Here is a 54987-nt window from a genome sequence, read left to right as displayed (position 1 = left end):
GACGCCGGGGCCATCGGCGTCCGCGGCGAGCTCCTGCAGGGCATCCGTCAGCTGGATCTCGCCGCCCTTCCCTGGCTCGGTGCGCTCGAGCACCTCGAAGATGCTGGGCGGCAGCACGTACCGCCCGATCACTGCGAGGTTCGACGGCGCATCGGCGGCGGCCGGCTTCTCCACCAGGCCGGTGACCGTGACGACGCCATCGTCGTCGGTCGACTCGATCGCCGCCGCTCCGTAGAGGTGTATCTGCTCCGGGTCGACCTCCATCAGTGCGATGACCGCCGCGCCGGTGCGCTCGTGGGCCGCGATCATCTCCGCGAGGAGCGACTCGCTCTCATCGATCAGGTCATCCCCCAGCAACACGGCGAACGAGCCGTCGCCCACATGGGTGCGCGCGCGGAGCACGGCATGCCCGAGGCCCTTCGGCTCCCCCTGACGCACGAAGTGGATGTCGGCGAGGTCGCTGGATTTCATCACGCGCTCGAGCCGGCCGTGATCGCCTTTCTGCTGCAGCTTCACCTCCAGCTCGGGAACGGAATCGAAATGATCGGAGATCGCATTCTTGTTCCGCCCGATGATGACGAGGATGTCGTGGATGCCCGCGCCGACCGCCTCTTCGACGACGTACTGGATGGCGGGCTTGTCGACGACAGGGAGCATCTCCTTCGGCATCGCCTTGGTCGCCGGCAGGAACCGCGTCCCCAGGCCCGCGGCAGGGATGACCGCCTTGATGTTCGTCATGCGGCTCAGCTTAGCCGCGGCCGTCGGCCTCGACGGGTCGCCTGGCCCCCGTGGTTGCTCCGGTTTACGGCCCGTAAGATCGGGGCATGCGGAGTGAAGCGGAACAGCAGAAGCGCGCGCTGCGCGCAGAACTGCGCGAACGACGTCAGCTGCTCTCCGAGGCGCAGCGCGGCGAGTGGGCGATCGGTCTCGCCGAGCAGTTGGATGCCCTGGTCGCAGCGCACGGCGCCCGCTCCGTGTCGTGCTTCCTGTCCAGCACCACTGAGCCGGACACGCGGGTGTTCCTCCGCGGCGCTCTGGAACGCGGCATCCGAGTGCTGCTGCCGATCACCCGCGCCGACGGCCTGCTCGACTGGGCCGTCGCAGACGATGCCGACGAAGTCACCGAAGGGCTCTTCGGCCTGCCCGAGCCGACCGGCGAGGTGCTGGGGCCGATCGCGGTCAACGATGTCGACCTCATGATCATCCCCGCCGCCGCGATCGACCGTGAAGGCACGCGACTCGGGTGGGGACGCGGCTACTTCGACAAGACGATCGGCTCGATGGAGAAATGCCCTCCCGTCTACGCGGTCATCTATGATTCGGAGGTACTCGATTCGCTGCCGCGCGAGGTCCACGATCAGCCGGTGGACGGCGTCGTCACACCGACGCAGACCATCGCACTCTCCGCGCGGAACTGACACGGAGCTCCTATGCCCACCTATGCCTACGCCTGCACCGCATGCGATCACCGCTTCGACGCGGTGCAGTCCTTCTCTGAGGACTCCCTCACGATCTGCCCCGAGTGCGGTGGCTCGCTGCGCAAGCAGTACGGATCGATCGGGGTGACCTTCAACGGCGGCGGCTTCTATCGCACCGACTCGCGCGTCGATGGCGGCGCAGGGAAGAAGGATCAGGCATCATCGAAGTCGGACTCTTCGACGAGCTCCGCCCCGGCGCCCGCGAAGACCCCGGCCTCGTCCTGAGGTCGCTCACACACCAGGGGGACCCATGATCCAGGGCTTCAAGGAATTCATCACCAAGGGCAATGTGATCGACCTCGCAGTCGCGGTCGTCATCGGCGCTGCTTTCACCGCGATCGTCAACGCGGTCGTGTCGGCGATCATCACTCCGCTCGTGTCACTGTTCTTCGATGCGAGCGCGACGGGTGAGATCGGCATTCAGATGCACGGCATCTACGGCCAGGAAGTCACCTTCCCGATCGGCGAGCTGATCTCCGCCGTCATCAGCTTCCTGGCTGTCGCACTGATCGTCTACCTGGTCTTCGTCGTGCCGATGAACAAGTACAAAGAGCACCAGGCTGCGAAGAATCCCGCCGTCGAGGAGGAGACGCTGCCGACCGAGCAGGAATTGCTCATCGAGATCCGCGACGCCCTGCGCAGGGACAGCGCCGGCTGAACCGGAATCACCGATCCGAGAACGCCCTGCTCCTTCGGGAGCGGGGCGTTCTGCTGTCCGAGGGTCAGCAGCGCGGCGGGACTCTTCAGTAGTGCGGCGGGACTTCGCGCAGCATCCGATCGTCGTTCGGTCCGTGCGCGCCCTTGGGCGCGTCCCTGCGCTCCTCACGGGCGTGCGGCTCGGAAGTGGTGCCCTCGACCGGGGTGAGTTTTGCGCGACGCGATCCGGGGACCCGCACGATCCGCTGCCGGTCGGCTTCCTGATCAGCCATCGAGGTCGAGCGGCTGCGTGTCGTTCTCGGCGCGGACAGCATCCGCTTCGATCCCGAGCACCGACGCGATCCGTCTGGCGACCGTCGCGGGATCGCTGTAGAGGTCGAAGGCGTGCACACGCACATAGTGCCAGCCGAGCCTGCGCAGCACCTGCGGGCGCAGCCGCAGGCTCTCCCGCAGCGACTCATCCCGCGATTCCGGATCGGACTCGATGACGACTGCGCGACCATCGTGCTGCGCGACCAGCGGCAGCAGCCCGCGATAGTCGACGTCGACGGACGCTCCGAGACGGCGCAGTTCGCGCGCCAGCGCGAGGGTCAGCGGATCGGCGAGATCCTCGAGCCGCGCGTCGCGGGCTCGTGCTGCCAGACCGCCGAGGATCGACATCAGGGTGGACGCTCCGTGCTCGAGGCGTCCCTCGTCGAACGCGGACGGGCGAATGCACGAGACGATGACCATCGACCGGCGGGCGCGCGTCATGCCGACAGTGAGCAGCCGCTCGCCATCCTCCAGCGACAGGTCACCGAAATCGCTCAGCACCCGGCCGTGCTTGGTGAGGCCGTATCCGAGCGAGAAGATGACCCGGTCGCGGCTCTCGGCGACGGACTCCTCCAACGTCAGCACCGCGAAGGGCTCCGCCGTGTCTCGACCGACGAAGTCCGCGACATCCGACCTGCCCGCGAACGCGGATGCGACGGCCGCGCGCACTCGTTCGGCGTGCCGCCTGCTCGCGGTGATCACCATGAGCGTCTCGGTCGGTCGATGCACGGCGTGCTCGACGACCAGGGTGACGACGCGAGCGACCTCGGCCTCGGGACTCTCCACCGCGCCCGTCTGCGGGTCGGGCGTGCCGACACCGCCTTCGACGTAGTCGACGGTGAGGCTGCCGCGGCCGAGATACGAGCCCGCCCAGGGCAGCGACACGATCTCGCCGCCGTAGAACGCGTCGTTGATCAGCTCAGCGAGGTCCTCGCCGCCGGCCCGGTAGCTCCGCGTGAGCGTCACGACCGGCAGCAGCTCGGCCAGGCGTTCGAACACCGACACGTCGTCGAACTCGACCTCGGGCTCCCATCCGGCATCCGGCAAAGTTGCGACGGTGAACGGAGTCGGGCGCTGCGTGACCGAATCGCCGAAAGCGACGACCTGGCGGGCCCGGCGAATGGCGGGCGCGGTCTCGGCGAGGTTCACCGCCGCGGCGTCCACCAGCAGAACCGCGTCGAACTCCACGGAGTCCGGGATCTCTGGGACCTCGTAGGGAGAGGCGATCCACACCGGCGCGAGCACGCGGATCAGATCGGGCGCGGCCGACACGATCTCGGCGGTGCTGGCCTCACCCGACTTCAGCGCCTGACGCAGATGCCTGGCCTGCTCGGGCTCATCGACCAGCGCGATGCGCCACTGGTTCGCCAGGTTCCAGGCCAGCAGCGGCCCCGCCATCGCCGTGTGAGCCTCGTCTACGAGCCGGAAGTCGCGCTCCAGCCGATCGACGACCGCGGTGTTGGCGCCCAGAAGCGAACGGTCGTCCTGCAGTGCGCGCTCGAGCAGAGACTGCCACCAGGCGAATTCGAGTTCGTCGGCCACTCGGTCCTCGGGAACGTGACGCACCGACAGATCGGAGAGCAGCGGGCGCAGCCCGACGCCGGTCAGAGCGTCGCGGATCTCGGTGCGCTCCACGAGGTTGTCGAACACGGCCGATCGCGCCGCCAGGCCTGACAGGGTGCGCACCAGACGAGCCACAGGCAGCGAGGACAGCGGCTCCTTGCGGCCGATGGCCGCGTCGAGTTCGCTCAGTTCGGCGGAGACCCGCTGCCAGGCGACGTGCACGTCCGAGAGCCCGAGCGGCACCTGCGGTGCGACACCGGCATCGACGTAGCGCTGCCATTGGGTGCGCTGCTGCTGGATGCGCAGCAGCGCCTCATGCATCTCGCTCACATGTGCGCCGGGGCGGACGTACTCCCGTGCCAGCTGCTTGAGCCTGCGTCGGTTCGCGCCGGACATGCCGGGCGAGTCCCGCCGGGATCCGTGCGCTTTGATGAGCTCGCCCAGCGGCCGCTCGAAGGCGGTGGGGCTGAACCGGTCCAGCGAGTCGCGGATCCCCTGCAACAGTCGCACGTACTCGCCGAGCTCGTCGATGGTCGAGAACGGGCGCATGCTGGTCTGGGCGATCAGCTCGTATCCGCGCTCGAGCAGCGCGGGCACCGCGGTGGAGTGCAGTCGCCCGGCGAGGGCATGCGCGTGCTGCGCGGCCTCTGCGCTGTCGAAGCTGACGCCGTACCAGGGCGAGTCATCCGGGCCGAAACGGAACTCCCCCAGTCGCGCGGCGCGGGTCAGCGCCTGCGCGGCGTCCCGGCGGTCGCCCGCGATGTTCTCGAGCGCCTGCAGCGACAGACGTGCACCCGTCGACGGCGGCACCGGCTGAACTGCGAGACGCGCGAGCTGCCGTGCGGCATCGAGGACGGATGCCCCGGTGCGGCCGACCGGCTGCGTGAGGGCTGAGCGGTAGTCGCGAAGCACGGCGCGCAGGCGCACGAGCGCCTCATCGACCTCGGTCGCCTTCGGCTGCGATGCCTTCTCGCTGCGCGCGATCGCCTTGATGAGGTCGCGACGCGCGGCCGACGGGGATATCGCGAGACCGTCGAGGCCGATCCCCGCGAGCCGGTGCGTGACGCCATCGAGCGTGGAGCGTCGCGCCGAGACGACGAGGACCCGCTTGCCCGCGCGGACGAACGCGCCGAGCGCGTTGATCACTGTCTGCGTTCCGCCGGTTCCCGGCAGAGTGGCGACGACCAGTGAGTGGCCCGCGGCGATGCGCGCGAGCACATCCTCCTGCTCGGCATCCGCATCCAGCAGCAGACTCTCCGACGCAGGAGCCCGCTCATCGGGCCCGGGGACCTTCGGCGTCTCCCGACGAGCCGAGACCAGCTCACGATCGGAGGCGTGACCGCCGAGTGCGTTCAGCACCGGATGATCGAGGTCGACCATGTCTCGGACCATGGCGCCGGCGACGTCGGCGAAGGTCGAGACGATCAGCCGCGGATGCACCGCGAACGTGTCGATCGACTGCGTCAGGGCGCGCAGCTGATCGATGACCGGCTGCGGCTTGAAGATCCCGCCGTCGTAGGCGAGCGCTGCGAGCGCGACCGGATCGACATCGATGCCGAAGTGCTCACGGGAGATGCGCACGAGCTCCGGGTTGACCTCGAACGCGCCGTGCAGCTTGAGTTCGAAGTCGGCGTGGTGCCGCCGGATGGCCAGCGGTCGCAGCAGCACGGGCGCCGAGAAGTCCGCGCCGCCCAGCCGCCACCGGGCGATGCCGACCGCGAGCCGGACGGCGTCGATCCCGCGCACCGTGCGCAGTTCGGTGTTGCGCGTCGTGATGCGCTCAGCGGCCATCCGCGCCGTGCGCAGGCCCACCTCGTCGCGGAACAGATTCGACAGCAGCGTGGACCGGCCGGTGATGAACTGGGGCAGGCTGCCGGGGTGCGCCTTGGAGATGTCGATGCCGGCATCCGACGCATCGGTGAACGTGACCAGCGGCGACGGGCCGCCGAGGTCGGCGGCCTCGGCACGCAGCGCGGTGCGCTGCGCCTCCGCCGCGTGCGCGATGTCGACGCCGGTCGATGAGTCGCTCATATCGCCGAGTCTCATCGCGGTGTCCGCCTCCGCATCCTCGGCGCGCTTCGCATCTCGTCGCCACACATCGCCCAGCCTAGGTGCGACACGCGCGGGCACCGGTATTCCGAGCCGTTTCGGGTCGATTCCGCACCGGCGGGCGGTCTGAGACCTCTCTGCACAATCGGCGGATTCGCTGCAGTTGTCCACCGACACCGGGGGCAGCGGGTTCCGGTGTCGTCGGCGGCAGGAAGATGGTGACATGAGCTTCCGATACGACTTCGCCCCCACTCCGTTCGGCGATGCGCTGGCGGTGTTCTCGGATGCCGGGATCGTCGGCTTCGACCTCTCCGAGGCTGAGGACCCGAGCGTCCCCTGGCTGCTGGAGANGCCCCCACTCCGTTCGGCGATGCGCTGGCGGTGTTCTCGGATGCCGGGATCGTCGGCTTCGACCTCTCCGAGGCTGAGGACCCGAGCGTCCCCTGGCTGCTGGAGAACTTCAGCCGTCGCCTCGGCGTCGCGCCGGGACCGGACCCCGGCGCGGCCGACGAGCTGGCGCACCTGCTCGCGGCGTACTTCGAGGGCGAGCCGATCCGATTCGACCAGCGCATCCGATTCGACTGGCGCCTCGTCGACGGGTTCGCCCGGTCCGCTCTGCAGGCGGTGTGCGACATCCCCTGGGGCGAGACGATGAGCTACGGCGAAGTGGCCGTCGCCGCCGGCAGCCCCGGAGCGGCCCGCGCTGTCGGAACCGCGTGCCGGCTGACTCCGCTCTCGGTCATCGTGCCCGTGCACCGCGTGATCCGCTCGGACGGGACACCAGGGCACTACGGCGCCCACCCCGAGCGGAAGCGGTTCCTGCTCGATCTCGAACGCGAAGCCGGTTCGAGATCGTGAACGAAGCGGACCCCGGCGAGTAGGCCGCCGGGGTCCGCTGGAAGGTCAGCGCACGATCACTGCACAGCCATCCCTCTAGTGGTCGACCGCCTTCTCGGCCCCGAAGCCGGTGAGCGAGCGCACCTCCATCTCTGCAGCGAGCGCACGCGACTCCGCGGTCCGCGCGGTGACCGTCCCGAGCCAGCCCAGGAAGAAACCGAGCGGGATCGAGATGATTCCGGGATTGCTCAGCGGGAAGATCGCGATGTCGATCCCGGGGATCATGGACGTCTCCGAACCGGAGAACACCGGCGAGATCACGATCAGCCCGATGGCGCCGAGCAGACCGCCGTACATGCTCCAGACCGCACCGCGGGTGTTGAACTTCTTCCAGAACAGCGAGTAGAGGATCGTCGGGAGGTTCGCGGAAGCCGCCACGGCGAACGCCAGTGCCACGAGGAAGGCGATGTTCTGCCCCTGGGCGCCGATGCCGCCGATGATCGCCAGGATCCCGATGACGACCACGGTCCGGCGAGCCACCTTCACCTCGCCGTTCGAGTCGGAGGTGCCCTGACCGCTCTTGCCGCGCTTGATCACGTTCGCGTAGATGTCGTGCGCGAAGGAAGCGGCTGCGGTGATGGTGAGCCCCGCCACGACAGCGAGGATCGTCGCGAACGCCACTGCCGATATGAAGCCCATCAGCACCGGGCCGCCGAGCGCCTGCGCCAGCAGCGGTGCCGCGGAGTTGACCCCGCCCGGTGCGGCCGTGATCTTCTCAGGGCCGACCAGCGCGCCTGCGCCGTAACCGAGCACCAGCGTCAGCAGGTAGAACCCGCCGATCAGCCAGATGGCCCAGACGACCGAGCGACGCGCCTCCTTGGCGGTGGGCACGGTGTAGAAGCGCATCAGCACATGCGGCAGACCGGCGGTGCCGAGCACCAGCGCCATGCCGAGTGAGATGAAGTCCAGCGGGTTGGAGCCGTACTGCAGTCCGGGTCCGAGGACCTTCTCGCCGGAGGGCGACTCGGCCACAGCGGCCTCGAGCAGCGTGTTCAGGCTGAAGCCATTGAGCGCGAGGACCCAGATGGCCATGCCCACCGCCCCTGCGATCAGCAGGCCGGCCTTCACGATCTGCACCCACGTGGTGCCCTTCATCCCGCCGATCAGGACATAGACGATCATCAGCACGCCGACGATCGCGATGACGAGGGACTGTCCCACCTTGCTGTCGATGCCGAGAAGCAGCGAGACGAGTCCGCCGGCGCCCGCCATCTGTGCGAGCAGATAGAAGAAGCAGACCGCGAGACTCGTGATCGCTGCGGCCATGCGCACGGGACGCTGCTTCAGCCGGAACGCCAGCACGTCGGCCATCGTGAACTTGCCGGTGTTGCGCATCAGCTCCGCGACCAGCAGCAGCGCGACCAGCCAGGCGACCAGGAAGCCGATCGAGTACAGGAATCCGTCGTAGCCGTTGATGGCGATTGCGCCGCAGATGCCGAGGAACGACGCCGCAGAGAGATAGTCGCCCGCGATGGCGAATCCGTTCTGCGTGCCGCTGAATGATCGGCCGGCGGCGTAGTAGTCCGCGGCGGTCTTGTTGTTGCGGCTGGCGCGGATGACGATGAACAGCGTCACCGCGACGAATGCTCCGAAGATGACGATGTTGAGCACAGGGTCATTCTGCGACTGCGACGCTGCGAGGGTCACGGAACTCATGCCGTCACCTCCGCCTTCTCGAGATCCTCACGGATCTCGGTCGCAATGGGATCCAGCTTTCGATTCGCGAACGCCACGTAGGCCATGGTGATCGCGAACGTGGTCACGAACTGTCCGAGGCCAAATAGCAGCCCCACCGTGATGTCTCCCCATACACGCTGACTCATGAAGTCGACCGCGAATGCCGCCAGCAGCACATACGCGAAATACCAGATGAGGAAGAACGCCGCGAGCGGGAAGATGAATGAGCGCTGCATGCGCTTCAGTCCCTGAAATCTCTCCGATTCCTCCACCGCGATGTAGTCGATACCGCCATCGGATTCGTCGATGATCCGATCTGTCATGAGGCCTCCTTGCCGCATGTCCGTTCCCTCACGACGGCGCCGTGAGGGGTGATAAGGTCGACGCTACGAAAGGGGCTGGCGGTGTCGTCACCCCCGAAAGTTGGTATCCGTTTGAGAACGACAGCACAGTCCGATCCTGTGGAGACGCTCGTTGCAGGTGGCGTGCGCGAACTCGCTCGCCGCACGCACTTCCCGGTCGCATTCGGCGGCCTCATCGACGGCGGGGTCGTCAACGTGACGAGCATCGTCGGCAACCGCACCCGCAGCCTCGACGGCTTGAAGGTTCGCCCCGAGCGCGGCCTCGGCGGCCGGGCGATGATCGAGTTGCGCCCGCGGATGACCAACGACTACCGCACGTCGCAGCAGATCACCCACGACTACGACGTGTTCGTGCTCGGGGAGGGGTTGCGCACGCTGCTGGCTCTGCCGATCGTGGTCGACGGTCGCCCCCGCGGCGTCCTGTACGCCGGAGCGTGGGAGGAGTCGCAGATCGGCGGAGTCACGACCGCGCCGGCCATGGCCGTTGCACAGCGGATCGGCACCGAGCTGCGGATCCGCGACGAGGTCGAGCGGCGGGTGCAGGCGAGCGCCACCTCGCACGCTCTGGACGCCCCGCAGCGTGAGAACCTGCGCGAGAGCTTCGCCGAGCTGCGCAGCATCGCCGCCGCGCTCACCGATCAGTCACTGCGCGAGCGTCTCGCTGTGGTCGAGAAGCGCCTGCTCGGGATCACTGAGCCGACTGCGACACCGATCACCGAGCCGCTTCCCACCGTGCATCTCTCGCCTCGCGAGACCGACGTGCTCGCCTGCGCCGCGTTGGGATCGACCAACGCTGAGATCGCCCTTCAGCTGGGGCTTCGCGAAGGCACGGTGAAGGCGTATCTCGGAGCGGCGATGTCGAAACTGGATGCTTCGACACGGCACGCCGCCGTCACGCGTGCAAGACGAATGGGCCTGCTGCCCTGAATCGGGTCGGCATTCGATATGCGAATGTCATTACGCTGAGAATGCGCGCGAATTCTTGCGAATTGCCGAATTCGTGAATAGCGTGATCTCCATGGCAAGAAGAATTGTGCACCAGCTGGTAGACGACATCGATGGAACTCTGCTGGAAGTCGGTGAGGGCGAGACAGTTCATTTCTCTCTCAACGGCGTGGCATATGAGATAGATCTGACGAATTCGCACGCCGCGGAACTGCGCGATGCGCTTGCTCCGTACATCGACGCGGGTCGCCGCGCGACGGCATCCGGTGCTCGCGCCGGCGCACCCCGCCGCCGCGCAGCCCGCAATTCCGAGACGGGCGCGATTCGCGCCTGGGCGAAGGAGCAGGGCCTCAAGGTCTCTGAGCGCGGTCGCATCCCCGCAGACATCGTCGATGCGTACAACGCCGCGAACTGACACCCCGATGGCAGTGGCCGAGATCCTTCGATGATCTCGGCCACTAGACTTGTCGGGCGCCTTCGTAGCTCAGTCGGATAGAGCAGCCCTCTCCTAAAGGGCAGGTCGCAGGTTCGAATCCTGTCGAGGGCACCTACCAGACCCACGCCCGCCTACGCCGCCAGCGCGAGATACGGCTCCCAGCGCGGGTCGCCGCGCTCCGCACCGCGTACGGTCCAGGCCGAGCCTCGCGGTGCCTGCGGCGCCGAGCGCAGCGCCCAGCCCATCTCCTGCGGCGTGCGGTCGCTCTTGTCGTTGTTGCACTTCAGGCAGCACGCGACGAGGTTCTCCCAGCTGTTCGCTCCCCCGCGCGATCGCGGCAGCACGTGATCGATGGTCGCCGCAGACCTGCCGCAATAGCCGCACCGGTGATCGTCGCGGCGCAGGACGCCGCGACGCGTGACCGGAAGACGCCGCATCGCCGGGATTCTCACGTAGCGGGTGAGCAGGATCACGACCGGGCGCTCATACGCGCTCTGCCCAGCCCAGACAGGGTCGTTCTCGACGTGTTCGATCACGCTCGCCTTCTCGTTCATCACGAGAACCATGGCTCTCTTGAAAGAGACCACCGTCAGCGGCTCGTATCCGGCGTTCAGGACCAGTGTGCGCATCGTCGTCATCCTCTCGATCCGCCGGGATGGCTTCCCGGCACTCTCGACTCACACGACGCCGCATTGGCGGCAGGCGTCCACAGTGACGAGAAAAGGCGCTGTCTGCTGACAGCGCCCTTCATGCTCGACGGTGCCGAGCCGTCCCTGCGGATGAATCCGGCGGAACCCACGACCGAGCGCATCCATGGTTCGGATGCCCGGTATCAGTCCCATCGGCTGCTCCCGCCCGTACGACGACGCGTACAGGCTAGCCCATCGAACTGGATGGTGCGGTAACCGCGGGTGAACAGCCCGAACGTGTCGGGGGTCAGGCGTTGACGCGCAGCCATCCGATCGGCTCGACGAGCGATCCGTTGACCTCGACCTCGAAGTGCAGGTGCGCGCCGTAGGAGCGACCGGTGTTCCCGACCTTGCCGATGAACTGGCCGGCCTGGACTGTCTGCCCCGCCTGGACGGCACGCGTGCCGTTGGTCATGTGCGCATACAGGGTCGAGACGCGCTTTCCGCCGACGACCGAGTCGATGACCACGGCGACGCCGTAGCCGTAGTGGCTCTCAGAGGAGATGCGGACCACACCGGACGCGGCGGCGAAGATCGGGGTGCCTGCCGGAGCGACCATGTCGGCCCCGTTGTGACCGTTGCCGAGCGTGCGGCTGACGTAGTAAGAGCCCTGCGGCACCGGGTAGCGGACCGCTCCCGAGCCAGCGGCGACCAGACGCAGGTCTGCATCGCTGATCTGTCCGCCGCTGCCTGCGGATGCCACACGTGCGGCTGCAGCGGCGCGCGCCTTCGCGGCGGCTTCGGCCTTCTTCTTCGCGATCTCCTCAGGAGTCGTCGCGGAGTAAGTGCCTCGGGCCAGCGGTGCGGCCGTGGCCTCGCTGGCGACGACGAGCGACTGGGCGTCGCTGACAGCCATCTGCTGCAGCGTGGTGGCGTCAGCATCCACGGGCTTGGTGGCGGCGTATGCCGGCAGGGCGACTGCCGCAACCAGCGCGCTCACTGCGGCGAAGATCGCCACGGTGCGCATCGGCTTCACGCTGGTGCGGGGTCGGCGTGCGGCACGACGTCGTACGGGCTTGTTGTCTACAGCTGTCTCGTTCGTGACGATATCTGCGGCCAAAAGGGATTCCTCCTGCGCCTCCGCGCTCGGGTAAGCGCTGGCTCGTCAGCAATGTCGATTCTCGGGCACGTATGACACGGCACGTTGTGCGAACTACTCGCGAAGACGACGAGCCAGGGAGGCGATCTTCGCGATTCGTCGTCCGCGGGCTTCATTCACGGACGACCTCACCGAGGTTACCGGAAGATAACGATCCTGTCACCCTCAGAACCTGGCAATCCCATGCACCGACACAAAAGTGCGCCTTGATCAGGCATTTGTCTGCACGAGGAAGATGTGCGACGCGAGTTCCACCGGCAGTTCCAAACCCTCTTCGCTGCCCTCCATCCGGATCAGGACGTAGCCCTCGCTGTACCGGTACTCGCCCTTGGCTCCGGGCACGACCCCGGCTTCGCGCAGCTGCTCGAGCAGCTCCGGATCCACCTGCGCGGGCTCGGCGAGGCGCCGCACGGTGCCCTCGATGGGGCCGCCCTCGGCGTCCAGCTTCTTGACCAGGCCGATCACGCCCTGATCGAACGAGGGCGTCGGGATGTCGCCGAGCTGGTCGAGCCCTGGGATCGGATTCCCGTAGGGCGATTCGGTCGGATGCCCCAGCAGCTCGACGAGGCGACGCTCGACCTGCTCGCTCATCACGTGCTCCCAACGGCAGGCCTCGTCGTGCACGTAGGCCCAGTCCAGGCCGATGACATCGGAGAGCAGCCGCTCGGCCAGCCGGTGCTTGCGCATCACGTCCACGGCCTTGCGGCGGCCGGAGTCGGTCAGCTCGAGCCTGCGATCCTCTGAGACGACGACGAGACCGTCGCGCTCCATGCGCCCGACGGTCTGGGAGACGGTCGGACCGGAGTGCCCCAGGCGCTCGGAGATGCGCGCGCGCAGCGGAACGATGTTCTCCTCCTCGAGCTCGAGGATGGTGCGCAGATACATCTCTGTGGTGTCGATCAGATCGGTCATTCGGCCCCTCCGGAGTTCTCAGCAAGCCTACCTTCTCGGTGAACGCGGTCATCCGTCACACGGAGGGTCGACGGGTGCGAGCGCCCTACAATCGAGCCATGGCGATCGAGATCCCGCGTGAACTCCTGCCCGTCGACGGACGCTTCGGCTGCGGTCCGTCCAAAGTGCGCCCTGCGCAGGTCGAGGCCCTCGCCTCGGTGGGGACGAGCCTGCTCGGCACCTCCCACCGTCAGGCGCCGGTGAAGAACCTGGTCGGCAGCGTGCGCGAGAGGCTCGCGACGCTTTTCCGCCTGCCCGACGGATACGAGATCCTGCTCGGCAACGGCGGATCGACCGCCTTCTGGGACGCCGCCGCCTTCGGGCTGATCGAGCGTCGCAGCCAGAACCTCGTCTTCGGTGAGTTCGGCGGCAAGTTCGCCAAGGCCGCCGGTGCGCCGTGGCTGGAGGCGCCGGACGTTCGCAAGGCGGAGCCCGGCTCGCTCACAGACGCCGAGGTCGTCGACGGCATCGATGTCTACGCGTGGCCGCACAACGAGACCTCCACGGGCGTTGCCGCGCCTGTGCGGCGCGTGGTGGCCGACGGTGCCCTCACGGTGATCGACGCGACCAGCGCCGCGGGCGGCATCGATTTCGACGTCACGCAGGCCGACGTGTACTACTTCGCTCCGCAGAAGAACTTCGGCTCGGACGGCGGGCTGTGGCTCGCCGCAGTCTCGCCGTCGGCCATCGAGCGGATCGAGCGGATCGCGGCATCCGACCGGTACATCCCCGAATTCCTGAGCCTCAAGAACGTCGTGGACAACTCCCGTCTCGACCAGACCCTGAACACCCCTGCGCTGAGCACGCTGCACCTGCTCGACAGCCAGCTGGAGTGGATGCTCGACAGCGGTGGTCTGAGCTGGGCATCCGCTCGCACCGCCGAGTCGTCAGGCCTGCTGTACGACTGGGCCCTGGCATCCGAGGTGGCAACGCCGTTCGTCGCGGATGCCGCGCACCGCTCCCCCGTCGTCGCGACCATCGACTTCGACGAAAGCGTGGATGCCGCCGCGATCGCCAAGACGCTTCGTGCGAACGGAATCGTCGACACCGAGCCGTACCGCAAGCTCGGTCGCAACCAGCTGCGGATCGCGACGTTCGTCTCCATCGAGCCGGATGACGTGCGTCAGCTGATCCGGTCGATCGAGCACGTCCTCGCACATCAGGGCTGAGATCGCCCGGCGAGGGCTACTCGGCGTCGTCCGCTGAGTCGCCCTCGTCAGAGTCTTCGTCGTCGGAATCTTCGCGGCCGTCGGAGCCCTCGTCGTCGTCGGAGCCTTCGTCCTCATCGAGCTCGTCGATGTCGACGCCGTCGAGGTCACCGCCGTGCAGGTGGGGCGATCCGTCCTCGTCGAAGTCCGAGGCGTCGAGGTCGTCGACGTCGTCGAGATCCTCGCCGTCGCTGTCACCGTCATCCGCAGAATCCGCCTCGGCGTCATCCGTCTGCTCGCCCTTGGCAGCGAGTTCCGCCTGGTGTGCGCGGTACTCAGCGAGCCGCTCGGCCCATGGCACCCAGTCGGGCGCCAGCAGAGCGCTGTCGCCCGGCATCAGCTCGACCTCGAGCACGGTCGGCTCGGCGTCATCGACCTGCGCGATGCTCACCGTCCAGTACCAGCCGGGGTATCCGGGGAGGCGGTTCTCGAATCGCAGCGAGACCGCACCGCTCTCCTCCACCGTGTGACCGGCGGGCGGTCCGACGGTCGAGGCAGGCGTGATCTCGTGCAGCGCAGCCAGTGCCAGCTCGCGCGTCGCCGAAGCGAGCTCGTCAGGCGTCGAGGTCATCAGCGACCTTACGCAGCACGGCGGCCACCTTGCGGCTCGTCCCCGACGAGGGGTAGCGGCCGCGGCGCAGGTCTCCGCCCACGTCATCGAGCAGCCGAACCAGGTCCTCGATGATGACGGCCATGTCGTCGGCGTTCTTGCGCGTGGCCTTCGCGAGGCTCGGCGGGGCGTCCAGCACCCGCACCGAGAGCGCCTGCGGTCCGCGACGGCGATCGGCCAGCCCGAACTCGACCCGCGTGTTCTTCTTCACGGTGGCGCCTGCAGGAAGGGCAGAGGCGTGCAGGAAGACGTCCTGGCCGTCATCGGATGCGATGAAGCCGAACCCCTTCTCGTCGTCGTAGAACCTGACCTTGCCGGTGGGCATGGGTGAACCTCACAGTGAGAACGTCTGAAGAATCGCGCGGCGGCGCGACCCCCTCCAGCCTACCGGTCTGCGCACCGCCCACAGGCGATACGCTGAGTCTGATGAGCAAGCATGTGAACAGCACTGAGCCGCGAATCGGCCGGTTCGATCGATTCCTCGCGTACACGGCACTGATCCTGGCCGCGGCGTCGATCATCAGCTTCTTCGCGATCATCATCGGCACGTCCACCGGGATGAGCCAGGAGTCGTTCGGCGTCGGGATCTGGCCGTTCGTCGCCGCGCTGCCGCTGTTCGGCCTGCCACTGGCGTTCGCGATGATCATCGCTCTGCTGGTCATCAGCTTCGTGCGCAAAGGACGCGCGGACAAGAAGCCCTGATCCATGAGCACCCATGCGCGGCCGCTGGCCCATCGGCTCGCTGAGATGAGCGATGAGCAGCTTGAGGAGCTGCTGCGCATCAGGGCCGTGCGTGCGGACGTCGACTGGGACGACTTCTTCGACGCCGCCGAGGCCCTTCTCGAGCCGGCATCGATCGAGCGCGCCCTCGCCGCTCTCACCAGGGCGGAGGCCCGCGCGCTGCGCGGGGCGGTCGACTCCCGGTCGGATGCTGCCGATGCGGGAGCCCTCATCGCGTTCGGCCTGCTCGATGACGAAGGACGCGTGCCGGCACCGGTGGCCGAGCTCGTGGCATCCGCTCCCGCGATCGCCGAGGATGCGCCGGCGCAGCCGCGACCGGCATCGGCGTCCACCGCGGCCCGCGCCGCCGAGCGCGCATTCACGACGATCGGCGCGCTGGGCGACATGCTCCTCGCCGCGCGCTCCGCACCACTGGGCCTGGTCGGCACGGGCGCGCTGAGCGCCACCGAGCGCAAGCGCTTCGCCGAGCCCGGCGATCCCGATGACCTGCGCACTCTCGCCGAGCTCGCGGACCTCGCCCGTCCGGTCGATCGGGAGCTGCGCGTCACCATTGAGGCCGACGCATGGCTCGATTCCTCGTTCGCGCCGCGCTGGCGGCAGGTGACGCTGGCCTTCCAGGCGGCGCTGCCCCGCGGCATCCGATCCGGCGACGGCTGGATCGAGCCGTCACAGTGGCGGCTCGCGCATCCGTGGGATCCGGCCTGGCCGGGGCGGGCCGCGCGACTGCACACCCTCGCCGTCCTGCTCGGTCTGGTCGCCGAGGACGGCGCGGAACCGCAGTGGACGGCCGATCTGCGACAGGGTGGCGCCATCGGTACCTCGTCCCTTGAGGCGCTGCTGCCCACCGAAGTCGACCGGCTGTTCCTGCAGAACGATCTCACCGCGATCGCCCCCGGCCCCCTGCAGCCCGCTCTCGACAACCGCCTTCGCGCGATGACCGAGCACGAGTCGGCGGCGCAGGCATCTTCGTACCGGTTCACCGGGGATTCCATCGCGCGAGCGCTCGTGGACGGCGAGACCGCGCAGGGGATCCTCGATTTCCTCCGCGAGGTGTCACTGACGGGGCTGCCGCAGCCGCTTGAGTATCTGGTGGCGCAGACCGCCGCCCGGCACGGGCTGGTCCGGGTCGGACCGGATGCCACCGGCGGCACGATCGTGTCGAGCTCCGACATCCACCTGCTGGAGGCGATCGAGGTCGATCGCAATCTGCGGCCGATGGGGCTCGTGCGCGATGGCGAGCGGCTGACATCGCGGGTCGGCGCCCAGACCGTCGCGTGGGCGCTGACGGATGCCCGGTATCCGGCGACCCTGGTGGATCGCGACGGCGCCGCCCTCGCGACGGACCGCTCGCGCGTCATCGCCGGCCGCACGCGCGCAGCGGTCTCGTACGCGCCGCTGATCACGCGACTGCGCTCACGGCAGGGGCCGGACGCCGACGCCGCATGGCTCCACCGCGAGCTCGAGGCCGCTGTGCGCGCACGGGCTGTGGTGCTCGTCGAGGTCGCGATGCCGGACGGGTCCAGCCGCGCGCTGACGCTCGAGGCATCCGGCATGGGAGGTGGACGCCTGCGCGGGCGCGACCGCGCAGCGGATGTGGAGCGGACACTGCCGGTGCGCAGCATCCGCTCGGTGCGACTGCTGGAGAGCTGAGCGGCGCGCGTCCAGCCCGAAGCGCGGCCGGTAGACTGGTCTGCTATGTCTGATGGCCCCCTGATCGTCCAGAGCGACCGCACCGTGCTGCTCGAGGTCGCGCACGCCGACGCCGAGTCCGCCCGGCACGAGTTGGCGATCTTCGCCGAACTCGAGCGGGCGCCGGAGCACATCCACACCTACCGGATCACGCGGCTGGGCCTGTGGAACGCCCGCGCCGCAGGGCATTCGGCCGACGACATGCTCGAGCCCCTCGACCGCTGGTCGCGCTTCCCCGTGCCGCCGTCCGTCGCGGTCGATCTGCGCGAGACCGTCAACCGCTACGGCCGTCTGGTGATCGAGCGCGATGACGAGGGCACCCTGGTGCTGCGCTCCACCGACCCGGCGGTTCTCACCCAGGTCGCGAACAACAAGCGCATCCAGCCGCTCCTGATCGGGCATCCGACGCCCGACAGCTTCGTCGTCGACGCGTGGGCACGAGGGCAGATCAAGCAGGAGCTGCTGAAGATCGGCTGGCCCGCCGAGGATCGCGCGGGGTACACCCCGGGCACCCCGCACGAGATCGAGCTCGACGAGAGCGGCTGGCAGATGCGGCCGTACCAGCAGCAGGCCGTCGACGCCTTCTCGAAGGACGGCTCGGGCGTCGTCGTGCTCCCCTGCGGCGCCGGCAAGACGATCGTCGGTGCCGGTGCCATGGCAGCCACCGGCACCACCACGCTCATCCTCGTTACCAACACGGTCTCGGCTCGGCAGTGGCGCGATGAGCTGCTCAAGCGCACCTCGCTCACGCCTGAGGAGATCGGTGAATACTCGGGCCAGGCCAAGGAGGTCAAGCCCGTCACCATCGCCACGTACCAGATCCTCACCGCGAAGCGGAAGGGACAGTACGCTCACCTGTCGCTTCTCGACGAGATGGACTGGGGACTGATCGTCTACGACGAGGTGCACCTGCTGCCCGCGCCGGTGTTCAAGCTCACCGCCGACCTGCAGGCGCGGCGCCGCATCGGGCTGACCGCGACACTCGTGCGCGAGGACGGCCGCGAGGGCGACGTGTTCAGCCTGATCGGCCCCAAGCGCTTCGACGCACCGTGGAAGCAGATCGAGGCGCAGGGCTTCATCTCCCCCGCCGCCTGCTATGAGGTGCGCGTCGATCTGCCGCCGAGCGATCGGCTGGAGTACGCCGCGGCCACCGATGACGAGCGCTACCGCCTCGCGGCATCCGCACCCGCCAAGATCACCGCGGTGCGCGAGCTCATCGACAAGCACCCCGGCGAGCGCATCCTGGTCATCGGGCAGTACCTCGATCAGCTCGAGACGCTCTCCGACGCCCTCGGCGCACCGCGGATCACCGGCGCGACTCCGGTGGATGAGCGCGAAGAGCTCTACCGGCAGTTCCGCGAGGGCGAGATCTCGCTGCTCGTGGTCTCGAAGGTCGCGAACTTCTCCATCGACCTGCCCGAGGCATCCGTCGCCATCCAGGTCTCCGGTTCGTTCGGCTCACGACAGGAGGAGGCGCAGCGCCTCGGACGCCTGCTGCGTCCGAAGCAGTCGAACCACACGGCGAGCTTCTACACGCTCATCGCGCGCGACACGGTCGATCAGGACTATGCCCAGAACCGCCAGCGCTTCCTGGCTGAACAGGGCTACAGCTACACGATCATGGACGCGCACGAGCTCACGGCTGCGTAGCGGGGCGCTCCTCGCCGGGCTTCAGGCCGCAGCGCCAGCAGGGCGCGGCCAGGTCGTCGAGCATGGCACCGCATTCCGGACACACCTTCGAGAGCCAGCAGGCGCTGTCGCCGCCCTCGAACTCACCGTCTTCCATGAGATCGACGCTACTCCTCGCCTGGCGGGGACGGGTCAGTGCTGCCGCAGCCGAATGATCCGCTTCCGGCGCCGGCTCATCGCACCGACGACGGAAGCGGATCACACGGGCGTATCAGCCGACGCGGGCCCTGCGCCGCATCAGCAGCACGGCGCCGCCGAGCATGAGCAGCATCGAGGCGCCGATCAGCCCGATCGCGGCCGCGCCTCCCGTGTCCGGCAGCGTACCTCCCGTGTCCGGCAGCGCACCGCCCGCGTCCGGCAGCGCACCGCCCGCGTCCGGCAGCGCACCGCCCGATCCGGTATCCCCATCGGCATCCGTGTCGCCTCCGGCGGCGATCACGGTGAGCGTCGCCGCGGCGCTCTCAATCGATCCGACCGCGTTGGTGAAGACGGCACGGTACTGCGTGCCCGACTGGGCCGCCGTCGCCGCCGTCACCGTCAGCGTGGCGGAGGTGGCCCCGTCGATGTCGGTCCAGACCTCACCGTTCTCGGACGACTGCCAGCGGACGCTCGGCGTCGGGCTTCCGGATGCTGAGGCAGTGAACACCGCGTCCTCGCCGGCCTTAATCGTGGCATCCGAGGGGTCGGCCACGATCGTGGGCGCGGTCGTCTCCGCCGGCGCCTCCCGGACCGTGACGACGACCTCGGCCACCAGCGGCTCGGAGCCGGGCAGCAGCCAGGCTGGGCGCAGGAGCGCGCCCCGGAGCGTCTGCTCGCCGCTGTTCGACCCGTCGAAGTCCTCCAGATCCCACTCGACGGGCACGCGATGCTCCCCGCCGTCGACATCCGTCACGGACACCATCGCCGGCAGCGCGGCGTCGACGTCTGCGGCGACGGCGCCGAACTCCGCTTCGATCGGCGCGACCGCCGCGACGGCGTCCTCGTGGAGATAGTCCACGCCGGTCGGGTTGAGAGCCTTGTAGACCAGCCCCACGAAGGGGACGAGATCGGCGGCGGAGAGCCCAGCGGTGGCGAAGCCATTCGGCGGGTTCGTCACCGGCGCGTGGATGCGCGTGGTGAGGATCGTCACGGTCATCCGGTGCACGGGATCGATCACCGTCAGCGTGCCGGTCCACCCCTGGTGCCCATAGCTGTGCCGGCTGGCGCCCCAGTTGAAGTAGTAGTACTGGGTGCCGCGGAACGAGTGGACACGCCACCCCAGCCCCACCGACGAGGTGTTGGCCGTGTTGCCCGGCCCGACGAAGGGCTGGACGAACTGCTCGGCCGTCTCCTTCGAGAAGTACTGCCGCCCGTCGTAGACGCCGCCATTGAGCATCAGCTGTGTCAGTGTCGCCATGTCCGCGGTGGTGGAGAAGAGACCGGCGTGACCGGCAACTCCCGCCATCGCGTAGTGCGCCTTCTCATCGTGCACCTCGCCGCGCAGCGTGTACTCGCGGATCGGCACCGGCTCGCCGTCGTCCAGGGTCCCGAAGGAGACGTTCCCGTCGCGGGTGTTGCCATTGAGTTCGGTCGCGGCGATGCGCTCCGCGGGGATTCCCGCTTCGAGCGGGCGGAACCCCGTGTCGCCGAGACCGAGCGGGCCGTAGAACTCCTCCTCCAGGTACACGTCGAGTCGCGACCCGGTGATCTGCTCGACGAGCAGCCCGAGGATCATATAGTCGACGTCACTGTACGCGAAGGTCGTCCGGGGCGCATAGCGCAGCGGCGAGCGCGAGATCGCGTCGATGATGCCGGCGCGATCGTCGGGATCGTCGGTCTGATACCAGAGGCCGCCGGCCGCACTGCGGTTAGGGTACTCGGGGTCGGGGATCAGCCCGCCGACGTGATTGAGAATGTCGCGCACCGTGATGGTGTGCTTCCCCGTGTACACCGCCGGGATACCGCCGGCGCCGCCGACCGTCCACTTGCCGGTGTACTCGGAATTCGCATCCGTGAAGTCCTCCCACCCGGGGAAGCTCTGGATCGTCCGGTCGAGATCCAGTTCTCCCTCGCTGACCAGCCGCTGGATGGCGTAGTTGGTCGCGTACATCTTGCTGTTCGAGGCTAGGTCGAACACTGTGTCGGTGGTCGCGGGCGTGCGCTGGTCGAGTGGGAGAAGGGCCGCCGGCGTGACCGAGCCGTCAGGCGCGATCGAGGTGGAGTACTTCTGCGCCCACCCCCAGGCGTCGTTCTTGACGAGCTTGCCGTCCTTGACGACGGACACGGCCATAGCCGCGTAGCCCGCATCGACCTGCTGCTGGGCGAATACGTCCAGCTCGCCGAGAACCGCGGGGTCGAAGCCGACCGCGGCCGGGTCGGCCTCGGCCACCACGGCGTGGCCGGCGTCCTGCGGCTTGAGCAGGAAGTAGCCATCCGGATGCACGAGCGTGCCCACCTGGAGCATGCGCTCGAGGGAGCCGAAGGAGATGTGATAGACAGCGGAGGTACCGTTGCCGGTCTTGTAGCCGTCGATGTCACGGAACACCATCTGCAGGCCCGTGTGCGTGTTCAGCATGCTCGTGGTGGTGTTCGAGGCGACACGATCGTGATCGATCGCGATCTCGTGGTAGTCGCGACCGTAGTAAATGGTCAGGAGAGGCGTGCTGCCTGTCGCATGGCCGTCGAAGACGTATCCATTGGCGGCGATCGGGTTGGCCGGATGGAACACGCCCAGCAGGTCGCGCAGCGCGGTGTGCGGCACGTAGACCTTGTCGTCTCGGACCGTCGCGAGCTCGGGCGAGACCGGGATAGGCTCCTCGTAGACCCGAGGATCCCCGTCGACGACCCAGACCTCGGCGAGCCCGCCCTCGGCCTGGACGTAGCGGAGGTCACCCGGGAAGGCACTGTCCGCGCCGACGCGGAACCCGAGGGTTGCGTCGTCCGCGGCATCCGCGAAGGTGAAGGACGACACCTCCCCGTAGGCGTCGACGGCGGCAGAGGAGTCGCTCGGCGCGCTGCCGTCGAGGAGCTGTGCGGCCACTTCCCCAGAGGGGCGTGGCGTCGAGTCGGTGTAGTGGACGATGAGTGTCACCCCGTCGGCGGCACCTGCGGGAACCGGGGCGAGTAGGGTGATGACGAGGAAAGCGGCCCCGGCGGCGGCTATTCGTCTCAGGAGGGTTTTCACAGGGAACTCCAGTGTTTCGGGTCGTCGTCGACACGGCGTGTGGCCGCGCGCGATCACCGGATGCTCGGTGTGGGAGCAGGGCTGGAGCGGCGTCTCAGATGTCGGCTTCGCGCTTGGTGGAAAAAACTACCAGAATGCGAAGCGATTGAGTAGAAACTTTTCCAATATCGCGGCGCATCCGGCGGTCCGCCAGGATTCAGCTGCCGTCGAGGCGATGCGCCTGAACGGCATCGTAGGTCCGACGCAGCAGATCGCCGACGCGATCGATGCGCCCTTGGAGCAGCCGGACGACGAGGAAGTCGATGATCGCCATCTGAGCGAGACGGCTCGACATCGCTCCGGTGCGGTAGCGGGATTCCCGCACGCTCGTGACAAGGAGCTGGTCGGCCACCGACGCCAGTGGCGAGTCGGGGAAGTTGGTGATCGCCACCGTCGTCGCCCCGAGCCCACGGGCGAGGTCTAGCATCTGGTTCGTCTCCAGAGTCTGTCCGGAGTGGGAGATCCCAATTGCAACGCTGCCCGGATCAGTGAGCGCGAAGGATGTCAGCGCAAGATGGGCGTCCGCCCAGCAGAAGCAGGGGATCCCGACGCGATGGAGCTTCAGCTGGAGGTCCTGGGCGGTCAGGCCACTTGCGCCCGCCCCGAAGACATCGATGCGCGGAGCCTCGCGGACGGCGGCGACGACCGCGTCCAAAGCGTCGAGGTCGAGCCCGCGAGCCGTCTCCTCGATCGCCCGCGCCTCTTGGTACGCGACCTTCGTGACGAGGTCGAGCGCGGAGTCGTCGGCGTCGATCTCAGCATCGTCGACACGGAACAGTTCACGCGCCGCCTCCTCCCGGCTGTTGGCCGCGGCGATGGCGATGCGGAACTCCTTGTAGCCACTGAATCCGACATTGCGACACAAGCGAGCCACAGACGCCGGAGAGGTTTGCGCGAGCTCTGCGAGGCGCGTGATCGTCGACTCCACCACGATCGATGGATGCTCGATCACGAACTCCGCGGTGCGCAGCTCGGACCGCGACAAAGAGGGCATCCGCTGCCGGAGGGCGACGAAGACGTCTGTCATGGGTTCCTCCGGTGCTCATCGACGGACCCGGCTCGCCTACCCGCGCCCGCCACCTGGGAATGGTATCGCCCCGAGCCCTCCACACGCAGGATTGATCGTCAAACTGAAAAAAATAATCAAAAAACTTGGCAAATATGATTTTTTTATCCATACTGGGGTCTCAACTCTCCACGAAGCGAAGGACGTGCCCGGCGAATGCCCGCGATTCAGAACCAGTTCAACAGCTCTTCGGACGACGCTGCGCCTCTGTCGCCGACCGAGCAGCGGCTGCCGGAGTCTGCCGATCTAGACGCACGCTCCAGCCTCGAGGTGCTCCGCCTCCTCAGCGCGCACGACCGCATCGCGGTCGCTGCCGTCGAGAACGCGCTCCCCCTGATCGCCGCGCTGGTCGACGTTGCCGCAGAGAGCTTCCGACGCGGCGGTACCGTGCACTACTTCGGCGCCGGGACCTCCGGCCGTCTCGGGGTGCTCGACGCGGCGGAGCTCCTGCCCACGTTCAATCTCGACGCTGGAAGGATCGTCGCTCACATCGCCGGCGGGCCCGACGCGCTCGTCAACGCCATCGAAGGCGCGGAAGACTCCGAGGTGGAGGGCCTCGCGGCAGCTGCAGGCATCGGCCCGGACGACGTCGCCATCGGACTCGCCGCCAGCGGCAACACCCCGTACGTCGGAGGCGCGCTTCGTCAGGCGCGCGAAGCCGGAGCCCACACCGCTCTGATCTCCAGCAACCCCCACGCACGCCTCGCATCGCTCGCCGACACCAATATCGTGCTCGACACCGGCCCGGAGGTGCTGACCGGATCTACCCGGCTGAAAGCTGGAACAGCCGAGAAGCTCGTGCTCAACGGATTCTCCACAGCACTCATGATCGCCGTCGGACGTACCTGGTCAAATCTGATGGTCTCCGTCGTCGCCACCAATGCCAAGTTACGCGATCGCACCCTCCGCATCCTTCGCGAGGCCGCGAACCTCGACGATCAGACCGCGCAGGCCCAACTCGACGCCGCCGACGGAGACCTCAAGACAGCGATCGTCGCCTCGGTCCTGCACACCGACGTCGCCGCGGCCCGCTGCCTTCTCGCAGACAGTTCCGGCTCCGTGCGCGACGCTCTCGCCGCAGCATCCGCCCCTTGATCCGACCCTTCCCACGCACGCACGCCCCACCACCAAGAATGGAGAAAACATGAAACGTCGTCATCTCATCCCGGCGGCCGCCCTGGCTGTCGGCGCACTCGCACTGAGCGCATGTGCACCCAGCAGCAGCTCGAATGGCGATACCCCTCAGGACCCGACGGGTGAAGAGATCACCCTGGAGGTATGGTCGTGGCGCACCGAGGACGTCGCCGCCTACAACAGGATCTTCGATGTGTTCACCGCCGCCCACCCCGGCATCAAGGTGCAATTCGAAGCGTTCCAGAACACCGAGTACAACCAGCTACTGGCCACTGGGCTCGCCGCCAGTGACGGCCCGGACATCGCCCAGGTGCGTTCGTACGGCCAGTTGCAGGCCAATGTCGAGGCCGGCCAGCTGGAGCAGATCGACAGCACGGTCTCGGGTCTAGACCAGTTCCCGGCGCACGTCATCGACAGCTCCAAGGGCACGGACGGCGGCATCTACTCGGTCCCCTTGGCGACCCAGACCTTCCAGGTCTACTACAACAAGGCGATCTTCGCTGAGCACGACCTCGAGGTCCCGACCACCTGGGACCAGTTCCTCGATGTCCAGGAGACCTTGCTCGATGCGGGGATCACGCCCCTGGCCGTCGGAGCGAAGGACGATTGGGTGCTGCCCCTCATCCACGACACCTTCGGCTCGTCGCGCTACGGCGGCTCGGAGTTCCGCGAGAAGGTCCTCTCCGGCGAGACCGACTTCACCGATGCCGATTACGTAGCTTCACTGCAGGTCCTCGACGACCTCGCGAAGTACATGCCCGAGCAAATCACCGGCGTCGGCGTCGTGGAGGCGCAGATGCTCTTCACCTCCGGACAGGCCGCGCAGTATCCAGGCGGCTCCTTCGACCTGGCGGCCCTGCGCGATCTCGCTCCGGACCTGGACCTCGGGACCTTCCCCGTCCCGGCTCCCCCCGGGTCGGTGCAGAACGCCCCCTCGGTTCCGTCCTGGGCCGATGGCAACTTCGCCATCAGCGCCAACTCCCCGCACAAGGAGGCGGCCGCCACCCTGCTGAGCTGGATGACGACCGCGGAGTTCGGCCAGCTCGTGGCGGACGAGCTCAACATGTTCTCGGCCATTCCCGGCGTGACCTACTCCGACCCGGTCATGGCGGAGACCTGGGCCGACTACGAAGCCGGCGGCCAGCCGTACATCCTGCTGATCGACTTCCGCTTCGGCGACCCGTTCGGCACTGCGGTGCTCGGCGTCGAGGTCCAGCGGATGTTCCTGGGCGAACAGGATGCGGCCGGCGCGGCCGCTGCGCTGCAGGACGGGGTCGCGGCCTGGTTCACTCCCGGCCAGTGAGCTCGTCCGAGAACGTGAACTGAGAAGAGAGAGAAGCGAAGACCATGTCCGTCGCTGTCATGCCGAAGCTCGGCAAACGTCGAACCTACCAATCCGGTGTGTCCCTGTCCCTGCGCACGGGCATGGTCTTCGTGCTCCCTGCTCTGATCCTGTTCTCGATCTTCCTGGCCTATCCGATGCTGACGGCGCTGAGCTACTCGTTCTTCGAGTGGACCGGTGTCAACCGCGGAGGGTTCGTCGGGATGGACAACTACATCCGGCTCTTCACCGCGGAACCGTACAAGAGCGCCATCCCCAACGCCTTCCTCCACAACATCCTTCTCTTCGTCGGCGCGATGGTGTTCCAGAACACCGTGGGGCTGGCGCTGGCGACGCTTCTGCACCGCGTCGGCAGGATGAAGCGCTTCTTCCAGACGCTGTACACGCTCCCCTATCTCGTCTCCCCGCTGGTGATCGGCTATCTGTGGACGCTGATCCTCTCACCGCTATTCGGCCCGGTCAACGCGCTGCTGAAGTCCATCGGCCTGGAAAAGTTCGCCATCGCGTGGCTTGGCACCCCGCAGACGGCGATCTGGGTCGTCGTGTTCATCACGGCCTGGCAGTGGATCGGCTTTCCGATCCTGCTGTACGGCGCCGCCCTGGGCGGAATTCCCGAGGAGATCGAGGAGGCGGCGTCGATCGACGGCGCGAACCCGCTGCAGCGCTTCTTCTCGATCACTCTGCCGATGCTCACTCCCGCGATCGGCACGGTCAGCATCCTCACCTTCATCGGCGCGATGGAAGCCTTCCCCATCCCCTACGCGGTCGGCGGGTCCCAAGGCAATCCGGCCGGCGCCACCGACGTGCTCAGCCTGCTGTTCTACCGGACCGCCTTCGAGTCCGGATCCACCAACTCGATCGGCACGAGCTCGGCGATAGCCACCCTGCTGTTCTTGTTCATCTTCGGGATCGCGATCCTCTTCCGGGTCCTGCTGGCCCGCGCCGAACGGAGACTGTTCTGATGACCGGCACGATCGACACCGTCGCCCTCACGACCGGCAAGCCCCGCGGGACCACGCGACGGAAGCGACCGCCGGTCACGGCCAGCGGACTCGCCACGAACACCCTCCTCTGGCTCTACGCCGCATTCGCGATCTCGCCGCTGCTCCTGATGGTGCTCAACTCCCTGCGCACCACGCAGGACATGGCCCAGCGCCCGCTGGGTCTTCCCCTCCCGCCGAACTTCGACAGCTATGTGAGGGCCTGGGTCACAGCGTCATTCGAGACCTATTTCCTCAACTCGATCGTCGTCACTGTCTGCTCGGTGCTGCTGTCGACAGGGGTGTCGCTCATGGCGGCCTACGCCTTCGCACGCACGAGTTCCAAGGCGCTCAAGACCCTGGAGGGCGTGTTCCTGTCGGGACTGATGCTGCCCGTGTACCTGGCGATCCTGCCGCTGTTCTACATGCTCGACGCGGCGCGGATGACCTCGAATCTGCTGAGCCTGATTCTCATCTACGGAGCGCTGGGCATCCCCTTCTCGACCTTCGTCCTGGCCTCATTCTTCCGCCAGTTGCCGATCGAGCTGGACGAGGCGGCGCGACTGGACGGCGCCGGTCCGTTCCAGACTTTCTGGCGGATCCATCTGCCGCTGGTCCGCCCCGCCATCGCGACGGTGGTCGTCTTCCGCTTCGTTCCCGTGTGGAACGACTTCTTCTACCCACTCATCCTGATCCGCGACCAGACGAAATACACTCTGCCCGTGGGGATCACACGCTTCTTCGGCGAGTATCAGACGGATTGGGCGACCCTGTTCGCGGGCCTGACCCTGGCGACGATCCCTCTCGTGGTGCTCTTCCTCGTGGCCACCAAGCAGATCGTCTCCGGCCTGACCGCTGGAATGAGCAAGTGACGCGCGTCCTCGGCATCGACGTCGGCGGCTCCGGCAGCCGCGTCGCGATCCGCTTGACAGGAGCCGAAGCGGGTGACGAGTTCGCAGCCGACGGCATCGGGGTGACCACCGGCGGCAGCACGGCTCCCGCCAGGGTGCTCGCCCTGCTGCGCTGTGCCGCGCAACAGTGGCCGGACGAGATCCGCGAAGTCGCAGCCATCGGCGTCGGGACGACGGGCATGGGCACACTGGTCCCCCAGCCGGGCGAGCTCGCGGAGGAGCTCACCAACGAGCTGCGCAGGCTCACCGGCCGGCTCGATGTCGGAGCGGCCGTGGCCATCGATGCCGTCACCGCGCACCTGGGCGCGCTCGGGGGCCGGCCCGGCGCCGTCATCGCGCTCGGCACCGGGGCGATTGCCATAGGCGGCGACGGCCGCGAGCGCTGGCACCGCGTCGACGGCTGGGGACATCTACTCGGCGACAGAGGCGCCGGCGCCTGGATCGGAATACGCGGCCTGGAGGCGGCGATGCGCGCCTACGACCAGGTCGACGACAGCGGCACCGCCCTGCTGGAGACGGCGAAGCGACGGTTCGGCGAGCCCCTGACCTGGCCGTCGCAGTTCTACACGCGGCATGACCGTGCCGGGGTGCTCGCGGGCTTCGCCGCGGACGTCGCTCAGCTCGCCGCCGCCGGCGATCCGTCCGCCGACGCCATCATGGCTCTGGCGGGCCAGGTGGCCGCGCGCAGCGTCGTGGCCGCACTCCAGCTCTCACCCGAGCCGGTCATTGCCGCCACCGGCGGCATCTTCCGTGCCGGCGGCACGCTGGAGGCGCAGTTCCTGAGCACCGTGGCCATGCTGCGACCGGATGCCAAGGTCCGCGCCCCGGCGGGCAATCCGCTGGACGGCGCGCTGCTCCTCGCCCACCGCGTCGCCGCCGGGGAGAAGCAGACGCATGTGCCCTTCGTCTGGGTGAACCGATGATCCCCGACCTCGCCACCGAGCTCGCCCGCGTCCTCGGCTCCGATCGCGTGCACACGGCCGCACTCGAGCGCCACGCCCGCGCCCCCGACGCCTCGCACTATCTGCTCATCCCACAGCTCGCCGTGGACGCCGATGACAGGGACGCCGTGGCGCAGACCCTCGCGCTGGCCACCGCCCACGGGGCCGCGGTCACCTTCCGCTCGGGCGGCACGAGCCTGTCCGGCCAGGCCGCGGGCACCGGCGTCCTCTTGGACACGCGCCGCGGGTTCCGCGGCATCCAGGTGCTCAACGACGGCGAGCGGCTGCGAGTCGAGCCAGGAGTGACGCTGCGCGCGGCCAACGCGCACCTCGCCCGCCACGGGCGCGCGCTTGGCCCGGACCCCGCGAGCGAGGTCGCTTGCACGGTCGGCGGGGTGATCGCGAACAACTCTTCCGGTATGGCCGCGGGGACCGAGCGGAACAGCTACCGGACCCTGGAGTCGCTCGTGGCCGTGCTGCCCTCCGGAACGATCATCGACAGCGCAGATCCCGACGCCCCCTCACGGCTGGCGCAGGAGGAGCCGCGGCTCGTCGCCGAGCTCGCGCGCCTCCGCGACCTCGTGCGGGCCGACCCAGCATCCGTGTCCGAGATCCGCGAGCGCTTCTCGATGAAGAACACGATGGGCTACGCCCTCAACGCCTTCCTGGACTTCGAAGAGCCTCTCGACATCCTCGTGCGGCTCTTGGTGGGCAGCGAAGGCACGCTCGGCTTCGTCGCCGAAGCGACCTTCCGCACAGTGTCGGTCGACCCGCATGTCGCGACGGGACTGCTCGTCTTCGCCTCGGTCGCCGACGCCGCGGCCGCGCTTCCCGCGCTCGTCGCGACGGATGCTGCGACGCTAGAGCTCATGGACTCTACCTCGCTGCGCGTCGCCCGCCGAGCGCCTGACGCTCCCGTGGAGATCTCCAGCTTCCCGCTGCTCGATCATGCGGCCCTGCTCATCGAATACCGCGGCGCGGATGCCGCGGAACTGCAAAGCCGCATCGATGCGGCCGCGCCGGTCTTGGAAGGGCTGGATCTGATCCGCGCGGCGGCGCTGAGCACCGATCCGGCCACCCGCGCCGCGCTGTGGAAGGTGCGCAAGGGGCTCTACGCCACCGTCGCCGGAGCCCGCCCGAGCGGCACGACCGCCCTCCTGGAGGACATCGTCGTGCCGGTGGACGTCCTGGCCGACACCTGCGACGCCCTCTCGGCGCTGCTCGCTGATTTTGCATATGCCGACAGCGTGATCTTCGGTCATGCCAAGGACGGCAACCTCCACTTCATGCTCACCGACGACTTCTCGAGGCCCGAGGCGGTCGCCCGGCTCAAGGCCTTCACCGAGGGCCTCGTGGACCTCGTCCTTGCCCGCGGGGGCAATCTCAAGGCCGAGCACGGCACTGGCAGGGCGATGGCGCCCTTCGTCGCACAGCAGTACAGCGCCGGGCTCTTCGCCGTCATGCAGGGCGTAAAGGCGGCATTCGATCCGGCAGGCATCCTCAACCCCGGCGTAGTGCTCACCGAGGACGCGACAGCGTATCTGCGCGATCTCAAACCCGTTGTCACCGTCGAGGAGGAAGTCGATCGCTGCGTGGAATGCGGGTACTGCGAGCCGGTCTGTCCCAGCCGGGATCTCACGCTCACACCGCGGCAGCGCATCGTCGTGCGTCGAGCCAGGGCGGTCGCCGAGGCATCCGGCGACCGTGCCCTCGCCCGAGAGCTCGAAGCCGCGTACGAGTACGACGGTATCCAGACCTGTGCCGTCGACGGTATGTGCCAGGCAGCTTGCCCGGTGGGTATCAACACCGGCGATCTCGTCAAGCGCCTGCGTCGAGAGGGTCGCGGTCGCGTCGAGCAGACGGGTTGGAAGGCGGCCGCCGGGCACTGGAACGCCGTCACCGGGGTCGCTCGCGCCGCGCTGGACGTCGTCGGCGCACTTCCGGCGCCGTTCGTGTCGCTGCCCAATCGCGCCGTGCGCGCGGTTCTGGGCGACGACGACATCCCGCTGTACACGAGCGACCTCCCCACCGGTGGGCGGCGCCGCAGCCACGTCGCGCCCCCGGATGCCGCGACACCCGCCGATGCAGTCCTGCTGCCCAGCTGCCAGGGTGCGATGTTCGCGCCCGGAGAAGCGGTGGGGCCAGGCGTCCAGGCCTCATTCGCTGCGCTCTGCGCCGCGGTGGGTATCGGCCTGCGGTTGCCCGCGGACGTCGATGGACTCTGCTGCGGCACCCCGTGGTCCTCGAAAGGGTATGCCGCAGGGTTCGCCGCGATGAGCGAGCGCGTGCTGGCCTCGCTATGGGCGGCGACGGATGGGGGCGTCCTCCCCGTCGTCGTCGACGCAGCCTCGTGCACGGAGGGCGTGCTGCGCATCCTGCATGCCGCCGACGCGGCTGGGGATCCGCGCCGCTTCGAGGTGATCGACGCGGTCGCCTTCACTGCCGAGAGGGTGCTGCCGGTGCTGGCTCCGCTCGACGCGGAGTCGCGTGTGCCCTCCCTCGCACTGCATCCGACCTGCTCGTCCGCGGCTCTCGGTATAGACCGGCATCTGCTGGCCCTCGGCGAGGCGGTCGCGCAGGAGGTCTCCGTGCCCGTGGATTGGGGCTGCTGCGGGTTCGCCGGCGACCGCGGGATGCTGCACCCGGAGCTCACCGCCTCGGCGACCGCCGCAGAGGCCGCGGAGGTGAAGCGGCTGGACGCCGCCGCGCATGCCTCCTGCAACCGCGCCTGCGAGATCGGCATGACGCGTGCGACGGGCAGAACCTACAGCCACGTCGTCGAGCTCCTCGCCGAGCGCCATGGCGCCATCGACGACGGCCTGTGAACGCCCGGCAAGGGTCTCCCGCGGGTCCCTGGCCCGCGGCGGACGCCTCCGCACGCGGACGCCGAGAGCTGAGCACTCCGACGGATAAGCAGCCAAGACAAGGCTTCAGTCACCATAATGGGGACATGACTGACGCGCGCATCCTGGTCGTCGACGACGAGCCGAACATCCGCGACCTGCTCTCCCGGGGTCTCAGCTTCGCCGGATTCAAGGTGAAGACGGTCGCCAACGGCGCGGCCACCATCTCGGCGGTCCTCGAGGAGGAGCCGGACCTCATCATCCTCGACGTCATGCTGCCCGACATGAACGGGTTCAGCGTGACCAAGCGCCTGCGCGGGGCCGGGTTCACCGCCCCCATCCTGTTCCTGACCGCCAAGGACGACACGCAGGACAAGATCGAAGGCCTCAACGCAGGCGGCGACGACTACGTCACCAAGCCCTTCGCGCTCGACGAGATCGTCGCACGCGCGCAGGCGATCCTGCGCCGCACGATGCAGGCCGACGAGGAGTCCCTCATCCGCGCCGGCGAGCTGTCGATGGATCAGGACACCCACGACGTGTTCATCGGCAAAGTGCCTATCGAGCTCAGCCCGACCGAGTTCAAGCTGCTCAAGTACCTCATGCTCAACCCCAACCGCGTGCTCTCGAAGGCGCAGATCCTCGACCACGTCTGGGAGTACGACTTCAACGGCGACGCCGGCATCGTGGAGAGCTACATCTCGTATCTGCGACGCAAGATCGACCCGCACACCGAGGAGTCGCTCATCCAGACCAAGCGCGGCTTCGGATACATGCTGAAGGTCGGCAAGTCCGCGTAGCGGCACCGGAGGCGGTCATGGCGAACGGATCCGATTCCGTCACCCAGTGGTGGCGGCGGATCAGTCTGCGCGCCAAAGTCACCGGCGTCACCGTCGCGGTGCTCGCGCTGGGCCTGGTCATCGCAGGAATCGGAACCGTGCCGATCTTGCGTAACGCGATGATCAACAACATCGATGCGCAGCTGCCGGCACTGGCGACGACGGGCCAGGCCGAGCGCTTCTTCGACGTGTCGGTGGGCCCGGACGGCGACCTAGAGTTCGACCCCGCCGCGGATGCCCCGCGCTCGACGGACTTCGTCGTCGCGTTCTACCAGGCGGACGGCAGGCTGATCGCCGAGGCCGGCGGCCAGTCGGCCGAGCGACGACCGGACTTCCCTGAGACCTTCACGCTGCAGCAGGCCAAGGCGAAGGAGGATCAGGTCCTGCCGATGCACGGGTCCGACGGTCTGGAGTTCCATGCCGCGGTCTCGGCACAGCCCGCGCAGACCGCGCAGAGCATCCTCTACGTGCAGGTCGTCGCGCTTCCCCTGGAAGAGGCCGACCGCATCGTCGGCACGTACTTCGCCGTGTACACCACGGTCGCCCTCGTGACGATCCTGCTCGCCGCTCTCCTCACCCGTGTGCTCGTCACGCTGACGTTCCGCCGTCTCGGGCACGTCGAATCGACCGCGATGGCCATCGCTGCCGGCGACTTCAGCCAGCGCCTGACCGACCTGGAGCCCACCACCGAGGTCGGCCGCCTGAACTCCGCCATCAACACCATGCTCGATCGCGTCGACCGCTCCATAGCCCAGCGCGATCGCACCGTGCAGAACATGCGACGGTTCATCGGCGACGCCAGCCACGAGCTGCGCACCCCGCTGGTCAGCGTGCGCGGCTACGCCGAGCTGTACCGCATGGGTGCGATCCACGGCGAGGAGGACACCGCTCGCGCGATGGAGCGCATCGAGAAGGAGGCGATCCGCATGGGCGTGCTCGTCGAGGATCTGCTCGCCCTCGCGCGCCTCGATGAGGAGCGCTCCCGCGAGCTCGAGATCGCCCCGCTCGATCTGCGCCCGATCGCCCGCGACGCCGCGCTCGACGTCCGCGCCGCCTCCCCAGGGCGGACAATCACCGTGATCGACACGACCACGGAGGAGTTCGGCCAGGCGCCCGCACGCAGATCACCGGTCCCGCCGCCCGCTGGCACCGCCGCCGCGCCGGGTCGCGCCGGTGGACCGCTGGCCCGGCTGCGGCGCCGCCCCAAGACACCCGCGGATGCGGTGCCGTCTATCGATTTCACCGAGGCGAGGGATGCACCGGTGCGCACACCCCCGATCGTCCTGGGCGAGGAGAACAAGGTGCGCCAGGTGGTCACGAATCTGCTCGGAAACGCCCGCCGCTTCTCCGCGTCCGACGCTCCGATCGAGATCGTCGTCGGTGCTGACCGCCACCGAGGGGTCGGGACGATCGCCGTGGTCGATCACGGCGAGGGCATCCCTCCGCAGATCCGCGACCACATCTTCGAGCGGTTCTGGCGCGCCGACACGTCGCGTGCGCGCGAGACGGGCGGATCCGGCCTCGGTCTGGCGATCGTGGCGTCCATCATCGAGTCGCTCGAGGGCTCGGTCCAGGTCGTCGAGACGCCGGGGGGCGGAGCAACCTTCGTCGTCTCCCTGCCGCTCGCACCACCCCAGGCGACACCGGCGCACCTGCTCGAGGAGACCCAGCCGCTGGATCGCCTGGAGATCTGAGCTGATCGTCCTGCACAGTCGACGGTGCGTCGGAAGTTGTGCACGGATGCCGGGATTCGGCCGTTCAGGGGCGCCAGCGCCTCCGTAGAGTCGGGACTCCGTTGAGAGGAGATCCCATGTCCGTCTTCACCGTCGACACCGACGCGGTCCATGCGGCGCACGGCGCCGCGCGCGCCACCATGGAGCGACTGCAGGGAGAGTCGACTGCGCTGATGGCGCAGCTGACCCAGCTGCAGTCGACGTGGACAGGCACCGCGGCAGGCGCCTTCCAGCAGTGCAGCGAGCAGTGGCGAGGCGCGCAGATGCACGTCGAGCAGGTGCTCGCATCCATCAGCACCGCGCTCGGCTCCGCGGCGAGTCAGTACGCCGACGCGGACCAGTACTCGGCCGGCCTGTTCCGCTGAGGCTTTACGGCGCTCGTGCCGCGCACGAGCGCAACCCGGTCGTTGAGCGAGATCGGCGGAGCCGATCGAGTCGAAACGCGCAGAACGCCCCCTGCATGGTGCAGGGGGCGTTCTGTCTGAGCCGTGTTGAGGCTGGGGTTTCGACTCGCTCCGCTTCGCGGTGCTCGCTCAACCTTGACCCGACTCGGACTCAACGCCGCTTCGCGCCATTGAGTCCTCGCGCGTCAGAAGTCCATGCCGCCCGACGGGTCGGCCGGCATGGCCGGAGCCTTCTCGGGCTTGTCAGCCACGACGGCCTCGGTGGTGAGGAACAGGGCTGCGATCGAGGCTGCGTTCTGCAGCGCCGAGCGGGTGACCTTGGCCGGGTCGATGATGCCCTGTGCGAACATGTCGCCGTACTCGCCGGTGGCCGCGTTCAGGCCGTGGCCCGCGGGGAGCTCGGCGACCTTGTGAGCGACGACGCCTGCCTCGAGGCCGGCGTTGATGGCGATCTGCTTCAGCGGAGCCTCGAGAGCGACGCGGACGATGTTCGCGCCGGTCGCCTCGTCACCCTGGAGCTCGAGGCCCTCGAGTGCCTTGGCCGACTGGATGAGCGCGACGCCACCACCGGGGACGATGCCCTCTTCGACCGCTGCCTTCGCGTTGCGGACGGCGTCCTCGATGCGGTGCTTGCGCTCCTTGAGCTCGACCTCGGTGGCCGCACCCGCCTTGATGACGGCGACGCCGCCGGCGAGCTTGGCGAGGCGCTCCTGGAGCTTCTCGCGGTCGTAGTCGCTGTCGGTGTTGTCGATCTCGCGACGGATCTGGGTCACGCGACCCTCGATCGTGGATGCCTCGCCGGCGCCCTCGACGATGGTGGTCTCGTCCTTGGTGACGATGACCTTGCGTGCGCGGCCGAGCAGGTCGAGCGTGGTGTTCTCGAGCTTGAGGCCGACCTCTTCGGTGATGACCTGGCCGCCGGTCAGGATCGCGATGTCCTGCAGCTGCGCCTTGCGACGGTCACCGAAGCCGGGAGCCTTGACGGCGACCGACTTGAAGATGCCGCGGATCTTGTTCAGCACGAGCGTCGCGAGAGCCTCGCCCTCGACGTCCTCGGCGATGATGACCAGTTCCTTGCCGTCCTGGATCACCTTGTCGACGATCGGCAGCAGGTCCTTGATGTTGCCGATCTTCTGGTTGGCGATGAGGATGTACGGGTCCTCGAAGACCGCCTCCTGGCGCTCCGGGTCCGTGACGAAGTACGGGTTCAGGTAGCCCTTGTCGAAGCGCATGCCCTCGGTGAGCTCGAGCTCGGTGCCGAAGGTCTGCGACTCCTCGACGGTGACGACGCCTTCCTTGCCGACCTTGTCGATCGCCTCGGCGATGAGCTCGCCGATCTCGGGGTCAGCGGCGGAGATGGACGCGGTGGCCGCGATCTGCTCCTTGGAGTCGATCTCCTTGGCGCTGCTGAGCAGGTCGGCGGTGATGGCCGCGACAGCCTTCTCGATACCGCGCTTGAGCGAGATGGGGTCGGCGCCGGCTGCGACGTTGCGCAGGCCCTCGCGGACCAGTGCCTGAGCGAGGACGGTCGCGGTGGTGGTTCCGTCACCGGCGACGTCGTCGGTCTTCTTGGCGACCTCCTTGACGAGCTCCGCGCCGATCTTCTCGTACGCGTCGTCGAGCTCGATCTCCTTGGCGATCGAGACACCGTCGTTCGTGATCGTGGGGGCACCCCACTTCTTCTCGAGCACGACGTTGCGACCGCGCGGGCCGAGCGTCACCTTGACGGCGTCGGCCAGGATGTTCAGGCCGCGCTCGAGGCCACGGCGGGCCTCCTCATCGAAAGCGATGATCTTTGCCATGAGTCTTTCGTCCCTCCCGGACGTAGGCGATGGGAATTAGCACTCAGAGCATTCGAGTGCTAAACCCAGTCTGGCACTCGACCCATGAGAGTGCAAGCCGCGGCCGACCGCAGTTCGCCGAGGGCGGATCACTCCACCGGGGCGTCCTCGCCGTCCTCACCCTGCGGTGTCGCTCCCGGTGCGCGGTCGAGACCGATCACCACTGTCAACTGGGGCAGCTCGGTGTCATTGAGGTCCGCGTAGAAGTCGCTCTGCTGCACCTCGGCGCCGCCGAGCACCTCAGCCACGCCGAGGGCCGCCGCCTCATCCGCCTCATCGACGTAGAACACGGTGGTCTTCTCGAACTCCTGGGTGGAGCCTTCGCTGCCGAACACCGCGTCGCCGGCCCAGCCCTGCGCGAGCAGCTCCTCGCGCGTCGTTGCGACCAGTCCGCTCTGCGGGGTCGCGTTGAGGAGGAGCACGCGGTACGAGGTGTCGATCTTCGCCTCGACGCCCTGCGTCTGCACGGGGGCCGGTGTCGGCTCCCCCGTCAGCGAGATGCGATCCATCATCACCAGCGACACGAAGATCCCGCCGACGATCAGCACGAGCGCGGCGGCGGCCGACCAGAGCAGCACGACCAGTCCGTTCATGCCGGGCTGCTCGGCGCGGTGAGCGCCGACGCGTCCGGTTGCGCGGGGGATGTCGTCGAAACGGTCGTTGGGGGGCTTTGACACCCCTCGATGCTAGCGGGCGCATTCCGTGAATCCGCACGGAGCACACCCTCCGCTGTGCAGATCGGCCGCAGCGCGCGTCAGCCGACGAAGCCCCGCATTCGCGCCGTGCGCTGCGCGCCACGTGCGTCGCGGATGCGGCGAAGGCGCCGCACGAGCAGCGGGTCGAACTCCAGAGCCTCCTCGGTCTCGATGAGACGCCCGAGCAGCTGGTAGTACCGCGCCGGGCTCATGCCCAGCTGCGCGCGGATGGTCTCCTCCTTCATGCCGCCGTGCCGCGGCCATGCCGCCTCCAGCGTCAGGATCGCGCGGTCGCGATCAGAGAGTTCTCCGAGCATGGCCTCAGGCTACGCGGCATCCGGGCTCGCGCCGCCGCGCCACTCCCACCACCGCCCCAACGGATCGGCGACGGCGCACACCCGGCCGTCGAGTGCCACGACCGAGCCGCTGATCTCCCCCGGCGCGGGTGCCGGCTGCCACGCATCGTGCAGCCCGGGCTGATCGATCGTGATCCAGCGCGCATCGAGTGCGCGGATGCGATCGATCAGCGCCAGTCGCGCTGGACGTGGAAGATACACCAGCACTCCCGGCGTCGTGATGACGAGCGTCGCATCGCGTGGAGCGGATGCCACCAGCTCGTCGAGCCTGGCATCCGCGTCTCCGGTCAGCAGCAGCGGCGCGTCGGCGACGACGATCCCGGCCGCCGCGGCGATGCGAGCCGTACGCTCGGTCTCCCCCGGCCAGATCAGCGCCTCCAGCCACGAGCGCTGGGCAGCATCGCGCACGTCGATCGGCGCGAGGTCGATGCCGGCCCGCCACACGATCTCCGGCATCCGCAGCGGCGGCAGCAGGCCGCGGACCGTGCTCGTCAGCATGACCTCGGAGGCGCCGTCCACCGGATCAAGAGCGCGTCGCAGCTCGCCGTGCTCATCGACGAAGCGATAGGAGTACCGATCGGGGTACAGGCAGAGCCCGGCCGCCGCCCCGATCTCGAGCAGGGCGATCGGCCCTTCGATCCGGCTCAGCGCTGGCAGCAGTGCGGCGAGCCGCAGAGGCTCGTTGGTCTGCACCGTCCGGCGCTCGCATTCCGCAACCAGCGCATCGGCGTTCGACAGTGCGAACGCCCTCCAATCTGCGTACGATCCCAGCGGGGCGCCGAGGACGCGACTGACGGCGAACACCAGCGGGGGCTGGCGGTGCTGGGGGCCGATCCGCTCCAGCATCCGCTGCATCTCGGCATCCCCGGCGATGCCCTCCGCCCATGAGGCGTACATCTCGCTGCGGCCGGGCGCCTCTTCGCGGGCGAATCGATCGAAGCGCTCGCGCACGGCATCCGTCATCCCTCCATTGTCGCCGACCCCGACGGCGCCGAAAGGCGAGACAATGGAGGCATGTCGTACAGCGTGAACAAGACGGATGCCGAGTGGCGGAGCGAACTCGGCGATGACCAGTACGCGGTGCTGCGCACCGCCGCGACCGAGCGCCCATGGACCGGCGAACTGCTGGACGAGGAGCGCTCCGGCCTCTACAACTGCGGTGCCTGCGGCGCCGAGCTGTTCCAGAGCGGGACGAAGTTCGACTCCGGATGCGGCTGGCCGAGCTTCTACGAGTCGGTGCGCCCCGAGGCGGTCGAGCTCATCGAGGACCGCACCCTCGGCATGGTCCGCACGGAGGTGCGCTGCGCCGCCTGCGGCTCCCATCTTGGCCATGTCTTCCCCGACGGATTCGGCACGCCCACCGGCGACCGCTATTGCATGAACTCACTCGCGCTGACGTTCACTCCTGACAAGTGAGCGCCATCGAGGCGGTTCTTCGCCGGCGGTCATGGTCGAAGGTCACCGAGGATGCGCCCACGCGCGAGCAGCTTCTGCCGCTGATCGAGGCTGCCGGTCGCGTCGCCGACCACTCCTCGCTGTGCCCATGGCGGCTGATCGAGCTGCGCGGCGACGACCGGCTGGTGCTCGGCGCGGCGATGGCGAAGGCGACCGGCGACGACAAGCCCTCGACCAAGCCGTTGCGCGCCTCGCTGCTGATCGCGATCGTGGCCTCGTATCGCAAGAGCGAGAAGGTGCCGCGCTGGGAGCAGGAAGCCGTGGCCTCCGGCGTCGCGCACACGCTCAGTCTGCTGCTGGACGAGGCCGGATGGGGCGTCATCTGGCGCACCGGCGGACTCACCCGCGCGAAGGCCGTGGCGAAGGCGCACGGACTGAAGAAGAACGAAGAGCTGCTGGGCTGGCTGTACGTCGGCGGCAAGCCGGCCGGAAAGGACGCGGGTCGACGCAGGCCCGTGGACGCCGATTCGCTGCTCAGTCGGATGCCCGAGCCGAAGGCGCTGAACTCCGAGGAGGAGCTGAAGGCGGCGAAGGCCGAGAAGCGCGAGAAGAAGCGGAAGAAGAAGGGCTGATCAGCGGCGTCGGCGCGGCAGGGCGACGATGACGGATGCCACCGCGATGAGGATCATGGCGATCAGCTGCCACAGCGCGGGCGCTGCGTCGACCGGCCAGATCAGGTCGATCGCGATCGAGGTGATCAATTGCCCGAGCACGCTGCCGAGTCCCAGCAGCAGCACCCCGGTGTGCGCCACCAGCCACGCGCCGAGCAGGATGTAGCAGAATCCGAGCAGACCGCCGATGTACAGCCAGGGTTCGGTCGGAAGGGCCTGTGGCGTCCCCTGCGCTGCGACACTGATGCCGGCGGCCACGAGCAGCGCCAGTGTGCCCGCGATGAAGCTCATCAGCGTCGCCGAGATCGGTGACGCGACAGTCCGCGCCAGGCGCCCGTTGGCGCCGGACTGCCAGGCGATGCCGGCACCGGCGAGAAAGGGCAGCAGGAGAAGCCACAGCGGCGCGCTGGCCAGCACGTCGCCGCCGAGCGAGATGGCGACCGCGACGAGCGCGAGTGCGCCTCCGATGACGCGGCCGCGGGTCACGGCGACGACGCCGGACGGACCGAAGCCGATGCGGTCGAGCAGCAGTGCGTGCAGCGTCTGGCCTGCGACGACGCCGACGGTGAACAGCGAGACCCCGAGCACGCCCGCGACGAGCCCCTGGGTCGAGACGGTGAGGGCGCCGCAGGTGCCGCCGAGCAGCATCCAGAACGGGATCGTGCGCGATCGGATGCCCGTGAACAGCCGCCGCGCTCCTGCGCGGGCCGACGGCAGGAAGGGCACGACCACGATCAGGAAGACGAGACCGACGACGAAAGAGATGAGCCCTGCGACGATCCCGTCGTCGATCCGCACTCCGAGCACTCCGTTGATGCGCGCCTGCACGGCGGTCATCACTCCGATGGAGACGGCTCCGCCGAGCGCGATCCATGTCGGCAGAGAGCGCGTTCCGGTCATCCTGGCAACGCTACCCGAGGCCGGGTCGCCGCGATGTCCGTGCGTCTTACTACGCTGGGCACATGTGCGCGAGCTACGGGTTGGATCCTCGGTTCGATGACCGCGAATACCAGGAGGTCATCGACGCCGCGGTGCTCGATGGCCTGCGCTCCTGGGCCGCCGGAAACGACGGGGAGATCCTGCGCCCCACGGGCAAGAACCTGCGGAACCTGAATCCGCTCATCACCGGCGTCTCGAGCTGGGAGCCGGCGTGGTGGGGGTATCTGGTGAACGGCGCGCCGGCGAGCTTCGCATCGATCAACACGCGTTCCGAGCGGCTTGCCGCGACGAAGGGGGCGCTGCCCTCGCGCGCGATCGTCCCCGTGTCGTACTGGCGGGAGATGACGAAGCCCGCACGAATCTGGCATGAGTACACCGCGCCCGAGGACGGGCTCCTCGGAATCGCCGCCGTCACCCGCCCGGGCCGCGCCGCCGACGGCACGGACTACACGTGCTACAGCATCGTGATGCAGCCCGCCGCCGCACACCTGGACCACATCCACGATCGGATGCCGTTGCTCATCAACCCGGGCTTCGCGGAGGAATGGCTGGCCACTCCGCAGGCCGGAGGCGCGCTGATCGACGCGGCGATCGCGGCAGCCGTGCCGATCAACGAGCTGATCCGTGTCGCGCCGGAGAGCGGAGACAGCCCGCCGGAGGATGCCGGGCGACTGTTCTGACTGAGCCGACTACGGGACTCGAACCCGTAACCCCCGTATTACAAGTACGGTGCGCTACCAATTGCGCCAAGTCGGCGGACCATCTGGACCGTCACAAGCATAGCGAGGACGAGAAGGTGCCCCGCGCAGCGAGTCAGGACGCGGGTGCGGTGGTCGCGTTCTCGGTGACGACCGGCGTGGGCGTCGGCGTCGGCTGGGTCGCACCGTAGTACTCGTCACTGGCCGTTGTGAGCACGAACTGCGAGAACTCGGCCGGATCGTCCATCGCGCCTACGTACGCCTTGCCGCCGACCACGATCAGAGCCTCGTTGTTGAGCTTCAGGTCCTTGGAGCCCGGAAGAGGACCTTCCAGAGCGCGCGCGGTGGCATCCTTCGCCCAGGTCACGAAGTCCTGGCCCTCGATGCACGAGCGCACCTTCTTGGCGTCGCCGACGCCGACGGCGACGGCGAGGTCTGCGAGCTGGACGTCCGTGCGACCGTTGCTGTCGATGGCAGGCTGGTCGGTGAGCAGCTCGTGGTTGTAGTCGTAGAACTGATCCGGCGAGTAGGTCGCGACGCACGCGGCTGCGGATGCCGCGCGCAGCGAGTACTTCGTACCGTTCGAGCTGGCGGTCAGCAGCGCCACCGGGTGGTAGGTCACCGTGACGGCGCCCTCTCCGATCCAGCCGGCGAGCTGACGGGCGTTCGCCTGCTCGAACTGCGATGCGCCGGCCGAGAGGTAGTCCACGTAGACGTGGATCTCGGTCGACTGCGCGACCGTCTCGGTCGGATCCGGGGTGGGCGAGGCCGTTGTGCCGGCCTCGCTGGCCGTCGCCTCGGGGCTCGGCGTGGTTCCCGTGCCTGCCGCCATCGTCACATCGGTGACCGTGACGCCGTCGCCGGTCATGCCGGCCGGGCTGAGCATGGGCTTGGACATCGACGAGCTGACAGCGTACGCGACGGCCGCGCCGATGGATCCGACGGCGACGATGGCGACCAGGCCGATGATGATTCGTCGCATGATGCGCGCCCTCGACTGCTGGGCCTGCACCTGCTGTGCTTTCTCCCGCACCGCTTCACGCGAGTTGCGAGCGGCAGGGACGTTCGGCGTTTCGTCGCTCGACATCGTTCCTCTTGAAGATCGGGTGGGACGGGTGATCCCGCGGCCGCGAAGGAGTGCGGCACCGGATTCGATGCTAACGAGGCAGCCTGGGAAATACCCAGACGCGCGCGCACGTGCCATACTGATCTCGACCCGATGGCGGGTCACGGCGGGCCGCGCCTGCCGCTTCCATCACAACGGATCGTCCGGCACGTACCTGCCGGTGAAGGAGAAATGCAATGGCATCTGTGACCTTTGACGACGCCACCCGGCTGTACCCCGGTGGCACCCGTCCCGCGGTCGACAAGCTGAACCTCGAGGTGGCAGACGGCGAGTTCCTCGTCCTGGTCGGCCCCTCCGGTTGCGGTAAGTCCACCTCTCTGCGCATGCTCGCCGGCCTCGAAGAGGTCAACTCGGGCCGCATCCTCATCGGCGACCGCGACGTCACCGACGTGCCGCCGAAGGACCGCGACATCGCGATGGTGTTCCAGAACTACGCGCTGTACCCGCACATGACCGTTGCCGAGAACATGGGCTTCGCCCTGAAGATCGCCGGTGTCAACAAGGACGAGCGTGCATCGCGCGTACTCGAGGCCGCGAAGCTCCTCGACCTGGAGGAGTACCTCAACCGCAAGCCGAAGGCTCTCTCGGGTGGTCAGCGTCAGCGCGTCGCCATGGGCCGCGCCATCGTCCGCCAGCCGCAGGTGTTCCTCATGGACGAGCCGCTGTCGAACCTCGACGCGAAGCTCCGCGTGCAGACCCGCACGCAGATCGCCTCGCTGCAGCGCCGCCTCGGCGTCACCACGGTCTACGTCACGCACGACCAGACCGAGGCGCTGACCATGGGTGACCGCATCGCGGTGCTCAAGGACGGCATCCTGCAGCAGGTCGGCACGCCGCGCGACCTGTACGAGACGCCCAGCAACGTGTTCGTCGCAGGCTTCATCGGCTCGCCGGCCATGAACCTGTTCGACGTTCCGCTGACGGAGGGTGGCGTGCAGTTCGGCACCAAGTCGGTCGCCACCGAGAGCGCCGCCGTCTCCAAGGCGCACGGCACCACCGCCACAGTCGGCATCCGCCCCGAGGACATCATCGTCGCCCCCGAGGACGGCCAGGGCCTCACGGTCACCGTCGACCTCGTCGAAGAGCTCGGCGCCGACGGCTACCTGTACGGCCACACCGAGATCAACGGCAAGCGCACCGACCTGGTGGCACGCGTCGACGGTCGCCGCCACCCGATGGCCGGTGACACGGTCGTGCTGGCTCCGATCCCGGGCCACGTGCACCTCTTCGACATCGAGACGGGCGAGCGCCTGAACGAGCAGCCGGTCATCTCGGCCTGACACAGGACACACGACGGCGCGGGTCGACCTCACGGTCACCCGCGCCGTCGCGTTTCTGCGCACAACGACGCCGCGGCAATCAAGACATCGGAGGACACGTGAAGCAGGAGTCGCTGCGGATCACCGCGAGCACCGTCGACCCCGGTCTGCTGTCGCTGCCCTGGTCGACGCCGCTTGGCAAGTGGCCGTCGGAGCACATCGTCTCGCTGCCGAAGGGGCTCTCCCGCCACCTCGTGCGTTTCGCCGACCTCTCGGGCCGGGTCGTCGCGGTGAAGGAGACGACGGCCGAGATGGCCCAGCGGGAGTACGAGATGCTCGGCAGGCTGGCAGGGCACGACGTGCCGTGCGTGAGTCGCGTCGCCGTCATCGCCGGAAGAGCAGACGCCGAGGGCAGACCCCTGCCGGCGGCTCTGGTGACCTCTCACCTGCGGTTCTCGATGCCATACCGGGCGCTGTTCACCCAGGTGCTCCGCCCTGACACCGCCACGCGTCTCGTCGACGCGCTCGCGCTGCTGCTGGTGCGCCTGCACAACGTCGGCTTCTACTGGGGCGACGTCTCGCTGTCGAACACCCTGTTCCGTCGTGACGCGGGAGCGTTCGCCGCGTACCTGGTGGATGCCGAGACGGGTGAACTGCACGAGGAGGGTCTCACCGACGGGCAGCGCGCTTACGACCTCGATCTGGCGCGCACCAACATCGCCGGCGAGATCATGGACCTCGCCGCCGGTGGTCGCCTCGAACGCGGGGTGGACGCGCTCGAGATCGCCGACGGCATCGTGTCGTCGTACCGCTCGCTGTGGGCCGCACTCACCGACGAGGAGTCGTTCTCGACGGAAGAGGTCTGGCGGATCACCGAGCGCGTCGAGAAGCTGAACGCGCTCGGCTTCGACATCGATGAGATGTCGATGGTCACCACCCCCGACGGCACGTCGGTGCGCATCCAGCCGAAAGTCGTGGATGCCGGCCACCATCAGCGCCGTCTGATCCGCCTCACCGGCCTCGACGTGGAGGAGAACCAGGCGCGCCGGCTGCTGAACGACCTCGACGAGTTCCGAGTGCGCTCCAAGAAGGATCTCGCCGACGAGGAGCTGTACGCCCACGAGTGGCTCACCCGCGTGTTCGAGCCGGTCGTCCGCGCGGTGCCCTACGACCTTCGCGCCAAGCTGGAGCCCGCCGAGGTCTACCACCAGGTGCTCGAGCACCGCTGGTACCTGTCACAGGCCCAGGGGCGGTCGGTGCCGCTCGCTGAGGTGCTCACCAGCTACATCAACGATGTGCTGCGGCATCGCCGTGACGAGGCGACGATCATGGGGCCGCCCACCGAGACGATGGGCCTGCCCGTGGTGACCGGCGCCGTCGAGGTGTCTGAGGACACCGCCGCGATCGACTGGCGCGACCTGGTCTGACGATCACGCCACTCGGGGCCGGGATCAGTACCCGACGGTGAACCGACCGCGTCGGTGCTGCGGCCGCTCGATCTCGTCGACCACGGCGATGGCGAAGTCCGCGCCCGAGATCGTCGAGCTGCCGTCCTCGGCGCGCACCAGCACGTCTCCGCCGTCGCGGTAGTGGCCGGTTCGCTCTCCCTCCGCCCACGGCCCGAAGACCTCGGCGGGGTGGATGAAGAACCAGTCCAGGCGCTCGTCTGACTTCTGCAGCAGCTCGAGCGAGTCGATGCCGACCTGCGCCTCGTGCTTGTACTCCTCGGGGAAGCCCTGATCGAACAGACGCGGTCCGCCGGGTGCGACCAGGCTTCCGCCCGCGCCGCCCACCACGCCGAGCCGCGTGCCGGTGCCCGCGAGCTTCGTGCTGAGCGCCTCGAGCGCGTCGAGCACGGCGTTCTCCATGTCGCCGCGCGGCGCGAGCGCCGACACGACGGCATCCGCCCCGTCGAGGGCATCCGTCAACTGAGCGAGGTCGAGAACGGAGCCCTGAACGTAGCTCGCGCCGTCGATCCGGGCATCCGGCGTCGATCGCGAGATCGAGACCACCTCGTGTCCGCGGCTCACCGCCTCACGGACGATGTGCGCTCCGGCGTAGCCGGTCCCTCCGATGACGACAATGCGAGCCATGTGCGTTCCTTCCGCGTCGGTGATCGATTCCATTCACACCAAGCCGGCGCGCACGTGGACTATTCCCGGCCGGCGCGCACCGTGGCGACCTGGTACAGCGCGACGGATGCCGCGATGCCGGCGTTCAGCGACTCTGTCGCCGCCGAGATCGGAATCGACACGATCTGGTCGCAGGTATCGGTGACGAGGCGCGAGAGCCCCTTGCCCTCGGAGCCGACGACGATGACGACCGGCCGATCAGCGAGCTCGAGCGAGGGAAGCGACACGTCTCCCCCGCCGTCCAGGCCCAGCACGAACACGCCCTGCTTCTTGAAGTCCTTCAGCATCGACGTCAGATTCGCCGCGACGGCGACCGGCAGACGGGCAGCGGCGCCGGCGCTGGTCTTCCAGGCGGCGGAGTTGACGCTCGCGGAACGACGCTGAGGCAGAATGATGCCGTGACCGCCGAAGGCGGCGGTGGAGCGGATGATGGCTCCGAGGTTGCGCGGGTCGGTGATCCCGTCGAGCGCGATGAACAGCGGGGTCTCACCGCGGTCGATGACCTGCTCGAGGAGGTCCTGCGGGTGCGCGTACTCATATGGCGGCACCTTCAGCGCGACGCCCTGGTGCACGCCGTCGAAGCCGGCCATGCGGTCGAGCTCCTGACGGGTGACCTCGAGCACCGGGATCTCACGGTGACGGGTGATCGCCAGCATCTCCTTGACGCGGTCGTCCATCTCGACGCGCTGCGCGATGTAGAACGCGGTCGCAGGGATCTTCGTGCGCAGCGCCTCGAGCACCGAGTTGCGTCCGGTGACCGTCTCGGTGTCATCGGACTGCTTCGCGCGCCCCTGACGGTTCGGGTTCGACCCCTGGCCGCCCCGGCCGCCCGAACCGGACGGGCGCCCCTTGCCGCCGGCAGCGGCGTAGCGCTCCTGGGCGGCCTTGCGCTTGCCCGCGACGTGCCAGCTGCGGTCCTCCGCCTTCGGCGTCGGCCCCCGCCCCTCGAGCGCCTTGCGGCTGTGTCCGCCGGTGCCCTTGGTGGCGCCCTTCTTCTTGCTGTTGCCCGCTCCGGGGCGTCCAGGCTTACTCATCGATACTCCAATGTGTTCCGTCCGGAGTGTCCTCCAGAGTGATTCCTGCCGCCGCGATCGCGTCGCGGATGCGATCGGCTGCGGCCCAGTCCTTGTCTGCGCGCGCCTGGGCGCGCTGCGCGATCATCGCCTGCACGAGCGTGTCGAGCGCGGATGCTGTCGCGCCGTCGGCCCGCGTGAGGACGGACTCGTCGTCCAGACCGAGGATCCGCATCATCCCCAGCACCGAGTGCCGCGCACCAGCAGCAGATGTCGCATCGCCCCGGTCCAGCGCGGCGTTGCCTGCTCGCACCGTCTCGTGCAACACGGCGAGCGCCTGCGGCACACCGAGGTCGTCGTCCATCGCAGCTTCGAAGTCGACGGGAAGCATCGGTCCCTGGCCCCATCCGACGGTTTTGGGCTGCGTGCTCCGCGACCGCTCCACCCGCTCCAGGAACGCGCGGATGCGCCCGAGTGCGGCCTCGGCTTCCGCAAAGGATGACTCCGACAGGTCCAGGCTCGAGCGGTAGTGCGCGGCGGCGAGCGCGTAGCGCACGACCAGCGGGTCGTGCTTCGCGAGCACATCGGATGCCAGTGTGAAATTCCCGAGGGATTTCGACATCTTCTGCCCGTCGACAGTCACGAGGCCGTTGTGCATCCAGTAGCGGGCGAAGCCGTCGCCGGCGGCCGTCGACTGCGCGAGCTCGTTCTCGTGGTGTGGGAAGCGCAGGTCGAGCCCGCCGCCGTGGATGTCGAACTCCGCACCGAGGTAGCGGCGCGACATCGCCGAGCACTCGATGTGCCAGCCGGGGCGACCGGCGCCCCAGGGCGACGCCCACGTGGCATCCGACTGCTCGTCCGCCTTCGCACCCTTCCACAGTGCGAAGTCCTGCGGGTTTCGCTTGCCGCGCGGGTCGGCGTCCGCCGCTGCCTCCATGTCATCGACCGATTGGTGTGTCAGCTCGCCGTAGGCGGGCCAGGAGCGCACGTCGAAGTACACGTCACCCGAGCCGTCGGATGCCGCGTACGCGTGCCCGCGCTCGATGAGGCGGGCGATGAGCTCGTGCATCTGCGGGATGAATCCGGTCGCTCGCGGCTCGTAGGTCGGAGGAAGGATGCCGATCGCGGCATACGCCTGCGAGAACTCCATCTCCATCCGGTACGCGAGTGCCCACCACGGCTCCGACTCGGTGGCGTTCTGCAGCACCTTGTCGTCGATGTCCGTGACGTTGCGCACGAACGTGACGCGTCCGTAGCGGTTCTCGAGCCAGCGACGCAGCAGGTCGAAGCTCAGCGCCGCGCGGACGTGCCCGATATGCGGGCCCGACTGCACGGTGGGTCCGCAGACGTACATCGTCACGTTCGAGGCGTCGAGCGGAACGAAGTCGCGCAGCTGCTGTGCGCGGGTGTCGTGGAGGCGGAGAGTCACCGTCCTAGCGTACCGGGGCGCCCGGTCGCAGACCTGGACAACCACCGCCGCCGCGCAGCGGCCTCCGCACTGCTCCCGACGTACATCAGCCTCGCGGAATCACCAGCGCCACCGCGGTGACGGCGATGCCCTCTCCGCGTCCGGTGAAGCCAAGACCGTCGGTGGTCGTCGCCGACACCGTCACCGGCGCGCCGCCCAGTGCGGCCGACAGCACGCCCTCGGCCTCGGCCCGTCGAGCGCTGAAGCGGGGCCGGTTGCCCTGGAACTGCACAGAGACGTTGCCGATGGCGAACCCTGCCTCGGCCAGCAGGTGCGCCGTGCGGGCGAGGAAGACATCGGCGTGCACCCCGGCGTACTCCGGATGCGCGGTCCCGAAGTGCTGGCCGATGTCGCCGAGCCCGGCGGCACCGAGCAGCGCATCGACCATCGCGTGCGCGACGGCATCGCCGTCGGAATGCCCGGACAGCGGCTGCTGCCCCGGCCACTCGAGCCCCGCCAGCCAGAGGTTCCCTTCGCCGCCGAAGGCGTGCACGTCGGTGCCGACGCCGATGCGAGGAGCGGAAGGCGTTGAAAGCAGCATGCGCGCCCTCTCCAGATCTGACGGAGTGGTGATCTTGAACGCCCGCTCCGCGCCGGGAATGCGTCGCACCGCGCCGCCGGCGGCGGCGAACAGCGCCGCATCGTCGGTGTACTCCTCGCCGGATGTCGCGGCTCGCCCATAGGCGGCCTCGAGGGTGGCGCGAGGGAAGCCCTGCGGCGTTTGGGCTGCGGCGAGCACTGAGCGGTCGACGGCCTCAATGACGGCATCCCCATCGACGCGCTTCAGGGTGTCGACGATGGCGAGCGCGGGGATCACACCTGCATCCGTCGTCACCGCTGCGGCGACCGCATCGATCAGCGCGGCCGGCGTGAGCGCCCGGGCGGCGTCGTGCACCAGGACGATGCCGATGTGGTCTGTCAGCGCCGCGAGACCCGCCGCGACGGAGTCCTGCCGGGTCGACCCTCCGACGACGACCGAGCCGAGGTCGACGCGCTCGCCGAGCGCCGAGCGCAGCTCGTCGGCGGCCACGTCCTCGAATCCAGTCGGGACGACGACGACGACCTGCATCGGCTGCGCGGCGGACACGCCTTCCAGCGCGTGCCGCAGGATCGTGCGCCCTTCGATCTCGACGAAGGCCTTCGGCCCGCCGCCATCCAAGCGCGTGCCAGATCCGGCCGCGACGATGATGATCGCGGTGCGCGGAGCAGAGAGCGGAGTCACGCTCTCACGTTACCGGTGCGCGGATACAGCCCGCGCAGACGCGAAGAAGGCGGATGCCGCAGCATCCGCCTTCTTCGAACTCCGGTGTCTCCGTGGACTCAGGAGGCGAGCACCTTATCGAGCAGCTCGCCGGCCTTGTCCTCGTCGATCTTCTCGGCGAGCGCCAGCTCGGAGACGAGGATCTGGCGAGCCTTCGCCAGCATCCGCTTCTCGCCCGCGGACAGGCCGCGGTCCTGGTCGCGGCGCCACAGGTCGCGCACGACCTCGCTCACCTTGATGACGTCACCCGATGCCAGCTTCTCCAGGTTCGCCTTGTAGCGACGTGACCAGTTCGTGGGCTCCTCGGTGAACGGGGCGCGCAGCACCTCGAACACGTGATCGAGGCCCTCCTGGCCGATCACATCGCGAACGCCGACCAGATCGACGTTCTCAGCGGGAACCTCGATGATCAGGTCACCCTGAGTGACATTGAGCTTCAGGTACTTCTTCGTCTCACCCTTGATCACGCGGTCCTTGACCTCGATGATCGTCGCGGCTCCGTGGTGCGGATAGACGACGGTTTCGCCAACCTCAAAAAGCATAAAAACGTGTCCTTTCGGCAATCTCCAGGATACCACAGCCATTATGTACTAAGGTTCGCGCCGACGCCGCCGAAACCGCGCTCCGATGCGTCTCAGAGCGCGGCGCCTGACCCACTAGACTGGGTCAGGACACCCGTCGCACCTCAGGAGGATCCGTGAACTCGCGCTCTGCTGCGTCCATCGCTCCGCGTCTCGTCGCCACCGTCGCTCTGGGCGCGGCCCTCGCGCTCGGCACCACTGGCTGCACGTTCATCACCCATCAGGCGAGCACCATCGACTACTCGCCCTCCGACGGGGTCAGCGTCGACGCGACCGGCGGCGACATCGTCGTCCGCAACGCGATGATCATTGCCACCGAGGACGGATCTTCCGGCAACCTCGTCGCAGCTTTCGTCAACGACGGCGACAAGAGCTCGCGCATCGACATCAACATCGAGGGAACCATGCTGAACGTGCGCGTCCCCGCGGGTGAGCGCATCAGCCTCGGCGCCGACGAGGACCCGCTGCTCATCGAAGACCTGGGCGTGATGCCCGGTGCCGACGTCGAGGTGCTGTTCGTCTCCGGCGACGGCGACGCAGTGCCCACCGCGGTCCCCGTCCTCGACGGGTCCCTCCCCGAGTACGCAGACCTGACGCCCGCCGAAGCCGAGTGACGGCTCTTCGGCATCCGCCGCACGAGAAGAGGCCGGCCCCACAGGGCCGGCCTCTTCTGTGTTCGGGCTGGGGCACTCAGCCCTCGAAGCGGTACCCGAGCCCGCGCACCGTCACCAGCATCACGGGCTCGCCCGGGTTCTTCTCGATGCGTGAGCGAATGCGCTTGATGTGCACGTCGAGCGTCTTCGTGTCGCCGAAGTAGTCGCTGCCCCAGACCCGGTCGATCAGCTGGCCCCTGGTGAGCACGCGCCCTGAGTTGCGCATCAGCACCTCGAGCAGCTCGAACTCCTTCAGTGGCATGTTGATCTCCTCGCCCTCGACGGCGACCGTGTGCCGGTCGATGTCGAGGCTGACGCGTCCGCCCTCGAGCACGCGCTCCTCGATCTCCGCGTCAGCCGGCACGACGCGGCGCAGCACCGCCCGCATGCGCGCCAGCAGCTCGCGCGACGAGTACGGCTTGGTGATGTAGTCGTCGGCGCCGAGCTCGAGACCCACGACGATGTCGACTTCGGAGTCCTTCGCGGTGAGCATGATGATCGGCACGCTCGAGGTCTGCCGCACCTGACGGCACACCTCGGTGCCGGCCATGCCCGGCAGCATGAGATCCAGCAGGATGACGTCTGCGCCGCGGGCCCGGAAGGCACTCAGCGCCCCGGGGCCGTCCTCGCTGATCTCGACCTCGTATCCCTCGCGCCGCAGCAGGTACGCGAGGGGGTCCGCCAGGTCGGGTTCGTCCTCGACGAGCAGGATCCGAGTCATGACATCTCTCCGTTTCGAGCAGCGCCGCGGTCGTTCTCGCCGGCGCGCTTCTTCTTGGCCTTCTTCTTCTTCTTCGAGCGCTTCACAGCACCCGACGGCGCAGCGATGCGCGGAAGCCGGATGGTGAACGTGGAGCCCTGTCCGGCGCGCGACCACACGCGCACCTCACCGCCGTGCCGCTGCGTCGCGTGCTTGACGATCGACAGCCCGAGTCCGGTGCCGCCCGTGCGCCGCGAACGAGCGTCGTCGGCGCGGTAGAAGCGCTCGAAGATGCGCTCCAGGTCGGCCTCCGAGATCCCGATGCCCTGATCGCTCACCGCGATCTCGACGACGTCGTCCACGACCTTCACCCCCACCCCGACGCGCGATCCCTTCGGCGAGTACACGATCGCATTCGCCAGAAGATTGCCGACCGCCTCAACGAGGACCTGCGCGTCGCCGCGGACCCACGTGCCGCGGTCGCCCCCTCTGCTGAGCGCGACCCCCGCCGAGTCTGCCTGGACGGCGTGCGCTTCGATCGATGCCGCGACGACCTCGTCGATGGCCACCGGCTCGACCTGGGCAAGGCTCTCGGCCGACTGCAGGCGGGACAGGCTCATGATGCGTCCGGTGAGCTGAGCGAGGCGCCCCGCCTCGGCGATGATCCGGGCGGCGAAGATGCGCACCTGCGCGGGATCGTCCGCGGCCGATTCGATCGCCTCGGCGAGCAGGCTCACGGAGGCGACGGGTGTCTTCAGCTCATGGCTCGTGTTGGCGACGAAGTCGGTGCGCATCTGATCCAGTCGCTCGCGCTCGGTGACGTCGCGGATGATCAGCAGGCTCAATCGGGCGCCCATCCGGCTCGCACGTGCCGAGACGAGTCGCGGATCGAGCGTGCTGCCGCCGGTGATGCGCAGTGTGTCGGTCTGACTGCCGCCATTCGTGCGCACGCCGCGCACGAGCTGGCGCAGCTCGACGTTGTCGAGGACGGCGCCCTCCCGGATGCCGAACCACGAGGCCGCCTTCGACGCGGCCACCACCTCGCCGGAGGCATCCAGCACACAGGCGGCGTCGTCCATGCTGTCCAGCACCTCGGTGACGCCGGCGGGGACCGAGCTCGAGGTCTCCTGCGCGGCGATCGAGCGCACCCGGTAGGCCCAGACGACCAGCAGCACAGTGCCGGCCCCGATGATCGCTCCGATGGCGAGCGCGAACAGCGCGAGCTGGGGCGATGACATGGCTCCAGCGTACGGGTCGGTGAACGCCTTTCCCGTCGTCGCGCGCGTCGTCAGGCGGTCGGAGGGCTAGTATTCACGTTCCGGGCACCAATCGTTAACCTTCGACGACGACAATCGTCTCGGTTCGCGCGAGCGTGCCCGCGCGGCACCCGTGCCGCCCCACGACGAAAGGTTCGCACGACATGCGCCAAGTGTTCCATCAGTCCCTCGAGAATCTGCAGTCGCAGCTCACCGAGATCGCCGATCTCGTCACCATCGCCATCGAGAAGGCCACCACGGCTTTCGCGGAGAGCGACGTGGCGCTGGCCGAGGAGGTCATCGCCGACGACGCGAAGATCGACGAGCTCGCCGTCCTCCTCGACGAGCAGGCGATCGAGATCCTCGCGCGCCAGCAGCCCGTCGCCCGCGATCTGCGCATCGTGATCACGGCTCTGCGCGTCAGCGCCTCGCTGGAGCGCATGGGCGACATGGCCGAGCACATCGCTCAGCTCGCTCGGCTGCGGTTCCCGGAGCGCGCAGTGCCGAAGGGGCTCAAGGGGACCTTCCGCCGCATGGGCGAGCTCGATGTCGAGATCTCACGCACACTCGCCGATCTGCTGCGCACGCAGGACCTGCGCTACGCGGATGCGATCCGCAATGCGGACGACGACGTGGACGAGCTGCACGCCCGCGTGTTCGAGAAGGTGCTCAGCGACAACTGGAAGGGCGAGGCCACCGCGACCGTGGATGCCACGCTCGCCAGCCGCTACCACGAGCGCTTCGCCGACCACGCGGTGGCCGTTGCGAAGAAGGTCGTCTACCTCGCCACCGGAGACTGGGCCGTCGAGGAGGAGGACATCGCCATCGCCGCCGAGGCGCAGATCAACCCTCCCACCGAGCGCTGATCGCCGGAAGCGCGACTGAACGACGAAGGCCGGATGCTGGTCAGCATCCGGCCTTCGTCGTTCGTGCTTACTTCTTGCCCTGCGCGGCGACTGCAGCGGCGCCGGCGGCGGCGGCCTCGGGGTCGAGGTAGCGGCCGGGTCCGGTGGGGACGTTGTCGTCGTCGAGCTCGTACACCAGCGGGATGCCCGTAGGGATGTTCAGCTCGGCGATGTCGTCGTCGCTGATGCCGTCGAGGTGCTTGACGAGGCCGCGCAGCGAGTTGCCGTGCGCGGTCACGAGCACCGTCTTGCCGGCTTCGAGGTCGGGGACGATCGCGCTCTCCCAGTACGGCAGCAGACGATCGATCACGAGCTTGAGCGACTCGGTGCGCGGAACGTCGCCGTCGATGCCGGCGTAGCGCGGGTCGTTCACCTGGCTGAACTCGCTGTCGTCGTCGAGCAGCGGCGGCGGCACGTCGAACGAGCGGCGCCACAGCTGGAACTGCTCAGGGCCGAACTCCTCGAGCGTCTGCGCCTTGTCCTTGCCCTGCAGTGCACCGTAGTGACGCTCGTTGAGGCGCCAGGAACGGGTGACGGGAATCCACAGCCGGTCGGCGGAATCCAGTGCGATGTCGGCCGTCTGGATCGCACGGCTCAGCAGCGATGTGTGCAGCACGTCCGGCAGCAGACCGGCCTCCGCCATCAGCTCGCCACCGCGGCGGGCCTCGGCCTTGCCCTGCTCGGTCAGGCGGACATCCACCCATCCGGTGAAGAGGTTGAGCTGGTTCCATTCGCTCTGGCCGTGCCGGAGCAGAATCAGGGTGCGCGTCATGATTCCAGCCTATCGCCGGGGGCGCGGCCGGCGGGGTCTGATGACCATCCGGCGGCAACGGATGGGAAAATGGCCTCATGGCAGCAGCGTCACCCCTCGGTCAGCCCACACGGGGGACGACGGGAACCAACCGGCTGCGACGGAACGACCGCTGGATCGCGGCGTCGGCGGCGCTGCGCTCGGCGACGGATCCGCTGGTGGTCGACCTCGGCTTCGGGGCCAGCGGCGTGACGGCGTTCGAGCTGGCGCAGCGATTGCAGCGCGCCCGTCCTGGCACAGAGGTGATCGGTCTGGAGATCGACCCGGAGCGCGTGCAGACGGCGCGGCGGCAGCTAGCCGACGTCCGTGCCGGACGCACTCCGTTCTCACCCGATCTGCCGGTCTCGTTCGCGCGAGGGGGCTTCGAGGTGCCGCTGCCGGGCGGACGCCGCCCCGCCGTCATCCGGGCGATGAACGTGCTGCGCCAGTACGACGAGGGCGACGTCGCGGATGCCTGGCGGCGGGTCGCTTCGCGGCTCGCGCCCACCGGAACGCTCTTCGAGGGCACCTGCGACGAGATCGGCCGCATCTCCAGCTGGGTGGATGTGGCATCCGACGGCCTCCCGACCGCCTTCACGATCTCACTGCGCCTGACCGATCTCGATCGTCCGGGCATCGTCGCCGAGCGACTGCCGAAGGCGCTCATCCACCGCAATGTGCCCGGCGAGCGGGTGCACGAGCTGCTCACCGCGCTCGACGACGAGTGGGATCGCGCCGCGGCCCTGACGCCCTTCGGGGCGGGTCAGCGCTGGACGGCCGCCGTCGCCGCGCTGAAAGCGC

54 protein-coding genes and 2 tRNA genes (2 of these 56 running past the window's edge) are annotated in these 54987 nt (G+C 68.4%); 28 read left to right on the top strand and 28 right to left on the bottom strand.

Features of this window, described 5'->3' with window-relative positions; translation table 11 throughout:
- Positions 1-738 carry the 5' portion of a UTP--glucose-1-phosphate uridylyltransferase GalU gene (galU, locus tag ACQUSX_RS14185; protein WP_428907548.1) on the bottom strand. Its footprint begins 144 nt before the window's first position, so only the first 738 of its 882 coding nucleotides appear in the window; its start codon is at positions 736-738; its stop codon lies beyond the left edge, outside the window.
- Positions 739-824: 86 nt separating this feature from the next.
- Between galU and ACQUSX_RS14180 the strand changes: the two genes are divergently transcribed.
- Genes ACQUSX_RS14180 through mscL form a run of 3 tightly spaced genes read left to right on the top strand, consistent with a single transcriptional unit; the run spans position 825 to position 2136 of the window.
- Complete coding sequence (locus tag ACQUSX_RS14180; protein ID WP_428907547.1) at positions 825-1418, top strand: 5-formyltetrahydrofolate cyclo-ligase; 594 nt, start codon at positions 825-827, stop codon at positions 1416-1418.
- A gap of 12 nt (positions 1419-1430) precedes the next feature.
- On the top strand, positions 1431-1703 hold the full coding sequence (locus ACQUSX_RS14175; RefSeq protein ID WP_428907546.1) for an FmdB family zinc ribbon protein: 273 nt from the start codon (positions 1431-1433) through the stop codon (positions 1701-1703).
- A 25-nt stretch (positions 1704-1728) separates the two neighbouring features.
- The gene (gene mscL, locus ACQUSX_RS14170; RefSeq protein WP_428907545.1) at positions 1729-2136 is read left to right on the top strand and encodes a large conductance mechanosensitive channel protein MscL; all 408 of its coding nucleotides are present in this window, start codon (positions 1729-1731) and stop codon (positions 2134-2136) included.
- Between the two features lie 85 nt (positions 2137-2221).
- On the opposite strand, the gene ACQUSX_RS14165 is transcribed toward mscL, so the two are convergent.
- On the bottom strand, positions 2222-2407 hold the full coding sequence (locus tag ACQUSX_RS14165) for a hypothetical protein (protein WP_428907544.1): 186 nt from the start codon (positions 2405-2407) through the stop codon (positions 2222-2224).
- Positions 2400-6041 (bottom strand): AAA family ATPase, encoded by a 3642-nt coding sequence (locus tag ACQUSX_RS14160; protein WP_428907543.1) that lies wholly within the window; start codon positions 6039-6041, stop codon positions 2400-2402. Before ACQUSX_RS14160 ends, ACQUSX_RS14165 begins: the two co-directional genes overlap by 8 nt.
- Before the next feature lie 399 nt (positions 6042-6440).
- Here ACQUSX_RS14160 and ACQUSX_RS14155 point away from each other — a divergent pair, with 399 nt between their 5' ends.
- Positions 6441-6917 carry a methylated-DNA--[protein]-cysteine S-methyltransferase gene (locus ACQUSX_RS14155; protein WP_428929978.1) on the top strand — a complete coding sequence of 159 codons (477 nt, stop codon included), beginning with the start codon at positions 6441-6443 and terminating at the stop codon, positions 6915-6917.
- A gap of 75 nt (positions 6918-6992) precedes the next feature.
- Here ACQUSX_RS14155 and ACQUSX_RS14150 read toward each other — a convergent pair whose 3' ends face one another.
- Together ACQUSX_RS14150 and ACQUSX_RS14145 are read right to left on the bottom strand one after the other, a co-directional pair.
- Entirely contained in the window at positions 6993-8612 is a 1620-nt protein-coding gene (locus tag ACQUSX_RS14150; protein ID WP_428907541.1) for a solute symporter family protein, read from the bottom strand.
- Positions 8609-8956 carry a DUF485 domain-containing protein gene (locus ACQUSX_RS14145; RefSeq protein ID WP_428907540.1) on the bottom strand — a complete coding sequence of 116 codons (348 nt, stop codon included), beginning with the start codon at positions 8954-8956 and terminating at the stop codon, positions 8609-8611. Before ACQUSX_RS14145 ends, ACQUSX_RS14150 begins: the two co-directional genes overlap by 4 nt.
- A gap of 138 nt (positions 8957-9094) precedes the next feature.
- On the opposite strand from ACQUSX_RS14145, the gene ACQUSX_RS14140 reads away from it, so the two are divergent.
- The 3 genes from ACQUSX_RS14140 to ACQUSX_RS14130 all read left to right on the top strand — a co-directional run bounded on the left by ACQUSX_RS14140 (position 9095) and on the right by ACQUSX_RS14130 (position 10487).
- Entirely contained in the window at positions 9095-9922 is an 828-nt protein-coding gene (locus ACQUSX_RS14140; RefSeq protein ID WP_428907539.1) for a LuxR C-terminal-related transcriptional regulator, read from the top strand.
- Positions 9923-10013: 91 nt separating this feature from the next.
- Positions 10014-10355, top strand: a complete 342-nt coding sequence (locus ACQUSX_RS14135; protein ID WP_428929977.1) for a histone-like nucleoid-structuring protein Lsr2 — start codon at positions 10014-10016, stop codon at positions 10353-10355.
- Positions 10356-10413: 58 nt separating this feature from the next.
- A tRNA-Arg gene (locus ACQUSX_RS14130) sits at positions 10414-10487 on the top strand.
- Positions 10488-10507: 20 nt separating this feature from the next.
- Here the strand turns inward: ACQUSX_RS14130 and ACQUSX_RS14125 are convergent.
- The 3 genes from ACQUSX_RS14125 to ACQUSX_RS14115 all read right to left on the bottom strand — a co-directional run bounded on the left by ACQUSX_RS14125 (position 10508) and on the right by ACQUSX_RS14115 (position 13076).
- Entirely contained in the window at positions 10508-11005 is a 498-nt protein-coding gene (locus tag ACQUSX_RS14125) for an HNH endonuclease (protein ID WP_428907538.1), read from the bottom strand.
- Between the two features lie 307 nt (positions 11006-11312).
- Entirely contained in the window at positions 11313-12032 is a 720-nt protein-coding gene (locus ACQUSX_RS14120) for a M23 family metallopeptidase (RefSeq protein WP_428929976.1), read from the bottom strand.
- A gap of 342 nt (positions 12033-12374) precedes the next feature.
- Complete coding sequence (locus ACQUSX_RS14115) at positions 12375-13076, bottom strand: iron-dependent transcriptional repressor DtxR (protein WP_428907536.1); 702 nt, start codon at positions 13074-13076, stop codon at positions 12375-12377.
- Positions 13077-13174: 98 nt separating this feature from the next.
- Here ACQUSX_RS14115 and serC point away from each other — a divergent pair, with 98 nt between their 5' ends.
- The gene (serC, locus tag ACQUSX_RS14110) at positions 13175-14284 is read left to right on the top strand and encodes a phosphoserine transaminase (protein WP_428907535.1); all 1110 of its coding nucleotides are present in this window, start codon (positions 13175-13177) and stop codon (positions 14282-14284) included.
- 16 nt (positions 14285-14300) lie between these two features.
- On the opposite strand, the gene ACQUSX_RS14105 is transcribed toward serC, so the two are convergent.
- Together ACQUSX_RS14105 and ACQUSX_RS14100 are read right to left on the bottom strand one after the other, a co-directional pair.
- A complete protein-coding gene (locus tag ACQUSX_RS14105; protein WP_428907534.1) occupies positions 14301-14894 on the bottom strand; it encodes a DUF3027 domain-containing protein in 594 nt (197 codons plus the stop codon).
- On the bottom strand, positions 14878-15258 hold the full coding sequence (locus ACQUSX_RS14100) for a cold-shock protein (protein WP_428907533.1): 381 nt from the start codon (positions 15256-15258) through the stop codon (positions 14878-14880). The genes ACQUSX_RS14105 and ACQUSX_RS14100 overlap by 17 nt, the downstream gene beginning before the upstream one ends.
- 101 nt (positions 15259-15359) lie before the next feature.
- Between ACQUSX_RS14100 and ACQUSX_RS14095 the strand changes: the two genes are divergently transcribed.
- From ACQUSX_RS14095 to ACQUSX_RS14085, 3 genes are read left to right on the top strand one after another with little or no spacing between them, the layout of a single operon-like run.
- The gene (locus ACQUSX_RS14095) at positions 15360-15635 is read left to right on the top strand and encodes a multidrug ABC transporter ATPase (RefSeq protein ID WP_428907532.1); all 276 of its coding nucleotides are present in this window, start codon (positions 15360-15362) and stop codon (positions 15633-15635) included.
- Between the two features lie 3 nt (positions 15636-15638).
- Complete coding sequence (locus tag ACQUSX_RS14090; RefSeq protein ID WP_428907531.1) at positions 15639-17324, top strand: helicase-associated domain-containing protein; 1686 nt, start codon at positions 15639-15641, stop codon at positions 17322-17324.
- A gap of 45 nt (positions 17325-17369) precedes the next feature.
- Positions 17370-19013, top strand: a complete 1644-nt coding sequence (locus tag ACQUSX_RS14085; protein ID WP_428907530.1) for a DNA repair helicase XPB — start codon at positions 17370-17372, stop codon at positions 19011-19013.
- On the opposite strand, the gene ACQUSX_RS14080 is transcribed toward ACQUSX_RS14085, so the two are convergent.
- The 3 genes from ACQUSX_RS14080 to ACQUSX_RS14070 all read right to left on the bottom strand — a co-directional run bounded on the left by ACQUSX_RS14080 (position 19000) and on the right by ACQUSX_RS14070 (position 23281).
- On the bottom strand, positions 19000-19149 hold the full coding sequence (locus tag ACQUSX_RS14080; RefSeq protein ID WP_428907529.1) for a hypothetical protein: 150 nt from the start codon (positions 19147-19149) through the stop codon (positions 19000-19002). The two genes, ACQUSX_RS14085 and ACQUSX_RS14080, sit on opposite strands and share 14 nt — an antisense overlap.
- A 114-nt stretch (positions 19150-19263) precedes the next feature.
- Entirely contained in the window at positions 19264-22215 is a 2952-nt protein-coding gene (pbp4b, locus tag ACQUSX_RS14075; protein WP_428907528.1) for a penicillin binding protein PBP4B, read from the bottom strand.
- 196 nt (positions 22216-22411) lie between these two features.
- Positions 22412-23281 carry a MurR/RpiR family transcriptional regulator gene (locus ACQUSX_RS14070; protein ID WP_428907527.1) on the bottom strand — a complete coding sequence of 290 codons (870 nt, stop codon included), beginning with the start codon at positions 23279-23281 and terminating at the stop codon, positions 22412-22414.
- 195 nt (positions 23282-23476) lie between these two features.
- On the opposite strand from ACQUSX_RS14070, the gene ACQUSX_RS14065 reads away from it, so the two are divergent.
- The 9 genes from ACQUSX_RS14065 to ACQUSX_RS14025 all read left to right on the top strand — a co-directional run bounded on the left by ACQUSX_RS14065 (position 23477) and on the right by ACQUSX_RS14025 (position 34408).
- Complete coding sequence (locus ACQUSX_RS14065) at positions 23477-24415, top strand: N-acetylmuramic acid 6-phosphate etherase (protein ID WP_428907526.1); 939 nt, start codon at positions 23477-23479, stop codon at positions 24413-24415.
- 49 nt (positions 24416-24464) lie between these two features.
- Complete coding sequence (locus tag ACQUSX_RS14060) at positions 24465-25757, top strand: ABC transporter substrate-binding protein (RefSeq protein ID WP_428907525.1); 1293 nt, start codon at positions 24465-24467, stop codon at positions 25755-25757.
- A 44-nt stretch (positions 25758-25801) separates the two neighbouring features.
- On the top strand, positions 25802-26758 hold the full coding sequence (locus ACQUSX_RS14055) for a carbohydrate ABC transporter permease (protein WP_428907524.1): 957 nt from the start codon (positions 25802-25804) through the stop codon (positions 26756-26758).
- On the top strand, positions 26758-27648 hold the full coding sequence (locus ACQUSX_RS14050) for a carbohydrate ABC transporter permease (protein WP_428907523.1): 891 nt from the start codon (positions 26758-26760) through the stop codon (positions 27646-27648). The genes ACQUSX_RS14055 and ACQUSX_RS14050 overlap by 1 nt, the downstream gene beginning before the upstream one ends.
- Complete coding sequence (locus ACQUSX_RS14045; protein ID WP_428907522.1) at positions 27645-28610, top strand: N-acetylglucosamine kinase; 966 nt, start codon at positions 27645-27647, stop codon at positions 28608-28610. Before ACQUSX_RS14050 ends, ACQUSX_RS14045 begins: the two co-directional genes overlap by 4 nt.
- The gene (locus tag ACQUSX_RS14040; protein ID WP_428907521.1) at positions 28607-31453 is read left to right on the top strand and encodes an FAD-binding and (Fe-S)-binding domain-containing protein; all 2847 of its coding nucleotides are present in this window, start codon (positions 28607-28609) and stop codon (positions 31451-31453) included. The genes ACQUSX_RS14045 and ACQUSX_RS14040 overlap by 4 nt, the downstream gene beginning before the upstream one ends.
- 125 nt (positions 31454-31578) lie before the next feature.
- Positions 31579-32271, top strand: coding sequence for a response regulator transcription factor (locus ACQUSX_RS14035; protein WP_428907520.1), 693 nt, complete (start codon positions 31579-31581; stop codon positions 32269-32271).
- Between the two features lie 17 nt (positions 32272-32288).
- Positions 32289-34004 (top strand): sensor histidine kinase, encoded by a 1716-nt coding sequence (locus tag ACQUSX_RS14030; RefSeq protein WP_428907519.1) that lies wholly within the window; start codon positions 32289-32291, stop codon positions 34002-34004.
- A 116-nt stretch (positions 34005-34120) separates the two neighbouring features.
- Positions 34121-34408, top strand: a complete 288-nt coding sequence (locus ACQUSX_RS14025) for a WXG100 family type VII secretion target (protein WP_428907518.1) — start codon at positions 34121-34123, stop codon at positions 34406-34408.
- A gap of 224 nt (positions 34409-34632) precedes the next feature.
- On the opposite strand, the gene groL is transcribed toward ACQUSX_RS14025, so the two are convergent.
- The 4 genes from groL to ACQUSX_RS14005 form a co-directional block, all read right to left on the bottom strand.
- Entirely contained in the window at positions 34633-36249 is a 1617-nt protein-coding gene (groL, locus tag ACQUSX_RS14020) for a chaperonin GroEL (protein ID WP_428907517.1), read from the bottom strand.
- 128 nt (positions 36250-36377) lie between these two features.
- Complete coding sequence (locus ACQUSX_RS14015) at positions 36378-36965, bottom strand: LytR C-terminal domain-containing protein (RefSeq protein WP_428907516.1); 588 nt, start codon at positions 36963-36965, stop codon at positions 36378-36380.
- 77 nt (positions 36966-37042) lie between these two features.
- Complete coding sequence (locus ACQUSX_RS14010) at positions 37043-37300, bottom strand: DUF3263 domain-containing protein (RefSeq protein ID WP_428907515.1); 258 nt, start codon at positions 37298-37300, stop codon at positions 37043-37045.
- 9 nt (positions 37301-37309) lie between these two features.
- The gene (locus tag ACQUSX_RS14005) at positions 37310-38302 is read right to left on the bottom strand and encodes a DUF2332 family protein (protein ID WP_428907514.1); all 993 of its coding nucleotides are present in this window, start codon (positions 38300-38302) and stop codon (positions 37310-37312) included.
- 51 nt (positions 38303-38353) lie between these two features.
- Here ACQUSX_RS14005 and msrB point away from each other — a divergent pair, with 51 nt between their 5' ends.
- Together msrB and ACQUSX_RS13995 are read left to right on the top strand one after the other, a co-directional pair.
- Positions 38354-38755: a peptide-methionine (R)-S-oxide reductase MsrB gene (gene msrB, locus ACQUSX_RS14000; RefSeq protein WP_428907513.1), complete on the top strand. Its 402-nt coding sequence runs from the start codon at positions 38354-38356 to the stop codon at positions 38753-38755.
- A complete protein-coding gene (locus ACQUSX_RS13995) occupies positions 38752-39366 on the top strand; it encodes a nitroreductase family protein (protein ID WP_428907512.1) in 615 nt (204 codons plus the stop codon). Before msrB ends, ACQUSX_RS13995 begins: the two co-directional genes overlap by 4 nt.
- On the opposite strand, the gene ACQUSX_RS13990 is transcribed toward ACQUSX_RS13995, so the two are convergent.
- Entirely contained in the window at positions 39367-40305 is a 939-nt protein-coding gene (locus ACQUSX_RS13990; RefSeq protein ID WP_428907511.1) for a DMT family transporter, read from the bottom strand.
- A gap of 62 nt (positions 40306-40367) precedes the next feature.
- On the opposite strand from ACQUSX_RS13990, the gene ACQUSX_RS13985 reads away from it, so the two are divergent.
- A complete protein-coding gene (locus tag ACQUSX_RS13985; protein WP_428907510.1) occupies positions 40368-41024 on the top strand; it encodes an SOS response-associated peptidase family protein in 657 nt (218 codons plus the stop codon).
- Between the two features lie 3 nt (positions 41025-41027).
- Here the strand turns inward: ACQUSX_RS13985 and ACQUSX_RS13980 are convergent.
- Positions 41028-41100 (bottom strand) — tRNA-Thr (locus tag ACQUSX_RS13980).
- A gap of 57 nt (positions 41101-41157) precedes the next feature.
- Entirely contained in the window at positions 41158-42129 is a 972-nt protein-coding gene (locus tag ACQUSX_RS13975) for a DsbA family protein (protein WP_428907509.1), read from the bottom strand.
- A gap of 215 nt (positions 42130-42344) precedes the next feature.
- Here ACQUSX_RS13975 and ACQUSX_RS13970 point away from each other — a divergent pair, with 215 nt between their 5' ends.
- Positions 42345-43448, top strand: a complete 1104-nt coding sequence (locus tag ACQUSX_RS13970; protein ID WP_428907508.1) for an ABC transporter ATP-binding protein — start codon at positions 42345-42347, stop codon at positions 43446-43448.
- A gap of 98 nt (positions 43449-43546) precedes the next feature.
- On the top strand, positions 43547-44854 hold the full coding sequence (locus ACQUSX_RS13965; protein ID WP_428907507.1) for a DUF4032 domain-containing protein: 1308 nt from the start codon (positions 43547-43549) through the stop codon (positions 44852-44854).
- 24 nt (positions 44855-44878) lie between these two features.
- On the opposite strand, the gene ACQUSX_RS13960 is transcribed toward ACQUSX_RS13965, so the two are convergent.
- The 5 genes from ACQUSX_RS13960 to ACQUSX_RS13940 form a co-directional block, all read right to left on the bottom strand.
- On the bottom strand, positions 44879-45520 hold the full coding sequence (locus ACQUSX_RS13960) for an NAD(P)-dependent oxidoreductase (RefSeq protein WP_428907506.1): 642 nt from the start codon (positions 45518-45520) through the stop codon (positions 44879-44881).
- Between the two features lie 59 nt (positions 45521-45579).
- Positions 45580-46593 (bottom strand): 23S rRNA (guanosine(2251)-2'-O)-methyltransferase RlmB, encoded by a 1014-nt coding sequence (rlmB, locus tag ACQUSX_RS13955; protein ID WP_428907505.1) that lies wholly within the window; start codon positions 46591-46593, stop codon positions 45580-45582.
- Complete coding sequence (cysS, locus tag ACQUSX_RS13950) at positions 46586-48001, bottom strand: cysteine--tRNA ligase (RefSeq protein ID WP_428907504.1); 1416 nt, start codon at positions 47999-48001, stop codon at positions 46586-46588. Before cysS ends, rlmB begins: the two co-directional genes overlap by 8 nt.
- Before the next feature lie 85 nt (positions 48002-48086).
- Positions 48087-49262, bottom strand: a complete 1176-nt coding sequence (gene ispD / locus ACQUSX_RS13945; RefSeq protein ID WP_428907503.1) for a 2-C-methyl-D-erythritol 4-phosphate cytidylyltransferase — start codon at positions 49260-49262, stop codon at positions 48087-48089.
- A 98-nt stretch (positions 49263-49360) separates the two neighbouring features.
- Positions 49361-49843, bottom strand: a complete 483-nt coding sequence (locus ACQUSX_RS13940) for a CarD family transcriptional regulator (RefSeq protein WP_428907502.1) — start codon at positions 49841-49843, stop codon at positions 49361-49363.
- 155 nt (positions 49844-49998) lie between these two features.
- Between ACQUSX_RS13940 and ACQUSX_RS13935 the strand changes: the two genes are divergently transcribed.
- Positions 49999-50496: a DNA modification methylase gene (locus ACQUSX_RS13935; protein ID WP_428907501.1), complete on the top strand. Its 498-nt coding sequence runs from the start codon at positions 49999-50001 to the stop codon at positions 50494-50496.
- 76 nt (positions 50497-50572) lie between these two features.
- On the opposite strand, the gene ACQUSX_RS13930 is transcribed toward ACQUSX_RS13935, so the two are convergent.
- Both ACQUSX_RS13930 and ACQUSX_RS13925 read right to left on the bottom strand, forming a co-directional pair.
- The gene (locus ACQUSX_RS13930) at positions 50573-51256 is read right to left on the bottom strand and encodes a response regulator (RefSeq protein ID WP_428907500.1); all 684 of its coding nucleotides are present in this window, start codon (positions 51254-51256) and stop codon (positions 50573-50575) included.
- Positions 51253-52473 carry a sensor histidine kinase gene (locus ACQUSX_RS13925; RefSeq protein WP_428907499.1) on the bottom strand — a complete coding sequence of 407 codons (1221 nt, stop codon included), beginning with the start codon at positions 52471-52473 and terminating at the stop codon, positions 51253-51255. Before ACQUSX_RS13925 ends, ACQUSX_RS13930 begins: the two co-directional genes overlap by 4 nt.
- 182 nt (positions 52474-52655) lie before the next feature.
- Between ACQUSX_RS13925 and phoU the strand changes: the two genes are divergently transcribed.
- Complete coding sequence (phoU, locus tag ACQUSX_RS13920; protein ID WP_428907498.1) at positions 52656-53357, top strand: phosphate signaling complex protein PhoU; 702 nt, start codon at positions 52656-52658, stop codon at positions 53355-53357.
- A gap of 67 nt (positions 53358-53424) precedes the next feature.
- On the opposite strand, the gene ACQUSX_RS13915 is transcribed toward phoU, so the two are convergent.
- Positions 53425-54168, bottom strand: a complete 744-nt coding sequence (locus ACQUSX_RS13915; protein ID WP_428907497.1) for a phosphoglyceromutase — start codon at positions 54166-54168, stop codon at positions 53425-53427.
- A gap of 77 nt (positions 54169-54245) precedes the next feature.
- Here ACQUSX_RS13915 and ACQUSX_RS13910 point away from each other — a divergent pair, with 77 nt between their 5' ends.
- Positions 54246-54987: the 5' portion of a class I SAM-dependent methyltransferase gene (locus tag ACQUSX_RS13910; RefSeq protein ID WP_428907496.1), read on the top strand. 86 nt of this gene lie beyond the right edge of the window; 742 of the gene's 828 nt are visible here — the first part of the coding sequence; the start codon lies at positions 54246-54248; the stop codon falls past the right edge of the window.

It is taken from the genome of Microbacterium alcoholitolerans, assembly GCF_050408615.1.
Taxonomy (GTDB): Bacteria; Actinomycetota; Actinomycetes; order Actinomycetales; family Microbacteriaceae; genus Microbacterium.
Note: the sequence above shows the minus strand (reverse complement) of the source record. Positions and strands in the feature narration are given on the sequence as shown.

Coding starts and splice junctions, on each gene's coding strand:
- ACQUSX_RS14035 (WP_428907520.1), top strand. CDS start 31,579: ATGACTGACGCGCGCATCCTGGTCGTCGACGACGAGCCGAACATCCGC.
- ACQUSX_RS14090 (WP_428907531.1), top strand. CDS start 15,639: ATGAGCACCCATGCGCGGCCGCTGGCCCATCGGCTCGCTGAGATGAGC.
- ACQUSX_RS14120 (WP_428929976.1), bottom strand. CDS start 12,032: ATGCGCACCGTGGCGATCTTCGCCGCAGTGAGCGCGCTGGTTGCGGCA.
- ACQUSX_RS14065 (WP_428907526.1), top strand. CDS start 23,477: ATGCCCGCGATTCAGAACCAGTTCAACAGCTCTTCGGACGACGCTGCG.
- ACQUSX_RS14085 (WP_428907530.1), top strand. CDS start 17,370: ATGTCTGATGGCCCCCTGATCGTCCAGAGCGACCGCACCGTGCTGCTC.
- ACQUSX_RS14025 (WP_428907518.1), top strand. CDS start 34,121: ATGTCCGTCTTCACCGTCGACACCGACGCGGTCCATGCGGCGCACGGC.
- ACQUSX_RS14070 (WP_428907527.1), bottom strand. CDS start 23,281: ATGACAGACGTCTTCGTCGCCCTCCGGCAGCGGATGCCCTCTTTGTCG.
- ACQUSX_RS13925 (WP_428907499.1), bottom strand. CDS start 52,473: ATGTCATCGCCCCAGCTCGCGCTGTTCGCGCTCGCCATCGGAGCGATC.
- ACQUSX_RS14030 (WP_428907519.1), top strand. CDS start 32,289: ATGGCGAACGGATCCGATTCCGTCACCCAGTGGTGGCGGCGGATCAGT.
- ACQUSX_RS14005 (WP_428907514.1), bottom strand. CDS start 38,302: ATGACGGATGCCGTGCGCGAGCGCTTCGATCGATTCGCCCGCGAAGAG.
- groL (WP_428907517.1), bottom strand. CDS start 36,249: ATGGCAAAGATCATCGCTTTCGATGAGGAGGCCCGCCGTGGCCTCGAG.
- ACQUSX_RS14040 (WP_428907521.1), top strand. CDS start 28,607: ATGATCCCCGACCTCGCCACCGAGCTCGCCCGCGTCCTCGGCTCCGAT.
- msrB (WP_428907513.1), top strand. CDS start 38,354: ATGTCGTACAGCGTGAACAAGACGGATGCCGAGTGGCGGAGCGAACTC.
- ACQUSX_RS14055 (WP_428907524.1), top strand. CDS start 25,802: ATGTCCGTCGCTGTCATGCCGAAGCTCGGCAAACGTCGAACCTACCAA.
- ACQUSX_RS14145 (WP_428907540.1), bottom strand. CDS start 8,956: ATGACAGATCGGATCATCGACGAATCCGATGGCGGTATCGACTACATC.
- ACQUSX_RS14115 (WP_428907536.1), bottom strand. CDS start 13,076: ATGACCGATCTGATCGACACCACAGAGATGTATCTGCGCACCATCCTC.
- ACQUSX_RS14050 (WP_428907523.1), top strand. CDS start 26,758: ATGACCGGCACGATCGACACCGTCGCCCTCACGACCGGCAAGCCCCGC.
- ACQUSX_RS13990 (WP_428907511.1), bottom strand. CDS start 40,305: ATGACCGGAACGCGCTCTCTGCCGACATGGATCGCGCTCGGCGGAGCC.
- ACQUSX_RS14150 (WP_428907541.1), bottom strand. CDS start 8,612: ATGAGTTCCGTGACCCTCGCAGCGTCGCAGTCGCAGAATGACCCTGTG.
- ACQUSX_RS14135 (WP_428929977.1), top strand. CDS start 10,014: ATGGCAAGAAGAATTGTGCACCAGCTGGTAGACGACATCGATGGAACT.
- ACQUSX_RS14160 (WP_428907543.1), bottom strand. CDS start 6,041: ATGAGCGACTCATCGACCGGCGTCGACATCGCGCACGCGGCGGAGGCG.
- ACQUSX_RS14060 (WP_428907525.1), top strand. CDS start 24,465: ATGAAACGTCGTCATCTCATCCCGGCGGCCGCCCTGGCTGTCGGCGCA.
- mscL (WP_428907545.1), top strand. CDS start 1,729: ATGATCCAGGGCTTCAAGGAATTCATCACCAAGGGCAATGTGATCGAC.
- ACQUSX_RS14105 (WP_428907534.1), bottom strand. CDS start 14,894: ATGACCTCGACGCCTGACGAGCTCGCTTCGGCGACGCGCGAGCTGGCA.
- ACQUSX_RS14125 (WP_428907538.1), bottom strand. CDS start 11,005: ATGCGCACACTGGTCCTGAACGCCGGATACGAGCCGCTGACGGTGGTC.
- ACQUSX_RS13975 (WP_428907509.1), bottom strand. CDS start 42,129: ATGTCGAGCGACGAAACGCCGAACGTCCCTGCCGCTCGCAACTCGCGT.
- ACQUSX_RS14095 (WP_428907532.1), top strand. CDS start 15,360: ATGAGCAAGCATGTGAACAGCACTGAGCCGCGAATCGGCCGGTTCGAT.
- ACQUSX_RS14100 (WP_428907533.1), bottom strand. CDS start 15,258: ATGCCCACCGGCAAGGTCAGGTTCTACGACGACGAGAAGGGGTTCGGC.
- phoU (WP_428907498.1), top strand. CDS start 52,656: ATGCGCCAAGTGTTCCATCAGTCCCTCGAGAATCTGCAGTCGCAGCTC.
- ACQUSX_RS13960 (WP_428907506.1), bottom strand. CDS start 45,520: ATGGCTCGCATTGTCGTCATCGGAGGGACCGGCTACGCCGGAGCGCAC.
- ACQUSX_RS13985 (WP_428907510.1), top strand. CDS start 40,368: ATGTGCGCGAGCTACGGGTTGGATCCTCGGTTCGATGACCGCGAATAC.
- ACQUSX_RS14175 (WP_428907546.1), top strand. CDS start 1,431: ATGCCCACCTATGCCTACGCCTGCACCGCATGCGATCACCGCTTCGAC.
- ACQUSX_RS14180 (WP_428907547.1), top strand. CDS start 825: ATGCGGAGTGAAGCGGAACAGCAGAAGCGCGCGCTGCGCGCAGAACTG.
- ACQUSX_RS14010 (WP_428907515.1), bottom strand. CDS start 37,300: ATGCTCGGAGAACTCTCTGATCGCGACCGCGCGATCCTGACGCTGGAG.
- ACQUSX_RS13940 (WP_428907502.1), bottom strand. CDS start 49,843: ATGCTTTTTGAGGTTGGCGAAACCGTCGTCTATCCGCACCACGGAGCC.
- ACQUSX_RS13930 (WP_428907500.1), bottom strand. CDS start 51,256: ATGACTCGGATCCTGCTCGTCGAGGACGAACCCGACCTGGCGGACCCC.
- rlmB (WP_428907505.1), bottom strand. CDS start 46,593: ATGAGTAAGCCTGGACGCCCCGGAGCGGGCAACAGCAAGAAGAAGGGC.
- serC (WP_428907535.1), top strand. CDS start 13,175: ATGGCGATCGAGATCCCGCGTGAACTCCTGCCCGTCGACGGACGCTTC.
- ACQUSX_RS14165 (WP_428907544.1), bottom strand. CDS start 2,407: ATGGCTGATCAGGAAGCCGACCGGCAGCGGATCGTGCGGGTCCCCGGA.
- ACQUSX_RS13915 (WP_428907497.1), bottom strand. CDS start 54,168: ATGACGCGCACCCTGATTCTGCTCCGGCACGGCCAGAGCGAATGGAAC.
- ACQUSX_RS13970 (WP_428907508.1), top strand. CDS start 42,345: ATGGCATCTGTGACCTTTGACGACGCCACCCGGCTGTACCCCGGTGGC.
- ACQUSX_RS14080 (WP_428907529.1), bottom strand. CDS start 19,149: ATGGAAGACGGTGAGTTCGAGGGCGGCGACAGCGCCTGCTGGCTCTCG.